Genomic DNA, 57,671 nt, shown 5'->3' with positions numbered 1-57,671 from the left:
CCGAGCGCCCCCATCGCGCAGGCCCAGTTGCGGATTTCCATTGCTCCTTCACCGCCAGACTTGAGGATGTAGTCGTCCGTAAGCCGGCACAGCGCGTCGAGATCCCCTTTTTCCGCATAGCCAATAATTTCGCGGTCGAACGCTTCGTTGACCCGTCCCATTTGTGCGGAACCCACCCAGTGGCTGATGCCGCCGCTGCCGATGACGACGACACGCTCGTCATCCTGACTTCCTTCGACCGATTGCCGGATTTGGCCGCCGAGCTCAGCTGCGCGACGCAAGGTGATGTAGGGGTCGACGCCGCACGCCAGGTACACCGGGATAGTCTTGACGTCGAGGCCATCCGTTCGCAGCGGATTGACGAGAAGTTGCTGCGGAATCGCCACCGAATGGTCGACAGTGAAAGCGCGCGCCACCGCCCAGTCGAATCCCGTCGCGCGTCCGTGTGTCGCGATACGCGTCGCGAGAGTCTCGTTGTTGTGAAGGGTGCTGCGCTTGAGTCCGGGCAGTTGGTCAATCGGCCCATCCACATCGCCGATTGCGATCAGGTAGCCCGGCAGGCATTGCGGACCGAACAGGATGTAGTGATCGCACCCGATGATGACAACTGTGGTCGGTTTAAGCGCCTTGAGGCGCTGCGCACATTCCCGATAAGCGCCCCAGACTGAATCGCGCTGCTCCTTGGGTGGCGCTTCCGGTGCGACGTACATGACAGGATCGTGTGGAACCAGAAATGCGCCTACGATTTTTCCCATGATGACTCTATCCCTTCAATGCGGCGGAAAAAACCGCCTCGCCATCCTGCGCGTCGCGCAGTCTGGCCATGTATGCCGTCATGTCGCGCTGCGGCGAGAGCTCCTGCCAATATCCCATCGTCAGCATGCTATTGACGCCATGCTCCTGCAGGGCCTTTACGTCGAAGGACAAGATCATCGAGCGTTCCGCGTCCGTCAGCGAGAAACGCTCCAGCAACTGTGCCGCATCGTCCTTGAACCGTTGCTTGGTGCCCCGGTCGACGCACAGCAGGTACAGCACGCGCTCCACCGTGTTGCGGCTCACGATGGCTGTCCTACGAAATCAATGACGAGCCGCAGGAAATCGGCACGTCGCTCGGTCTGCACCCAATGGCCACACTTCGCGAACAGGTGCAGATCAGCGTTCGGAATGTGCTGTGCGAGAAGCAGGCCGCACTCTGGCGGCACGACCTTGTCCTCCCGACCGTGCAGCACCAAGGTCGGTGCCTCGATGTTCGCCACTGAGGAAGCCGGGAAACCCTTGACGATCGTCGGACCGTCTTCGTTGGGTTTTGGAATCAGCTTGCGCAATGCGTCCTGCGCACCCGGGCGTGCGCTCGCCTCGTAACGGGCGCGCACCATTTCTTCAGTGATAATCGACTGGTCATATGGGAACAGACGCATTGCCCGTTCCATATTTTCGAGCGACGGTTCGTACGTCCACGCCGATCGCAGCCCCGGCGTCTGCTCGAATTCTCCGGCGGGGGTGCCGAGCAATACGAGACGCTTGACGCGCTCTTTGTCGAACAGGGCGAGACCAATCGAAAGCGCACCGCCAAACGAATTGCCGACAAAGGATGCCTTCTCGATGCCAAGCGCGTCCATGATGCCGGTGAGGTGTCGCACCCACAGCTTGATGTCGTACTTATTGCCTTCCTTGAATTCCGTAAAACCAAAGCCGGCAATGTCGGGCACGATGACCCGGAAGTGCGCACCCAGCTCGCTCATCACACCCTTCCAGTTGGTCCAGCCCGACACGCCCGGACCAGAACCGTGCAGCAGGAACAGCGGCTCGCCCTGCCCGACTTCGTGATAGTTCGTCTGATGCTCTGCCGCCACCAGCGTCTTGCCGACGCCCACCAATTCGTCCATCTTCGAATCTCCTCACACCCGTTCCATACACATACGTATGTGTATGGAACGAATCGTAGAATCTAGGTTGTACGCTGTCAAGTAGTCTATCCTTCGATACGCATAGCGTTAACTCTGATTCAAATCGCCATACAGTTATGTATTTCGCGATGAGATACAATGCTTTTTTCTGCAATGATCCAAGATCCCGATGCCACGCTCTTCCGCGCCACGTGCGACAGATGAAACAAGCAAACCTCAACTCACTCCCGACGACTGGATCCGTGCCGCGGCCGAAGTGCTGGTCGACAAAAGCGTCGATGCCGTTCGGGTCGAGGTGCTGTCGAAGAATTTGGGCGTAACGCGAGGCAGTTTTTATTGGCACTTCAAGGATCGCGACGATCTGTTGAGCCACTTGCTGGTCAAGTGGCGCGACACGGCAACAGAGCAGATCATTGATCGCTTCGAAAAACGCAACATCAAGCCGCGCGAGTTGCTTCGTGACCTGCTTGCACTACCTTTTCACGGCGAGGCGGCACAAGTCGCCGCGTCGACCGAGCTCGCGATACGCGGGTGGGCCAGGCGTGACGAGATAGCGCGCCAATTCGTCGATGAAGTGGACGGGAAACGCCTGTCATACATCGCTCAGTGCTTCAGCGCACTCGGTTTCGACATCGCGGAATCGCGCAAGCGCGCATTTGCGCTGTACAGCTACGAGTTGGCTGAGTCCATGCTGTCCAACCAGGGAACGGAGAAGCAGAGAGACGAGCGTCGTACATTCATGGAGCACATGCTGCTGCGCGACGCCAAGGGTGCTTGACGCCGGATCGACCTGCTTGGGAAGTCGGCTGTTTGCTACCTGCACAGTGCTATGAGTTTCAAGACGCGGGCAAGCCGCTGCGCGACTCGAGCGCTTCAACTCTGCAAGCCGAGGTTTGCCTGCCGCGGCGATCAGCGGCTTGAACACGTTCAGCATGGGTTCTACGTCGGTTGCCGAGCTGAGGATCCGCGCAGCCATCCCGCCACCGTGCTGTCGAGTTAGTGAAGACCACACAGCAACTAGACACGCTGTTCGCTTTGAACGATCTGTGTACGGCGCGTAGGCAAATTTTTCGGCAGCCCGAGGCATGAGTACGTCAAGATGCGGCTCATCCATTTCACTTGGTGGCAAAGCACATTATCAGCCTGGCTTCTTCAACCGTATGTTTGACACCACCCCCAGATCTTGCATCTCCGTAGCAGCCTTTGCCTCACGAATCGCGCGATCGAAGGTACTCTCGGTGGCGACATGGGTGCGGTCGACATGCACAAGCCAACTGTTGAACTGCCAGCGCCAGCGGATGCGCCGATCTTCCAATAGATACGCAAACCAACGCCAGACTGACGCGTCTTCCGCATTTGCAGCCGACGCTGCCTCACGGCGCGCCTGTTGCATCGCGTCCATAAGCCGGTCTTTCTGTAGAGGCAATCATGACACGGTGTCGACGAGTTCAGGCACGAGCGTGAACAGGTCGCCCACCAGACCGTAATCGGCGACGCTGAAGATCGGCGCTCCTTCGTCCTTGTTGATCGCGACGATCACTTTGCTGTCTTTCATCCCGGCCAGATGCTGGATCGCGCCCGAGATACCGACTGCGACGTACAGTTGCGGTGCGACGATCTTGCCGGTTTGCCCAACCTGATAGTCGTTCGGCACGAAGCCCGCATCGACTGCGGCACGCGATGCGCCGAGCGCGGCGTTCAGTTTGTCGGCCAGCGGTTCGAGAACCTTCCTGTAGTTCTCGCCATTGCCTAGACCACGGCCACCCGAGACGATAATCTTCGCCGAAGTCAGTTCGGGACGATCCAGCGTCGTTAATTCGCGGCTCACGAAAGACGAGATGCCGCTGTCCGCCGCCGCTTCGGTTTTTTCGACTGCAGCGCTGCCGCCTTCCGCTGCAGTTGCATCGAAACCAGTCGTTCGGACTGTGATGACCTTGATCGGGTCAGCTGATTGCACCGTTGCGATTGCATTGCCGGCATAGATCGGACGCTCGAACGTATCAGCACTGTTCACTGCTGTGATATCGCTGATCTGCCCGACGTCGAGCTTCGCTGCTATACGCGGTGTGATGTTCTTGCCGTAGGCGGTCGCCGGCGCGAGGATGTGCGAATAGTCCTTCGCGATGTTCAGCACTGTGGCTTCAACGTTTTCTGCGAGGCCCGCTTCAAGTTGCGGCGCATCGGCCAGCAGCACTTTGCTAACACCAGCTATCTTCGCCGCTGCGTCAGCCGCGGGTTGCGCGTTGTGCCCTGCCACCAGCACGTGGATTTCACCGCCGATTTTCTGCGCCGCTGCAATCGTATTCAGCGTCGCAGCTTTGATCGACGCGTTGTCGTGTTCTGCAATTACCAGATTCGTCATTTTGTCAGCCTCCTCACAGCACCTTGGCTTCGGTCTTCAGCTTCTCGACCAACGCCTTCACGTCCGGCACCTTCACACCGGCGGAGCGCTTGGTCGGCTCGACAACCTTCAGCGTCTTCAGCCGCGGCGTGACATCGACGCCGAGGTCCTCCGGCTTGACGACTTCCAGCGGCTTCTTCTTCGCCTTCATGATGTTAGGCAGCGTCACGTAGCGCGGCTCGTTCAGGCGCAGGTCGGTGGTGATGACTGCGGGAAGCTTTAAAGACAGCGTTTCAGAGCCCCCGTCCACTTCGCGCGAAACGGTGGCCTTACCATCGGCAACAACCACTTTCGAAGCAAACGCTGCTTGCGGCAGATTCGCCAAAGCCGCCAGCATCTGGCCGGTCTGGTTCGAATCGTCGTCGATGGCCTGCTTGCCGAGAATGACCAGCTGCGGCTGTTCCCTGTCGACCAACGCCTTGAGCAGCTTTGCCACTGCCAACGGCTGCAATTCTTCGCCCGACTCGATCAGAATCGCGCGATCCGCACCGATCGCCAGCGCGGTGCGCAACGTTTCCTGCGATTGCGTCATACCCGCCGACACAGCGATCACTTCGGTTGCTACGCCCGATTCCTTCAGGCGTGCCGCTTCTTCAACTGCGATTTCATCGAACGGGTTCATCGACATCTTCACATTCGCGATGTCGACCCCCGTGCAGTCCGACTTGACTCGAACTTTCACGTTGTAATCGACCACTCTTTTGACTGGCACCAGGATTTTCATCTGCCTGCTCTCTGGGATCATTAAATTGCCCGACTTATTCCGTACGCATGGTGATGCGTCCACATCAGCTCGATACCTGCGCCTCGCCGGCGCGCGGTGGCTCTAAATCGCAGCTTCGTCCAGGGTTGTAATACCACCATGCATGACCGTAGTGGCCAGTGCGGGAGCTTGTGGCAGCACATGTGCGGCATAGAAACGCGCGCTCGTCAGCTTGGCCTGCAAAAATCCTTCGTGTCCGGTTCCAGCCTCAAGCAGGCGGCGCGCGGCGAGCGCTGCGCGTGCCATTTGCCACCCCCCTGCCACAATTCCCATCATGCGAAGAAAAGGAACCGCACCAGCCAGCACCTCGAGCGGATGAAGTCGATACTCCGCGATGATCCAGTCCGCCACGCTCTGAACTGCGGCGATGCCCTCTCGAAGCCGTAGTCCGACATCGTCGAGTGTCCGCACGATCTCTAACTCGGCCAACGTTTGACTGACCTCCGCAAGCCAGTGACGTAATGCGGCACCGTCGTCACGCACAATCTTTCGGGTAATCAAGTCGTTCGCCTGGATTCCCGTGGTTCCTTCGTAAATCGGGCAAATCAGCACGTCGCGTAACGGCTGGGACGCGCCGCTTTCGTCGATGTAGCCCAGACCACCGTGTATCTGGATGGATGTTCTCGTCACTTCTACAGCTGTCTCGGTCACCCACCCCTTGAACACCGGAATCATGAGATCCAAGAACCTCTCGCGCTCGTCACGCACTGCTGGATCGGGATGGTGATGCGTCAGATCCTGGGCGCTCGCGATCAGATAGCCGAGCGCGCGCATCGCCTCGGTCTGGCTGCGCATCGACAACAGCATCCGCCGGACATCCGGATGCCGAATGATCGGCACCGGCTCTTCGCTGCCGTCGATGGCCTTACCCTGTACCCGCTCGCGAGCATACGCCAACGCCTGCAGATAGGATCGCTCGCTGAGCGCGACCGCTTCCATGCCAACGTGGAAACGGGCCTCGTTCATCATGACGAACATCGTCTGCAAGCCCTTGTTTTCCTCCCCGATCATCCAGCCTACGGCTCCCTGCCCTTCTCCGCCATAAACCATCGTGCAGGTCGGACTCCCGTGGTTTCCGAGCTTGTGTTCGATGCCAGCACACTGCACGTCGTTGCGGGAGCTCCGGTGAGAATGCTCAGGTAGGAATTTGGGCACCGCGAAGAGAGATACTCCCCTCGAGCCCTCGGGTGCCCCTGCGGTTCGCGCCAGCACGAGATGAACGATATTGTCCGTCAGATCGTGCTCCCCAAAACTGATGAAGATTTTCTGACCGAACAGGCGATAGGTTCCGTCTTCACATGCCACTGCACGAGCGCGGAGTGCGCCAACGTCGGAGCCAGCGTGCGGCTCAGTAAGATTCATCGTCGCCGACCATTCTCCGCTAACCAGCTTCGGCACGTAGAAGGATTTCAACGATTCGTTCGCCGCGAGCATGAGTGCCTGTACGGCGGAATCAGTCAAATCGGCACACATGCAGAATGCCTTGTTGGCCGCCGTGAAGATCTCGCGCACCGCCGTGGACAACAGGACTGGCATACCATGGCCACCATACTCGACGGGCATCGTCAGCTTGTTCCAGTCCGCCTCCACGAAGAGTCGGAATGCCTCCCGGAAGCCTTGCGCCGTGGTCACGCCCTGCGGCGTCCATCGGGCGCCTTCGCGATCTCCAACGGAGTCCAGCGGTAGCAGCACTAGCTGTGCGAAGTGCCTGGCCTGCGACAGGATGGCATCCGTCAGTTCAGTGTCGGCCAGGCTCTCCACGTTCGGAGTCTGCAGAACTCGCTCGACGTCCGCCAATTCACGCAGAACGAAGTGCATCTCTTCAAGCGAGACGAGAATGGAATCCAATGAATGCTCCGATGGGTCAGTTCATGATTGGCATACGCCAGGGGATGGCGCACAGGTGACAGCGCCTAAACGCCTAATTTGCGACGCACGAGCATGCCGTAGCTGTTAGGAAGCAATCGCGATATCCAGTGAAGGGAACGCGCTCCATTTCCCACCAGTAGTCGCTTGTCGCCGCGAATCAGTCCTGCCAGAATTTCGCGAGCGCATTGCTCAGGTGTGGTCGTCATCTGTCGGACGTTGGCCGATTTGAGCTTGCGCTCGAGTTCCCCCTCGTGTTTCGCGCTCGGCACCTTGCTGATGTCGGTGTTGATGCCGCCAGGATGCACGAGCACGGCCCGCACCCCGGTCCCGTCGAGTTCCTGCCACAGTGTTTCGGTAAGGCCTCGAACACCGAATTTGGAAATCGTGTAGGCACCTGAGCAAGGCGTAGCGACGAGCCCAAACACGCTGGATACATTGACGATGCAGCCTTCGTGCCGGGCAAGCATCTTGGGCAGGAAGGCCTTGGTCCCGTGGATGACGCCCCATAGATTGATTGCGAGCACCCTCTCGAATTCCTCGAGCGTTGAATGCTCGATGGTGGCGAGGACCGACGTGCCCGCGTTGTTGATGACGAAATGCACATCCCCAAAGTGCTTGACAACCTCGTCTGCATGACGAAATACCTCGCTTCGGCTCGACACGTCGAGCACGTACGAACAGACATGCGTTCCGGTCGGCAACTGCGCCACAGTTCCCGCGAGGCCATTCGAACTGATGTCGGACAGAGCAAGACGGGCACCTCGACGAGCCAGCTCGAGCGCCAAGGCCCGGCCTATACCCGATCCGGCCCCCGTGATCACGACAACCTTGTTCTCGAAGAAAAGCATCCCACGTCCAGTCATGACGGATCCGCCACCTTCAGTATCAGCTTTCCGGGATCCTTCCCGCTGAAGGGAAGCGGCAAAAGCCGTGGCGCGTGCTCGAAACCCTCCACGATCTGCTCTTCGACGTGGATCTTGCCTTCCGCAATCCAGCGAGCGAGCGTCTCGATACCGGCCTGCAAACGGTCGCGGTAGAAGAACAACAAGATGCCTTGCACCTGCAGCATCTTGGTGCAGATGTTCATGTACTTCTTCGGCCCTGGAACATCCGGAGTCGTGTAGCCGGAGGACATTGCGCCGCAAATGACGACACGCCCACGCGGCGCCATAAGGTCAAACAGCGTATCGAGCATGTCGCCACCGACGTTGTCGAAGTATGCGTCGACACCGTCCGGGCACAGTTCACGCAGGCGCGCGACGAAATCCGGACTCTTGTAGTCCACAGCCGCATCGTAGTGAGCCTTCTCGGTAATCCAGCGACACTTCTCCGGCCCTCCAGCGAGGCCGATCACACGCTTGACCCCCATCGCCTTGCAGATGTCGCCGGCGATCGACCCGGTGGCACCCGTCGCGGCGGAAATCACCACGGTATCGGTAGGTTGGACCTTCAGTACGTCAGTCACCGCAAAGTAGGCCGTCAGGCCGCCAACGCCCAGTACCCCGAGATTCCAGGTCAGCGGATAGTCTGCCTTAGGGAGGATTTGCAGCGGCATTGGCCCGTCGACACGCGCAACCACGTAGTCTTGCCAGCTCAAGAAACCCGTCACGAGATCGCCTTCCGCATAGGACGGATGCCGAGACGCGACGACCTGCCCGATACCCATCGTGCGCATCGGCTCGCCGATTCCCACTGGGGGCATATAACCACCGTGCTCCGTAATCCAGATCCGTTGACTAGCGTCGTATCCGAAGTACAGGGAACGCACCAGCACCTCGCCGTCCTGAGGGGTGGGGAGTGATGCTTCACGGTATTCGAAATCTTCGACGCCGACCACGCCTTCCGGACGGCGACGCAACAGCCATTGTCGATTCAGTTCAGCCATGTCTCGCTCCTTTTGTGAATTGTTTAGATTGCGCGTTGCGCGTTTCGCCAATAGCTGGCACGAAGGTCTTTTTTCAGCACCTTCCCGACGGAACTCCGCGGTAGCTGCGCGATGATTTCGACGCTTTTCGGTGTCTTGACCGGCCCAAGCCTTTCACGGCACATCGCGATCAGCTCATCCGGCTCGACCGCTCCCCCCGGGACCAACTCGACGATCGCTTTCACCGCCTCCCCCCAGGTATCGTCCGGCACCCCGATTACCGCGCAATCCTGGACAGCCGGGTGCGACCAGATCACCTGTTCGACCTCGCTCGGATAGACATTGAAGCCACCACTGATGATCATGTCCTTCTTGCGGTCGGTGATGTGCAGAAAACCCTCAAGGTCGACGTGTCCGATATCACCGGTGTGCAGCCAGCCGTCCGTGATGACCTCGGCTGTTCGGTCAGGCTGCTTGTAGTACCCCTTCATCACAAGATCACCGCGCACACAGATCTCGCCACTTTCGCCCGCCGGCAAGACGTGCCCTTCATCGTTCATGATTGCCAGACCGTTCGACGCGCATGGCAGGCCACATGCATTGAGCCTCTCGTCGGAAGCGAGGCCATCACCGACAAAATGGTCGCCTGGCCGCATGAACGCGATCGCTCCGGGAGCCTCAGTCTGGCCGTAGCCCTGGAACATCACCGGTCCAAATACGGAAAGCGCCTTCTTCAGTTTTTCCACCGACATAGGTGCGGCGCCGTACATGAAGTAGCGCAGTGAGGAGAAATCCCGCTGGTCAATGCCCGGCATTTCCAGCAATCGGTAGATCACGGTCGGAGGCAGGAAAAATTCGGTGACCCGGTGCTGCTCGATGGCATCGACGAGTGCGACCGGATCGGGTTTCGACAGGATCACTACCGTCCCCCCGCGCACAGTCGCCGACAGCGAAAGGAACCCGGCGCTGTGCGTCATCGGCGCAGCTGCCAGATTGACGATCGGCTCGCCGGGCGCATAGTGAAGATTCATCAGCGAGCTGGCGATCGAAACGCCGAGATTGCGGTGCGTCTGCATCACGCCTTTCGGTGCCCCGGTGGTGCCGCCCGTCGGCATGATTGCCACCACGTCGGACATGTCGAATTCGACCTTCGGCGACGTCGCTGGCTTACCCTCCAGCCAGGTCGCAAGTGACGTGCACCCGGGGATGTCTCCGTCGATACAGACGAAGTGTTTCAGACCTGGACACCCTGCGCGCACCGCGTCCAGCATCGGTGCAAATGCCGCCTGAACGAACAGTACTTCGGCATCGAAGTTTTTCAGCAGCCCCACGCTTTCGTCGACACCCGCGCGCGGGTTCAACGGAACCCACGCGAGACCAGCCCTCCACATACCGAGCACGCACATCCATGCGAGCGGATGGTTGCCGGCAAGCACCGCGCCCTTGGCCTGCTTGGTCAGGCCTGCATCGATTAAACCGTGGGCGATCTGGCACGTCAGACGATATGTCTCGTCGTAACTCCATCGCTCGCCGCCAATCACGTACGCCGTGCCATGCCGGTTCAACAGCCAGCCGCGGTCGAAAAAGTCAATCATTGCCATCTTGATTCATCCAAATATCGAGCAATTGCCAAAGCCGTCCTTTCAGGCGCGAGCCCAACTTTCCTGTTGATGCAACTGGCTTAGCAGGTATCCATAGTGCGTGAACAGGATGTTGTTCTCGCCGTCCTCGATCTGCATTGCACGAGCGTCACGCAGAAGCTTCTCGATGGGGAACTCGCGTGTCAGCCCGACCCCACCGAACAGTTGCAGCGATTCGTTGACCACCGTCATCATCTCGCTCGTGCAAAATGCCTTGCCAGCGGCTGTGAAGTACGGATGAGCACGCGGCGAGCATTTCGTGTATTCGGCGACGTGCCTCGCCATCGAGCGGATCGCTTCGACCTTCGTCCCGATCACACCGATCCGGTACTGCGTGAGCTGGTGCTGGGCCAGCATCGCCCCGCCTTGACGGCGCTCATGGACATAGGTCAACGCGAGTTCGAATGCCGCGCGAGCGAGCCCGGCCGATATATGGCTCATCGCCGTACCTGCATGAGCCCACGCGTGTGCGTGCTTGAACTCGTAGTCGTCCCGAGTCGCGACGGCAAAGCGACGAGGCACACGCACGCTGTCGAAATAAATCTCGCCTTGCGGCAATGCGCGTTTGCCCAGCTTTTCCAAAGGCCTGCCACGTGAGATTCCCTTCTGGTCGAGCGGCACGATCACGTTGCACCCATAGGTGGTGCCGTCAGAGCCGTAGACTCCTTCGCCGTAGTCGGCGACGATGTCGAGGAGGGCGACCTGTGCCACGGCGCCGTTAGATACCCAGGCCGACGTTTGACCATTGATCACAATCTCGTCGCCGACGAAGCTCGCCTGGAGATTGCCCTTGTTGCCTTGCGAACCGGGGTAGCGCTCCGCGGCATAAAGGATGAGACCATCTGAACCGCGGTCCGGTTGTGTCGCTGCCCAACAACCGAGCTTGCCGGCGCACAGGTCGATCAGTTCCTGACTGCCGCTGGCCTGCGCCATCAACATCGGCATCGCACCTGCGCCGGTCGAGACGGCGAGTCCCGCATCCCCCCACCCAAGCTCCTCCATCACGATGGCTTCCATTCGGGCGGCCATGGCCGGTTCCAGTCCCACCAGCGCGTCCGGACCCAGCCCCAGCTTGGCGACCTCCTGATGAAATTGCCAGAACGGCGAGCCGGACTGGTATGCCTGGTCAGCGGGCAGCCGATCGATTTCACGTCCGATCGGGCGCATGACTTCTGCCGCGAATCGGTGCAACGCCGCCTGCGCACCGGCTTCCTCTTCCGAGAGACGCGACTCGAACCCGGACAGACCGACGACGGGCAACGGCACATGAGTTGACATGTTCACGATTTAGTTCCTGGTAACTAGCAATCAAAGCGACGAATCGATATGGAAACGTCGCGCCTCGTGATGGAGGATTTATGCCGAGGGGAGCGACTCGAGAAAACCATCGATCGTCCGCGGCAGGTCAAGCTCGCTTTCACGCGTCTGACCAGCCTTCAGGAGGGCCTGGACGGCCCGGGGCATATCCGGCAATTGCATGCTCGCGCGCCACGCTTCGTTTTCATATGCGAAGCCGGCGAACAGCGCGTCGGCCAACGAAGCGAAGGTTCGCTTGATGACCTCCCGATTGATGGCGATGGTATGGAGCGAGCGCTGCGCAATTCTCCTGGCGAGTTCCTCGACATACGCATGCAACTCGTCGTCCGCCAGTGCCTGATTGACGACTCCGTACTTTTGCGCCTCCTCGCCGCTGAAATCGCGCGCACTCAGCATGATTTCCAGTGCCCGAGCAGGACCACACGCCATCGCGAGCCGGGTGGATCCACCGCCGCACGGCAGAAATCCGCTACTGGCCTCGGGAGCGCAGAAGCGAGCTGACTTGCTCGCAAATCGCATCGTCATCCCAAGGATCAGTTCCAGTCCGGCGCCACGACATATCCCGCCCACCTTGGCGATGGTTACCTGAGGAAGACTTTGCAGACTGACGCTCAGCGATTGCAGGATATTGATGTCTTCGAATTTGCCTTTTGCAGCTGGGTCATTCCCAGCGACCAGCAGGTCGTTCAGATCAAAATGCGCGATGAAGAAATCGGTAACGGCGCTTTCGAAAATCACGACCTTCACGGACGGATCGAAGTTCAGGCGTCCGACCAGGCCGAACAGTTCCTTGACCATCTGAATCGTCATCAGATTGATCGGGGGATTGTTGATCGACACGTGCATGATTGCACCGTCGGTACGGATGGACAGCACTCCTTCACTCATGTTCATCTCCTGTAATTTCTTGTAGTCAACACTCGACCGCTGTCGAGCGCACAGCCGACGACACCCTGCTTGCGGCGCGTCACCGACCCAGAATGGTGATGGCCGCAACCGCTTCCTCACCTCCATACATCCCGCCTCCGTTCTCGGCGATACCGAACCGGGCGTTCGCGACCTGCCGCGGCCCGGCCTCGCCACGGAGCTGCAAAGCCAGCTCGAAAAGTTGGGCGATTCCGGTGGCCCCAATAGGATGCCCCTTCGATTCGAGGCCGCCTGAAGGGTTAATCGGAATGCGGCCGCCCAACGTCGTTGCTCCCGACTCAACCAGCGTACCGCCTGCTCCGATTTCGCAAAAACCAAGCGACTCGCTCTGAAGCAGTTCACCGAATGCAGATGCGTCATGCACCTCGGCGACAGACATATCGCCAGGACCAACGCTGGCTTCTTCATAGGCGCGCAGCGCGGCGAGTCGAGTGAGTGAGCGATCCCACGCATTGACGGGGCGATCTGTGCCAGTGCCAAGAACCGTAGCCATCACTTTCAAGACACGACTCGCCCTGATTCGTCGCAGGCCGGCCGCGTTGCAAATGACGGCCGCCGCCGCTCCGTCGGTCATCGGCGCACACATCGGGACGGTAAGAGGAAAACCGATGGCCCGTGCTGCAAGCACTTCGTCGACGGTGTATTCCCGTCGGAAATGGGCCGTTGGATTGAGAGTGGAATGCCGATGATTTTTTGCCGAAATCAATGCCAGCTGCCGTTGCGTGGTGCCGAAATCCCGCATATGCGCTCGTGCAAGGCTCGCATAGACCTCCATGAACGCGCTTCGATGCCCTGTTCCTGCATCGAACTGATCGCCACCGAGCTCGACCAGGAGTCGCCGCAGCCCTTCCGGATCGTGTACGTCGTAGCCGCCATCGAACAACCCGAACACTTTGGTCATGTCAGGGAAATTCATCTTCTCGACGCCCACCGCCAGCGCAATGTCGGCCATACCAGATCGCACATAGCTGACGGCCATATGCACCGCGGTCGCGCCGCTCGCACAGGCGTTCTCGACGTTCATCATCGGGATACGCTCGAAGCCCATCGACCTGAGCGCGATCTGCCCGGCCACGACGACCTGCCCTTCCAGTACATCCTGAGCGGTATTCGAAAAGAACGCGGCCTCAATCTCGTGCAGCTCCGCGCCGGCATCTGACAAAGCACCTTCTACGGCTTCGCGCGTCAGTTCCTTGACCGAGCGCTCCGGAAATACACCGAAGCGGGTCATGCTGATGCCTGCGAGATAAACGGGTTCTCTCATCATCTTTCTCGAACTGCCGCTTAAACGATGCGTTGATGCGTAACGCTGGCAAGTCCATAGGACTGCAGCGCGCCCATCAGTTCACGGTGGCCGAACACTTCTGAAGGAGATTTGAAGCCAGCCACGGCCGGCGTTCCGCGAATCAGTCGAGTCGCGCAATAAGCTTGCAACGCACCAGTCATCAGATAGCCACCGGTACCGTAGATCGTGCAGGTCGAGGCCACGTTGTTACCCCGGCCATGGCACCAGTCGATCGAACGATGAACGCTGCGCGACTCACGCGGTGGCATCGACGGAGTCATGGTCGCCGCGAGCTTGTCCAGCAGCGGGATCAGATGCTCATCTGGGATCCATTGGAGTTGGACCTTGTAGGCGCGCTCCAATTCGAGGACTCGTTTGTAGATGTCCTGATTCGAAAGAGCGACAGTCATTTTGCAGTTGCGCACGCGCGGATCATCGTGAAACCAGACAGGATTAGCGGTCCCACCCCAATGCGTCGCTTTCAATACCGAGCCGCCAGGGAGCTGGACGTCTCTCACTTCCACGCCGTTGTATTCCACGAGTTCATGATCGACGAGATACCGCGCCTTGTTGCGCACGATGTCGAAAATCGACTGGGTGGACGCCTGCGTCGGAACCGCTACGCCGTAGCCGAACATGTCGAGCGAGTCGACGCCTTCGGTCTCGAGACAGAATCGCGCGGTGATCTCGCTGACGGCGTACATGTAGGCAAGCGACGGCACAAGCAAAAGGCCGGCCTTCCTGAATTCCTCCCCGAAGCGCTCTCTGACGTCGAGCATGTATGCCTGCTCGCCCGTCGTGTCGAGGTAATGGATACCTGCACGCAGCGCGGCGTCGATAACGACCGGCCCCTTCCGCGTGAACGGTCCGACCGTGTTGCAAACCACGCGACGCCCCTGGAATAGCTTCGTGAGCGCGTCAACGTCGTGGTCGACCTCGACAATCTCATATTGCGCGTCCTCGATCCCAGGTACCACGCGCATCGCCTCTTCAATCCGGGCACGACTGCGTCCTGCGGCAACGAAGGGAACGCGCAGGTCCCGCAGATATTCGGCAATCAACCGACCCGTGTAGCCACTCGCGCCGTAGATGACAATAGGATAGTTACTGCTCACGTGTTGTCTCCTTGATATTGTGTTCTTGCGCCAACATTCAGCGCGCCTCGCGTGATCGACCGCGATGCTCTGTCGGTAGCCGACTGAACCGCGATCTATGGTTCATTCTTGTCCATCCACCCCTATATTCGCCCCTCCCATCGGGTGGGGGCTCGCTTTGTCCCGGGAGGTGGCCCGAGCCGACAACTTGACCTGCCGCACGACTTTCGTCAGCCCGAGCGCACCGAAAATCACGCGGTCGAATTGCCGGTCAGATAAAAGCCTGCCGATCCACCAGAGGGGATCCAACGGGTAGCGTGTCTTTGGCCTCGCTGCCGTGAGCGCTCGGTGAACCGCCCGGACCACGGACTCAGCACCCTTGGCCTTGCCTTCGAACCGTGCCAACGCCTGCTGAAAGGTCTGCCAAAGCAGCTCGTATGCCGTGCCTGAGAAGCGTGACGTCGGACATTGCGTCCCTGTCTTCGCGAACATGGCGGTCTTGACAAAGCCAGGCTCGACCGAGATCACTTCGATGCCATAGATCGTGAGCTCGCGCCGAAAAGCCTGCGTCACTGCTTCGAGCGCGTGTTTCGTCCCGGCGTAGGCGCCGAAGAACGGCACCGCAACGGCACCGCTCACCGAACTGATATTCACGACACGACCGGGCAGTTGGCAAGCGCCCTCACACGCACCGAGCAACGGAAGAAACGCTTGGGTCACGCAAATCACGCCGAGCACGTTAACTTCGAACAAAGCCCGGATCTCGTCGACCGGCAAATGCATGAGCGGACCGCAGGCACTAACTCCGGCGTTGTTCACAAGTCCCATCAGTCCCTGGTCGCCCACGATGTCTGATACTTGGCGCGCTGCGGACCAGACCCCGTGAGGATCCGTGACGTCGAAACACAGGGGGAAAAATTCCGGTCCAAGTTCGTTCGTCAATCGCTTGCCATCATCGTCGCTGCGAACACTGCCAAACACCCGGTATCCGTTCTTGATAAAGTGCCGGGCGATTTCATAGCCTATTCCGCTCGAGACGCCAGTTACCACAATTGAATCGCTCAATTCGTTCTCCTATGAAGGCATTGATCCAGCGACCGGATCCCGCGATTCACATCTCCCTACCGCGCCTGGCGACCACTCAGGCGGCACGTGCATAGGCACCGATTGTCAAACGGGCGTTTTCAGGGGGGAACACCTGCCAGGTACCGTCGTCGTGACGGAAGAAAAACAGCGCAACCGAGCCTTCCGGTCGCAGTGCCTCGACGCGCACGTAGCGCCTGCGATTCGGGTGGGTTCGACTGAAGCGGGTTACTCGCATCGGTGTCGACAACGTTTGGGGCAGCCATTTCTCCACCAGCAAACGTAGGGATGTTTCTACGGTGTACATGTACATCTCCTTCAACTTCGCTCCCGTCGGTTCTCGAATCAATGGGAGCCCCGTCCCGACAAGGCTTTGCCTGCGAACTTCCAGCTCAGTTCGCTAAAATTTGTACGAGACGTTAAGAAACGTCATAAGGGGGCGAATTCTCAACTTGGTTTGACTGACGACAACCGTGCCATTCGCAGTACGCCCGGTAAGGGTCACATTGGTGTCGGTCGGGACGTATATAAGTGAAGCACCGGCCGACCAATGCTTGCTGATTCGATAGTCAAACCCGGCTTGAAAAACAGGATTCCACGAGCTTGACGCCGACGCCGTAGCCGAGCTGCCGGGTCCGAAGCTCTGCGTGATAAATGTGCTGTTCGTGACTCGCGCGTTGGTAAACCACGTGTAGTTCACGCCGACGCCAACGAACGGGCGAAAGTGGTCCGTCGACTCGCCAAAGTGATAACGCACCGTCAGTTCGGGTGCCCACGTGCGCGCATCGCCCAGCACGCCATAGTTATTGAGTGTTCCCCTGCCTTCTACTTCTGTTTTGGCTGGAAAGCCCCCCAAAACCGCCAATCCAATGTGATCGGTAAAGTAATGCTCGAACATGAAGCCGACTGTGTCGGCACTACGCGCGCCCAAACCAGAACCCGGTTGGACCTCATTCACTGGCATCCCACCGATGCTTGTCACACGTAAGGGATCGCTGCCAGTTTGGGGAGTACCGTGCGCCCATCCGAGGCTCAGGACGTTATCGCCCGCGCTCTGCGCGTACGCGCCATTGCTCACTGCTCCAACCAATAGCGCGCCGCCCAGGCCCATGACCCGGACACATCTCCATCTCTTCATCACTGTCTCCGTATATTAGTTTTAATCGCGACGCTGTCGTTTTTTGGTCGTACGCGATTGCCAATTCATGCTGGACGTTGAGGACATACGGCCCGTACCCGCACGAACTGTGAAGAAACTGTATGCCGCAGACACGGCATAACGCCCCTCCCACGAGGGAAGGGGACGGTAGGAGACAACCCTATTTGATGGAATCGGACATGGCGTTTGGGCGTGACCGACGCTGTCTTCGAAGACAGCGCAATACCCGATGAAGAGCCTGCAATCTTGAAAAGTTGGTGGGCGCCGCTTGTCAGCGCCCCTACTTGCCGGTCGTGTCGACGATACCGAGCAAGTGAGCGCGCTTGACAGCATGAGCGCGATTGCCGGCGTCAAGCTTCGCAAAAATGTTCTTGACGTGCCACTTGACAGTTCCCGCACCGATATCGAGGGCGAAGGCGATTTCCTTGTTGGACATGTTTGTCGCCAGCAGGCCCAAAATCTCACGTTCCTTTGACGTCAGCAAGGCGTCCGCAAAGGCTCCGCTGCGTTTCGCCGTTCTGTCGGCGGCGTCCCCTTTTATGGAGTGCCCTGGCACGGAGGGGCCTGACAACGGGTGCTCGGGCGCGGAAAGCGCCTGGAGCAAATCGCTCACACGAAAGTCGGTCTCTTGGGAAATTTCCCGTAGGCCATTCAATGCGTCAGGATGAGTCTCCAACAGCGTGCGGACCATGCCGCTGGCTCTCGCCAAACTCAGTGACTCCCGGAAAAGGTCCGACACATCGACGTTCGTACTGTGTCGCAGGGCGACCGCACGCAACAATCTGATCTCGACGCTGTCGCGCCCGAGCCCCATCAGGTCGGCACATCGGGCTGCCGTTGTCAGATGCTCGACTGCCTGCGTCCATTCGCGCAACATCAGCGTTTGATAGGCGAGAGCCCGATGCTTGTGGAGCGTGACCCATGATTCGATTGCCGGACGGTTCGCGACGTATGGGCCCTGACAGATGGCCTCAAGCTTCCGGCATAACCTTGCGACCGTTTCCGGACGACATGCCTGGGCATGCAACCGGACCTGCTCGCAGAGGCCGGCGATTTGCAGCCGCGGCATGCTACGAGCTTCGCCCAAAACGATCATCGAATCGAGGTATTCAAGTCCACGAGACTCCTGTCCAGCATGCACAGCAAGCCGCGCCAAAGCGAGATAGGCAAGCATGACCGCTTCAGGCACCGCCGCCCGCTCTATAACGTCAAGTCGATAGGAAAGAATGGCTTGCGGTTCCTGAACACCACCCATCTCCCACAGCGTCGCGGCAAGGACCGTTGCCATCATGCAGGGAATCGGATTACGACGGCCCATATCCTGCTCGCAACGCGTCAGAGCCGCACGCAGGTATTGCTCAGCCATGCGAACCTGACCTTCCCATAGGTAGGACAATCCGACCCCGAACTCAGCGAATCCGCTCGAATAATCTTCAGCGTCGCTGGATATCGATTGTGCTACCTGCGTCCATATGTGCCGCGCCTTGCCGATCTCATATTGCTGGAAGCTCAGCGAGCCGAGTACGTTCTTGAAAATGCGCTCGGTCTTCTCGTCAAGCTCCGGCGGTGTCTGGACAATCCATGGATCGATGGACTGCATAGAGCGTTCCGGCTGATCGTCGAAGTTGGCAGCTACGGCAGAGATAAGCGCCGCTTCGAATCGCTGCCGAACATCGCCCCCGCGCTCAGAGACAATGTATTCGATGATCCGCTCAGCTTCCTGTCGCCTGTTGGTCAACGCAAGGGACCAGGCAGCAGCCGTCCACAAAGATTGCCGCCGCCTAAGTTCGGCCGCCGGAAGCCTGTCGATCCATTTCAGGACCTCCGATATGTTCCCGCGGTATCCGACCTGATAGAGAGTTCGTTCGGCCAGTGCATATGCCACGTCGTCCTGTCCCGCGAGCAGTGCGTGCCTTGCCGCCTCCTCATATAACTCCTGCTCGCCCAACCAATTACAAGCTTGTTGGGAAATGTAGCGTCGTTCTTCGGCCGGCAGGGAATGAAACCGTGTCAGCAGAAAGTCGCGTGCGAGACCATGCATACGCATCCACTGCGAACCTTCCGCATGAAGGAACACTGGGGTGTCTCGCTCCAGACGTGCCAGCAGGTCCCCCACGTCGTAGGTGGAAAACACGGCCGCACAGAGCGCAGGGTGAATTACATCGAAAATCGAGATTCGCGTCAGGAAATTGCTCAATTCGGGCGCGAGCCTATCGATCAGATTCTCGACGAAGTAGCGCTGGATGTCGCCAGCACGCGCGGATACCCCACGGATCGCCGCCTGTACGTCGTGACTCTTTCTCAGCGTGGCGATAACGAGTTGGAGACCGAGCGGCCATCCCTCAGTCTGCTCATGTAGCTTCCCCGCCGCCTCGATACTGATCTTGTCGTCAAAGTGTTTGGCGATGATCGCGATGGTCTCGTCGTAGGTGAACGACAAGTCGCTGGTGGAAATGCGAGCCACAATGTTCTGGTCGGCTATGTCTGGAATGTCCAAAACCGTGCCGGACCGTGAACTGACGACGAGCTGAAAATTGGCTGGCGCATTGCGAATCAGGTAACCCAACGCCTCATATAACCGATCGCCGCGAGACCGCTCCACGTTGTCGATGATGGCGACGACGTCGAAAGGAAGGTCGGCAATCTGCGCGAGCAATTCCGTCAGAGCCTCGATGCCAGACTCCTGGTCGCGAAACCCGCCCAGGAAGGCAGAGTCCCCTCCCCGCTGGGCTTTCACACTGGCCAGCACGCCACCTACGGCTCGCGCGACACGCAACGCATCATCGTATTCGTCGGCTGTCAGCCAGACGACAACAGCCCCTCGTGCCTGTGCACTTCGACGCCATTGGATCAGCAATGAAGTCTTTCCAAAGCCCGCCGGCGCCTGAACGCAAATTGCGGGCTTGTGCGATATCCCCATTCGATCCAGCGACAGCCGCGCACGCGGAACCAGAGCATCACTCATGCGGGGTGGCGTCGTCTTCAAGACGAGTTGCGGATCGAGTTTCTCAGAGCCCATTCTCGTTGTGTCTTGGCAAAATCGGATGCGAGCATGCAATCTTGCCAAGACACAGCGGTGCTATCCATTGGAACATCCCCGTATATCAGGTCGATGCCGTTCGCTCACGACGTCGATCCCGTGCGTCGAACCGAACGAACTATCTCAAATGACTTCAAAGATTGCTGCGGCGCCCATTCCCCCGCCGATGCACATGGTGACGCCAACCCGCTTTGCACCGCGCCGCTTACCCTCGAGCAACGCATGGCCAACGAGCCGTTGACCACTCATTCCGTAAGGGTGACCGAGTGCAATTGCGCCACCGTTCACGTTGAGGGATTCGTCAGGAATTCCAAGTTTGTCGCGACAATAGAGCACCTGGACAGCAAATGCCTCGTTCAACTCCCAAAGGTCGATATCATTCACGGAAAGACCCAACCTTGCGAGCACTTTCGGCACAGCATAGGCCGGTCCCACGCCCATTTCCCCCGGCTCACACCCGGCAACCGCGAAACCGAGGAAGCGGCCAAGCGGGGTCAGTCCTTTACGTTCGGCCACTCTTTCAGCCATCACAACGCATGCACCCGCTCCATCGGAGAACTGACTGGCGTTGCCACCCGTGACCACCCCGCGTTGCAAGGCTGGGCGAATTCCTGCGAGCGTTTCTTTCGTCGTACCACTGCGCGTACCCTCGTCTCGCGCCACCGTGACTTGACGGGTAACGAAGCCCCGTTCGGAGTCGATAACGCCAGCCGTCACATCGATAGCGGCGATTTCCTGGTCGAAAAGGCCGTCCGCCTGGGCTGCGCAGGCCCGCTGCTGACTACGTGCGCCGTACTCATCCATCCGCTCACGAGAAATACCGTACTGCGTTGCCACCTGCTCCGCTGTTTGCAGCATCGTCCAATAGAGTTCGGGTTTGGCTTCCGCCAGTGCGGGGTCGAGCGCCATATGGCGGTTCATCTCGCGCTGGACACAGGAGATGCTTTCCACCCCCCCTGCCACGTAAATCTCGCCTTCGCCGGCAATGATCCGTTGCGCGGCGAGGGCAATCGCCTGAAGGCCTGAAGCACAAAAACGGTTGACCGTCACACCCGCCACGCTTGCTGGACATCCGGCCGCCAACGCGATCTGGCGAGCGATGTTCGAACCGGTAGCGCCCTCCGGATTCGCGCATCCCATGATGATGTCTTCGACTTCGGACGCTTCGATGCCCGCACGGCGCAATGCATGTTGCACCACGTGTCCTCCTAGCGTCGCACCGTGCGTCATGTTGAACGCACCCTTCCAGCTTTTCGCCAGGGGCGTTCGCACGGTCGAGGCAATCACGATATCTTTCATGAAAAACAGTCCTTGTTAGTGCCCTTGGTCGATGTCAAAAATCTGGCCTGTCTCTGCGAGTTTCTCGATCAACGTCGCAGGTTGCCAATACGAGCAGTCGTCCAGCGGGTTCCTCGAGAAACGCTTCATTGCCTCGCGGACATTCCATATCCCCGCCTGGCTCGCGTAATGCATCGGCCCACCCCGCCATGCTGGGAACCCATACCCCGTCACATACACCACATCGATGTCGCTCGCCTTGCTCGCTATGCCTTCCTCGAGAATCTTGGCTCCCTCATTGACCAGGGCGTACACCAATCGATGGACGATTTCGTCCTCGGAGATCAAGCGTGGTTCAAGTCCCAACGAATTCCGATGCGCCCGAAGGAGCTCGTCAACGACAGCACTGGGGACGGCATCGCGCCTGCCTTGCACATAGTCGTACCAGCCGGCACCAGTTTTCTGGCCGAATCGGCCCATTTCGCAAAGTGAATCAGCAATCCGGCTGTACTTGACGTCAGGTCGCTCTACATACCGACGCTTACGTATCGACCATCCGATGTCGTTTCCCGCCAGATCGCTCATTCTGAATGGCCCCATTGCAAACCCGAATTTTTCGATGGCTGCATCCACCTGTTGCGGACTGCACCCCTCTTCGAGCAGGAATCCGGCTTGCCGTAGATATGGATCGATCATCCGATTGCCGATGAACCCGTCACATACTCCCGACACCACACAGACTTTATTGATCTTTCTACCGATGTGTATCACCGTGGCTAACACATCACCGGCCGTCTGTTCGCCGCGCACAACTTCCAGCAGGCGCATGACGTGCGCAGGACTAAAGAAGTGCATACCCACCACGTCCTGGGGACGCTGTGTCAGCTGTGCCAACCAATTGAGATCCAGCGTCGACGTGTTGGATGCGATGATCGCGCCCGGCTTCAGCGTTGTGTCCAGACGTTTGAACACGGCCTCCTTAACCGCTTTGTCCTCGGATACCGCCTCGATCACCAGATCCACATCCGCGATGTCTTCGTAGCTGGCAGTCACGCGCAACAATGCCAATCGATTTTCCAGATCGGCGACCGGAAGTGTGCCCTTCTTGACCTGCGCTTCGTAGGTCTTCCGAATGGCATCGGACGCGGCATTCAAAGCGTCCTCTTTTGCATCCACAAGCGTGACACGGACCGCAACATTCAAGAAACCCATGGTAATCCCGCGCCCCATCGTGCCAGCGCCTATCACTGCCACTGACTTCACCTCTCTGACGGGAACGCCCGCATCCACATCCGGGATTTTGGCGGCAGCCCGCTCAGCGAGGAACAAATGCCGCAAAGCCTTGCTTTCGGACGAACCAAGCAGGTCTTCGAATGAACGTCGCTCCTTGGCGAGACCGTCATCAAACGGCATCAAGACCGATGCCTCCACCGCGTCGATACACTTGCCCTCCGCAGGAGCGTTCTTTGCCTCTCCCTCGATCATGTTTCGGACAAACTGGAAGTACCCCTCGCTATTCGCGTAGCAACACGGAATATCCCGTATGCGTGGCACCGGATCACCGCACTCAACGCGTAAGGCCGCATCGCGCGCGAACCCGATCGCCTCGTCCAGCAGCCCCTCCTGCGAAAGGATCAGCTTCGCAATCAGCTTTTGGCCAGGCACATTTGAAAGTGCTTTTGCACTAGTCGCCTTTCCGCTCAGGATCATATTGAGCGACGCCTCGACGCCAAGCACGCGTGGCAGCCGTTGCGTGCCACCCGCACCGGGAATGAGGCCAAGTTTCACCTCGGGCAGCGAGATCATGCAATCCACAACAGCGACGCGGTAGTGACAAGCCAGTGCCAGCTCCAGGCCGCCACCCATGACCAAACCGTACAATGCAGCCACAATCGGCTTACCAAGGCCCTCCGCATATGCGACAACCGCACGAAGATCGGGAGCCAGGAATGTCCTCAGCGATGCGAATTCACCGATGTCGGCCCCACTGGAAAAATTACGTCCGCTACCCGTCAATACGATCGCCACGACGGTAGGGTCTCCGTTCGCGCGGGCCAGCGCATTCACGAGAGCCGCTCGCGTGACCAGATCCAGGGCGTTTGTCGGGGGGTGTTCGAGGCTGATTACAGCCACGTCTTGATGGATTCGATATTGCACTGTCATCTAGGTCTCCAATGGCGGGTCCACGAGTCGTGCTTGTCAGCCCACGAATCCGGTCAACGTTAGGCCAACCCGCTTTGCTTCGCCCCTCCCAGTCGGGAGGGGATCAGCAACTGGGCGCGAATTCCGGAGCTGGTCGGCCGCAACAAAAGGGGATCAGCGGGTTATCGCGGAAAGCTAAACCCCGAGTTCAGGTCTGCCCGACATGGGGAGCAGCGACCATTACACTTGTGCATCGCCGCCATAAGGGTTTGCGATACAGATACATTTGTGCGCTCCGGACGCGTCACAGGCTTGAACTGAGGATTGCTACGCGGAAACTGCGAAGCTTGAGATGAGGGCGTATCTGGGGGTCCCCTTACGCCCAGGTCGCTCGATCGGCCCACCTCAGCAGATCATCGAGGTGTCAGCGGCTCGAGAAGGCGCGCACCCCGCGTCGACAAAGTGGAAGTTAAGCCGAACAAAACTGATGGCCTGTTGTCAAAAAAGTCAGGGAGCGTGGAAAGGAGACGCCAGACGTCGTCGCCGTCACGGATATCCTGCGACCGCCTCCGCATCGAACGCATCGGCACCCGGCAGATGCAACCATTCGTTTGGGCCCGGATCGATTTCGGGAACGGTCAGCAGACACGCATCGATCCTGCCGCAGCCGGTCGTGGTCGACCGCCTGTCCAATGAACACGATTTCCTGCCGGCAATCGCCGACCGGCTCCTCCCATTTGTCGAGTACGCCTTGACGACGATAGTCGTCGCGCGGCCAGTCCGGCTGCGGAACGAAGCACCACCAGCGTCCGACGTAGCCCCATTGAAAGCGTCCGCCAGTCTGCACGAGCATACCGATATCGACATGGCGATGCGCAGCCCAGAAATAACCCTTGCAGCGAAGCAGGCGACGCTTGCTCCACGGTTGCTGTAACCACGCCAGGAGACGCGCCGGATGAAACGGCGCGCGCTCCCGATAGACCCATGACGCGATCCCATACGACTCCGATTGCGAGGGCCGAACGTCGGCCTGCATCTGTTACATCCAGCCCGGCGATTTGACGAGCGCCGGCAGATCGAACCGGCCGGTGTGCAGCACTTCTGACGGATCGAATTTGCCGTTCGCCATCGGAAGGAACCGCGCGGACGGATTCAGCGAGGCGAGCGCCGCGCGCAGCCGGACGAACTCCGCTTCGCCAATCCGGTCAATCCGGCTTACCGGGATCACCTTCGCGTATTCGACCTGCTCGACCAGCAATCTGTTCACACGGCATCTGCCAGCATCGACCGACGGCAATCTGCCGCAGCACACTGGCACGCATACTGTGCCTTGACGTCTTCGTTCAGCGGATCGTCAATGGCCAGCAAATAGTCAATAAGCAGTTCTTCGCCGGCGTCGATCGGCCTGAGCGCGTGGACGAAGATGCGGCCGGCATCTTCAATAGTCTCGCAGTTGGGTGTACACGCATGGTTGAGCCATCGTTCGCTATTGCCGCCTTGGTTACCGTCGATCACGCGCCCGTCCGACAGGCCAAACAGGAATGTGTGACCTTCGACACCTTCGCGTTGACGACGACGAACCGCGTCGCGCCATGCGATGATTTCGCCCTTGTACTCAAGCACACGTTCCCCCGCTGCGAACGGCCGCACTGCAAATACACCGTTGCCATGAACTGACGATCTCCGGACGGTCACGCACAGCATACTGTTTCCTTGACTGATATTCGCATCAGTATAAAAGCGGCAAATTTCCGTATCCACTGCGACGTGATGCGCAGTTCGTCAACTCCTCGGGCAATCAGGTTGAAGTGGAGAGTTTGTTCCGACGCCTGCTACTTGGGCGGAAAGTCGACAGACCGCCCTGCGACGGCGTCGAAATAGTCGTAGACACGGCGAAAAAGACCGCCATTATCGTTGTTCTCGTTCGGATCCCCTGCGCCATTGCCCGAACTGAAAACGCTTCTGTACTCGACAACTATTAACCTATCCGTATTTTTCGGTGCCCTCGCCTCTAAACATCATCGACGATGTAGCCTGCGGTTCCGAGCCGCCGGCCCCGAAAATCGCCTGCCTACTATCCATTGACCATGTGTTCGATCGCACACGGTCATGCGCCGCTGCGTTCCGATATTTTTGCGTATACACCTGCGTATACAGGTGAACATTATGTCATTTTTTATTTTAGTTCAATCGCTTACAATTAATATTCGAGTCCTCGCCTGAAACCAGAAAATTTTCCGCCAAACAAATAGGATTCCTATGTATATGGAAATACTCTCCACATACACCGAAATTTTGTTTATTCGCCCGGCGCCAAACATGGCGATCCGAATGCAAACGGGTACATTCTTGAGCACTTACAGGCCTTAACAAAATGACGTTTTCAGTCGTCTCCAGCAGATGATGCAGCATGCGATTTTCATGAAGGCTTCGTGGATGAATGCAAGACGTCCGAAGCGGATGCGCAGCCGTCGGAAGTCGTGAAGCCAGGAGATGGTGCGCTCGACGACCCAGCGGGTTGTGCCCAGTCCGCTGCCGTGAGGTTCGCCTCGTCGGGCGATTTCAGTGTCGATGCCGGCAGCGTGTAGTGGACGGCGGTATTTGTCGTGATCGTAACCTCGGTCGCCTTGAACGATCCGGGGTTTCGAAAGCGGGCGGCCAGGTTTGCCGGCGATGCGCGGGATGGCGTCAACCAGCGCGTGAAGCTGGGTGACATCGTGGCGGTTGGCGCCAGTGAGGATTACCGCGAGCGGGATGCCTTGTGCTTCTGTGATGAGGTGGTGCTTTGAACCTGGTCGCGCACGGTCGGTGGGATTGGGTCCCGTTTTTGACCCGCACCAACCGCGCGGGTCGATGAGGAGTCGACGACCACGCGCGACCAGTCTATGCGGTCCGCTTCGCGTAGCTTTGCAAGAAGCAGTCGTGCAGTCGGTACCAGACGCCGGCGGCCTGCCAGTCGCGCAGACGGCGCCAGCAGCTCATGCCGCTGCCGCAACCCATCTCGCGCGACAGCAGGTCCCGACGCAGGCCTGTCTGTAAGACTAAATAGAATGCCGGTGAGCACTGCACGATTGTCGAGCGGCTTGCGACCCGGATAACGGGTTCGCGGTGGTTTGGGAGGGGGCAGCAGGGGTTCAATGAGTGCCCACAACTCATCATCGAGTATCGGCTTGGCCACGTCCTTTCCGTTACCGAAACAATAATGAAGTTAACATCAATCGCTGCGAGTTAACAGCCCCTGCATCATTTTGTTAAAGGTTCTTAGTCGGAGATATGAATCAAACCGCAGGCTCGGCTTCCGGGGGCGTGACGCGAGCCGTCATCGGCGAACGCGTCATCGTCAGCACGACCGTCGCACCTGCCAGCAGGAGCAAGCCGGCAATACCGAATGCCCAGTCGTAACTTCCTGTTTGTGCAACGACATGCCCTGTTGCGATCGGGGCGATCAGTCCAAAAGTATTTCCGCCGACGACCACAAACGCCATCGCCTTTGCGACATCGCGAGAATTCGGCAGCAGGTCATTAAGAAGCGCGAAATTCAGCGACGTGGTCGAAGCGATGCCGGTCAACGTGATCGAAAAGACCGCCAGTAAAACGGTCAGATTTGAAATAAAAGGGACCGCGAGAATAGCTGTGCCGGCAAGCATTGCCAGCGCCACGGCATTACGTCGACGGCCGCTGCCAACACCGCTTTTTTTCAGATAACGGTCGCTCAGACGACCCACGAAGATGCACAGAATCACAGCGGCAGCATAGGGAACTGCGGAAAAAAGTCCTGTATGCGTAATGCTCAGTCCGCGGCTAGCCTGCAAATAGCTAGGCAGCCATGTGAGAAAAAGGTACTGCGTGTAGACGTTGCATCCTTGCGTGATAGCGAGGCCCCACAAGGTCGGTGTGCGCATGAGCGAAAGTAGGCCGCTCGACTCAGCGCCGGCAGATGCGCTGACAACCGGTCCCGTGTCCCGCTCGCGAACAATCTTTTCCCGTTCTTCTGCTTTCAGCCACTTCGCCTTTTCTGGCGCGTTAAAGAAGACAAGCCACGCTGCGAGCCAGACAAAACCGATACCGCCAGCGATGACAAACGAAATGCGCCAACCATACAGCGCGATAAGCGAGCCCAGAATCACTGAGCAGATCGCTGGTCCTGCGTAAGATCCGCTATTGAACATCGATGTCACCATGCCACGCTCGTTCGCCGGTATCCATTGCCGGATAACCTTCGCGCCAACCGGGTTACTGACCGATTCACCGCCGCCCATAACCAGCCGCGCCATAAGCAGTGCGCCAAATGAACTCGCAGCACCTGTCAACGCTGTCGCCGCTGACCAGATGAAGATACCGACGCCCGCCATCCGCTTGGTGCCGTACCGATCGATAAGGAACCCCATGGGAAGAAGAAAGAGCGCATAGCTCCAGATAAACGACGAAAACAGGTAACCCATGCCCACCGCGGTCAGCTTGAATTCACGCGCAATCGGTGTTGCAGCGATCGATAGCGCGATCCGGTCCATATAGTTGATCATTGATAGCGAGAACAGAAAAGCGGCTATCCAGCCTCGGCGGTATGACATGGTTGTCTCCAAATATATGAGCGACTCAAAGCTCGCGTCATCAGGTGTTCATGCGGCGTTGACGCTGCGGGTGTCTCCGCTACGATTTGCGCAAAATATTAAATAAACGCAATGATGAAAGTTAAGTGTGTTTTATAAACAACGGTTTGACTTAAATGTGTAATCTTAGATATGCGTTTTATAGAATAAAAATGCACTTTGGATCGCAAAAAAGCGGCGAAGAACGACTTTCCGCCGCATCTAGGTCAAGCTTCAAACACCTCTTGGGCATGGACTTTCGCCCTCCGCGCCCCTTCAATATGGTCGCGCAGTAGCGCGGCAGCCTTCAGCAGATCTTGGCCGGCGATTGCCTCAAGAATAGCGAGATGCTCCAGTGCCTGACCTTGCCGAGGTTTGCGTGCCTTGGCCTGCCGGTACTCGACCAGTCGACGCAGTCGGTCCATGCGTCGAACCGACTGCGCGATAAACCGGTTGCCTGACCATTTCGCGATCGTTTCGTGAAACTCGCTGTTCGCTTCGAATAGCTCGATCGAGTTCATCGTCAGATATCCGCCGTCGACGATGAACTGTTGGCGACGCTTCAGCGCTTCCAACTCCACGCGGTTCGCACTGAATGTCGGTGAAAGAATACCCGTAGGCTCGATCGCCGCCCGGAACAGATAACTCTCTTCATAAGCCTCCACCGAATCGATCATTGGCATGAACTGCCATCCATGACCGACCTGCCGTTCGAGCCAGCCTTCTTCCTGCATAAGCGATAGAACTCGCCGCAGCGCGCTTCGCGAGACCTCGTACTGGCGCATCAGGTCCGCCTCGGATACGACGTCAGGCAAGCGACGAGCGAGCCGATCAGCGGCGATCTTCAGATACAGCGGCTCTTCCGGTTCATCAAAAAACTGAGATGCAACGTCCGTCACTTCGCGGGCCGACTTTGCCATAAAAAAGCCACGGTTCGTGTCGTAATAAACCACCCCGAGCGTAACCAGATGGTGCAAGGCGACGTTCACAGGCGTACGCGACGTGCCAATCCGCTCCGCGAGCACCGACTCGGCGAGCCTGTCGCCCAACGCCAGGTCATCACGGCGCACCAAGGTAAGGATCTCCCGCGTGACACGGGTCTGCAACGGAGTAAGAGCAACTGGGGCTTGTTCGGAAGAGGCCATGGCGCGTAAAGGCAGTTCGCGACCGTCCACGACCGCCAGATAAGGCGGTGCACCTGAATAGTCGATCTGGGATTTTGCCATTGCTCGCTCACATCCGGATTGCCATATGGCTCGCCACTCGACGCGCCACGGGAAATTGCACTGCGCCGGCCATGAATCCAACCGTTCTGCATTGCGTTTATTGATCATAAAACGCAGTGACCTTGAACGCAAGGAACATTTTCCAGGCTAGTTGAAAACCCCTATACGGCGGATTCAGCGACGCAAAAGCTGAGATTGACAAGGGTTAACACGAGTGAAAATCACGTTTGCTTATTGCGTTTTATAGCCATAGAATGCAGTCAACCGAGCCGACGCCCGCCCGTATCCCTTGTAAGAGAGAACACCATGCCCCGCAATCTCCCCGGTCACACACTCACTTTCGTCAACGTTCGCGACGCGATCGATGCCGCCCTGTTCGAGAAAATGCCATTCAGCGTGCGCGTATTTGCCGAAAACATCGTGCGCAAGCAGCCAACTGCTGAAGCGGGGACATACCTGCAGGCACTGGCCGAGCGTCGTCATGACGTGGACCTCCCGTATTACCCGGCACGGGTTGTTCTTCAGGATCTGCTGGGCACGCCAGCGCTCGTTGATCTGGCCGGGATGCGTGATGCAGTCGCGGAAGCCGGTGGCGATCCGACTGCCATCAACCCCGTGGTGCCAACCCATCTGGTGGTGGACCACTCGCTCAACGTAGAAGTGGCGGGCACTGATCCCGACGCCATGACGAAGAATATGGCGATCGAAAAAAGCAAAAACGCAGAGCGCTTCGAGTTTCTCGCATGGTGCAAACAGGCCTTCACCAATCTCGACGTGCTGATGCCTGGGAACGGCATCCTCCACCAGGTCAATATCGAACACCTGTCTCCCGTCATTCAGGTGAAGGACGGGATCGCGTTCCCCGACACCCTCGTCGGGACGGATAGTCACACCACAATGATCAACGCGCTCGGCGTACTGGGTTGGGGTGTGGGCGGTATCGAGGCTGAATCCGTCATGCTTGGACGTGCGGTCTGGCTTCGCCTGCCCACCATCGTCGGGGTCGAACTGAAGGGTTTCCGCCAGCCCGGCATCACGGCAACGGATCTGGTACTGGCTATTACCGAGTTCCTGCGCAAACAGAAAGTGGTGGGTACGATCATTGAGTTCTATGGTGAAGGGGCTCGCGCGATGACGTTGAGCGACCGGGCGACGATCTCCAATATGGCGCCCGAATTCGGCGCCACCGCAGCACTGTTTGCCATCGATCAAAAGACGCTCGATTTCCTTCGCCTGACGGGACGTACTGAAGCGCAGATCGCACTGACCGAGGCCTACGCCAAGGCTCAGGGCTTGTGGGCGGATGATTTCGCCCACGCAGAATACGACCGCGTGCTTTCGTTCGACCTGTCGGGTGTTGGCCGTGCGCTTGCGGGGCCCGCAAACCCCCACGATCGTGTGCCGCTTTCAAGCCTGGTTTCGAAGGGCATCGCCCGCCCTCAGGCAGCCACTGCGGCCGAACTTCAGAACAGTGTCTCGGGCAACCTGAAAGACGGTGCAGTCGTGATCGCCGCGATTACAAGTTGTACGAATACGTCGAACCCTCGCAACATGATTGCGGCCGGTCTCGTGGCCCGCAAAGCGGTCGAACTCGGACTCGAGCGCAAGCCCTGGGTAAAGACCTCGCTAGCGCCCGGCTCGAAACCGGTGGAGAGCTACCTTCGTGCGGCGAACCTGATGGACCCGCTCGAAGCGCTCGGCTTCGGCATCATCGGTTTTGGGTGCACCTCGTGCAATGGGATGTCAGGTCCACTTCCGAAAGAGATTGAAACGGAGATTGTCGACCGTGACATACATGCGGTGGCGGTACTTTCGGGCAACCGGAACTTCAATGGCCGCATTCACCCGCGTGTGAAGGAGGCTTTCCTTGCATCGCCGCCGCTCGTTGTTGCCTACGCGATCGCAGGAACCATTCATATCGACATCGAAGAAGGCGTGCTCGGTACAGACAAGTCCGGTACGCCGGTCTACCTGAACGATCTGTGGCCGTCCGACGAAGAGATCGATGCGCTGCTGAAGGAAAGCGTCCGCGGTGACCAGTACCTGAAAATTTACACGGAGATGTTCCGCAAAAGCGAACTGGGCGAGGGGCAGGAAGCAGTCCCGGCGAGGTTCCCGTGGCGCGAGGACAGCAACTACATTCGTCGCCCGCCATATTGGCAAAGCAGCCTGACGAATGCAGCGCGATTCACGGATATGCGGGCGATTGGCGTGTTCGGCGATAACGTGACAACCGATGATCTCTCACCGTCGGGAGCCATCCTCCCAGAAAGCGCGGCGGGCGAGTACCTGATCCAGCACGGCGTCGAGCCGGCGGAGTTCAACTCGTACGGCACGCGTCGCGGCGATCACCTGGTCGCAATCCGCGCGACGTTCGCGAACAACCGGCTGCACAACGAAATGGCCGGTGGCAAGGAAGGATCGCTCACTCGCATGGAGCCGGAAGGCACGATCATGCGTCTGTTCGACGCGGCCGAACTGTACGTCTCGCGTGGGCAGGAATTGATCGTGATCGCCGGCAAGAACTACGGGTCGGGCTCCTCACGCGACTGGGCTGCGAAGGGTGTACGTCTGATCGGCGTGCGGGCAGTCGTATGTGAAAACTTCGAACGGATTCATCGCTCGAACCTGGTGGGCATGGGCGTGCTGCCGCTCGAATTCGTCGAGGGATACGATCGCGCGACGCTGGCGCTCGACGGGTCGGAAGTCTATGCCGTTGAAGGAGTCGAAGAAAAGGTCGCACCCGGCACCACCCTGACGTTGCGTATCACCCGCAAGAATGGAGAATCAGTCAGCGTACCCGTGAAGTGCCGGATCGATACCGAAGAGGAAGCGGAGATCTTCAATGCTGGTGGGCTGTTGCCGCGTATCTCAAGCGAAATGTATGAGGCGGCGTAATCATGGCTTCCGTCTTTGCCTACGTCGGATGCCGCACGACACGCGAGCGCAACGCGCGCGGCAAGGGAATCGGTGTCTATGCGGTGGACACATCGTCGGGCGCGTGGGAGAGCGTCGAGGTGTTCGAGCCCCTCGAGAACCCCAGCTTTCTTGCCCTCAACGAAGCGCAAGACGTGCTGTATGCCGTGCACGGTGACGGAGCAGAGGTCAGCAGTTTTGCGGTTGATCCGGCAAACGGGCGGTTGAGTCTGCTGAACAGGCAGGCGTGCGGGGGGCGCAATCCTGTACACCTCGCCTTGTCGCGTAGCGGCGACGCACTCGTCGTCGCCAACTATGCGACGGGGTGCGCAGCCCGGTTGCCGGTTGGTGAGAACGGTACGCTTGGCACCGTCGCGGCAGTCGTCGAACTGCCCGGTGCGCCAGGTCCTCACCGGATCGAGCAAGGCTCATCGCATCCACACCATATCGCCCGGTATGCAACCAGGCGCTACAACACCGATTGGCACATCGTGCCCGACAAGGGACTCGATACCGTTTTCGCGGTGAAGTGGGACGGAGTGTGCGGCAAGGCGGTCGTGACCTCGGGTCGCAGCCGCGAGGGCTCTGGTCCGCGTCACGCCGCGTTCCATCCGACGCTCCCGATCATCTACGTAGCAAACGAACTGGACTCCACGTTGACTGCCTGGGGATTCGAGCCGTTGAGCGGCGCACTCGAACCACTGCATACGATATCCATGCTTCCCTGCTCGCGCCACGAAACTTCCCGTGCTGCGGGCATTGCAATCCGTCCGGACGCCAGTGCCCTGTATGTCTCGAACCGAGGTCACGACAGTATTGCCACGGTCGGGCTCGACGGCACGACTGGTATCCCGGTGGGAGCGCAGTGGACCGAAGCCCACGGACAATGTCCGCGATTTCTGTGTCTGAGCCACGACGCCCGCATGCTTTATGTCGCTAACGAGCTTTCCGATTCGATCGTCCAGTATTTGATCGAAGCTGAACACGGCACTCCAACACCAACAGGTCGCATCGTGCAAACGGGTAGCCCCGTATGCATCGTCTTCAAATCTCATTAGGAAGATCCATCATGGCTCAATACAAGATCGCGGCGACCTACATGCGCGGCGGTACAAGCAAAGGCGTCTTCTTTCGCGCGGATGACCTCCCGGCTGACACGATACTGCGCGACAAGATCCTTCTACGCGTCATTGGCAGTCCCGACCCGTATGAGAAGCAGATTGATGGCATGGGCGCCGCGACCTCCAGTACGAGCAAGCTGGTTCTGGTTGGCCCGTCCTCACGGCCTGACTGCGACGTCGACTATCTGTTCGGCGCCGCGTCGATCGAAAAGCCGGTTATCGACTGGTCCGGCAATTGCGGCAATCTGACGTCGGCGGTCGGCCCGTTCGCCGTCACGCAGGGCTTTGTCGATGCGCCGAAAGACGGCGTGGCGGTCGTGCGCATCTGGCAGGCGAACATCAACGCGAAAATCATCGCGCACGTACCCATGAAAGACGGACAGGTGGTCGAGGAAGGTGACTTCGAACTCGACGGCGTGACATTCCCGGCCGCTGAAATCCGCATCGAATTCCTGGACCCGGGCGGCTCGGAAGATGGTGAAGAAGCTGCAGGAGGCATGTTTCCGACCGGGAACCAGATCGATACGCTCGACGTTCCGGGTTACGGGGCCTTCGAGGTCACGATGATCAACGCAGGCAACCCGGCGATTTTCATCGACGCGGAAGATCTGGGCCTGCGAGGCAACGAGATGCAATCTGATGTCAACGGACACGCGGCGTTGCTTGAGAAATGCGAAGCGATCCGCGCACACGCTGCCGTACGCATGGGATTGGCGCAAACCGCTGAAGAAGTGACCGCGTTGCGACCGCATACACCTAAGCTCGCATTTGTTTCGATTCCCGCGGCGTATATCGCCGCAAGCGGCAAGACCGTGGAGCCTTCAAGCGTCGACATCAATGCGCGCATCCTGTCGATGGGCAAACTCCACCATGCAATGACAGGTACCGGCGCAGTAGCGATCGCGGTAGCCGGCGCGATTCCCGGCACGGTGGTGAACCGGCTGGTGGATGGCAAAGTTTCGGACCAGCTTCGCTTTGGACATCCGTCGGGTGTGATGGCCGTTGGGGCCGAGGCCGAGCAGCGCGATGGTGCCTGGGTTGTGACGAAAGCGATCATGAGTCGCAGCGCCCGTCGTTTGATGGGTGGTCACGTGTTTGTGCCGTCCTCGCTCGATCCAGCCCAAAACTGAAAACCAATTACGCCGACGCTGCATGCAGGCACTTAGACGCGTGCAGCAAAGCCACACGATAAAACCGGCGTAAGACCGGTCGCGTGAACTGACGGAGAGAGACGATGGAACGTGCTGGTGAATTGTCGATGGACGCTCAAAAAGTGGCACGCGTCCCGTTTTGGCCCAACGGATGGTGGGCTATCGTGGAGTTGCGTGTCGGCATCATTCCTTTACCGATTTATGTGCTGCTGGTCGGATTGATTGTTGCGTTCGTTGTGACCGGAAAGGTACCCGGCGAGATTTCAATGGCGATTGCGGTACTCGTCGTCTGCGGTTTTACCTGTGCGGAAATCGGAAAGCGACTGCCGTTTTTCCGGAAAATCGGCGCGGGGGCAATTGTCGCCACGTTCCTGCCTTCAGCGCTGGCGTTCCACCATCTACTGCCCGAGAAACTGCTGACCATGGTGACAACCTTCACCAACGTAAGCAATTTCATGTACCTCTTCATTGCGTCGATCATCGTCGGCAGCATTTTCAGTATGGACCGGTATGTGCTGATCCGTGGCTTCGTGAAGATTTTTATCCCGCTTGCCGTCGGCTCGTTGATGGCGGGAGTGGTAGGCACGATGGTCGGCACGGCGCTGGGCCTCGGCATGCAACACACCTTGCTTTACATCGTTATTCCCATCATGGCAGGAGGAGTCGGCGAAGGCGCAATCCCGCTTTCAATCGGTTACTCCGAAATTCTGAACGTCGCGCAAGGGCCAATATTTGCCCAGGTGCTGCCCTCGGTAATGATTGGGAGTCTTTCGGCCATACTTTTCTCGGGCCTTCTGAACTGGCTTGGAGAAAAAATGCCGCATCTCACGGGTAACGGCATACTGCAACCCGTGCATGAAGACAACGATGCGCCCAAGGAAGAAATACCCAGTGCTCCTGATGTGAACACCGTGGCGGCTGCGGCGATCACCGCAATCTCACTTTATCTTGTGGGACTTCTGTGTCACCGGTTACTTGGCCTGCCGGCTCCCGTCGCCATGTTATTCGTTGCCGTGTTCATCAAGGTCGGCAGATTCGTGTCGCCGAATCTGCAAGGCGGTGCCCGCATCGTCTATCAGTTCTTTTCGACCGCCGTCACGTATCCGCTGCTGTTCGCGATCGGCACTGCGATGACACCATGGGACAAACTAATGGCGGCAATCAACGTACCGAACGTAGTCACGATCGTTTGTACGGTTGCCACGCTAATGGGCACAGGGTTTTTTGTCGGGAAATGGCTCAAGATGTATCCCATCGATGCAGCCATCGTCAACGCTTGCCATAGCGGACAAGGTGGCACCGGCGACGTGGCGATTCTCACCGCTTCCAATCGTATGAGCCTGATGCCGTTCGCTCAGATCGCCACTCGCATTGGCGGGGCGCTAACCGTCACTGTGACGTTACTCGTGCTTTCGCGCATGCATTGAAGCCACCGGCTGGTTGCATCGTGGCGCAAGCGGAAACGCCGCTTCAAGTGAGGCATGGTGGTGGTGGCGATCTGGAGAGTAACGGGTGAGTCGGGGGAGATCCTGTCCATGATCGGCGATCGTGGACGCGATCTATCTGGATTTACCCGGCAATCAGGAAGCGGATGCGGGTGGGCTGGCCTTCGTGGGCAGCCTGGGGGCCACGTTCCAGGGCAGCAGTTCTTCGATGCGATTGATCTTGTGATCAGCGATATGGGTCAAGACGTATTCGAGGTAGGCACGCGGATTGATCCCGTTGAGCTTGCACGACCCGATCAGACCGTACATCGCGCGTAGACCGTAATGATTCTGTCACTACCCCGGCCCCGCAACCACGGGCTAAAGCGGTATTCCGGTGACGCTTTTATTTACCATCGAATCGGAATAAAAACGTCAACTCGCGTAAGTGCGGATTAAATTCGTCACCTCGCCTCCTACACTTCGAATCCCGTCCGTAAGCTACTGATCTTATGGAACATTCTCCGCACACGCGCGAGCCGCTCCCGCTCGTCCGCTCGCGCGGCGCTCACCGGTTCGAAGCGTTCAGCCCAAAGCTTGCGCGCCGCGTCATGTTTTATCGACGCCCATCGCTGGATCAATGGCTGCTGCTCGAGACCAATCCCCAGGTGATCGCATTCTGCGAACGCCCCGGCTATGTCCTGATCAACGGATCCCGCAGGCTCGTTGACTTCTGGTCCCACCATATCGACCACCAAGAATTAGTGTTCCTTATTGACCCTGATACCGATATCCCGGCGACCGTATCAGCTTGCGACGGTCACGATAGCGAGTTGCCGATCCGGTTTGTCGCGGCAGCTGAGCTCGCGGCCGCTCGTGTCTGGCTCGACAACTGGCAACGTATGCTCCCTTACCTTGTGACCAATAGCCGACTCGTTCCGCCGACACTGCCTGGAGCAATCGTCCGGCTTCTCAAACAATCTCAAAGATTGCTTGAGATCGAGCGGGAATTTGCGTCAACCGATCCCGTGCTGGTTCGCGCGGCCTTGTTTGGTCTGCTACATGATGGCAGGGCCAGCGCTCAGGAGCTTCGAACGCGACCGCTGTCCCTGCTCACCTCGTTCATCGCTACGGACACGACCCTATGAATCGCCGTAAACCCGATCTGCAAACGATCGACGTAAGCGCCTGGCCGACTGTTGCCTACACCGAATTCGACCCTGCGTTGCGGGCAAGGTTCGAGAAGCGTCAACAGGCGATCTTGCGTTACATCGACGGGGAATCGATCCGTGCAATCGAGAAGTCTATCGGCATCAACCGTCGTCAACTGTACCGTTGGCTCGAGCGCGCGCAGGCGCAACATCCCGACGGGCGACCTTTCGGCTTTCGGGGACTTCTTCCCTTTATACGAATTGCAGAGTATGAGCGCCTGAGCGCGATACAAGTGCAAGGAGAACGCGGCAGTCGAGGCACCGCTGGTGCTTTGGCTCAACTCTTTGAGCGCCATCCGGCGCTTGCGGGATGGCTGCTTCTTCAGGTCAAACGTCGCAAGGGGCTGCTTGAGCAGCTACATACCGATGGTCACTTGCGAACTCGCCTCCGTGGCTTGAAAGCGTTACACGATGATTTCCTGCAGCAATGCCGTTCTGTCGGGGTAACGGCCGGCGACTATCCGCTCAACACGGCCAACCGTGCGCTCCGATCGCTTTCCCGAGTCATAAAAGCAGAGATGTTGCGTACGTTCGGCACCGCCGCCCGTTCAGCGGGCGCATCGCATCTGAAGGGCCTACCGCGCCGGGAAGCTGCAGGCGCTCCAGTAGCGACGCGTCCATATCAGGTCGTCGAATTCGATGGCCACCGGCTCGACATCCGGCTCAAGGTCGTCGTGCGGGATCCGCTCGGCTTTGCGCATGAATTCGAGATAGAAAGGGTTTGGCTTCTTGCCATCATAGACGTGTGTACGCGCGCCGTGCTCGGTTACCACATTGCTATAGCTCGAGAATATTGCCGCTACGACGTGATCAAGACAATCGAGAATGCCCTTGAGCCTCATCATGCGCGGACATTCACGATCGCGGGCCTATCCCGCGGAACGCTGGATGGCTTCCCGTCCGAACGCCTGCCGGAATTGGCGTATGCAACCTGGGAATGGATCAAGCTCGACAACGCGAAAGCAAATCTGGCGCATGAAACGTTGACAGCCTTATGCGAATTCGTCGGCTGCGTTGCGGACGCTGGACCGAAATATAGTCCCGATGAGCGGCCCTACATTGAGCGGTTCTTTGGCACGATTGCCAGCCGATTGTCGTCGCGATTGCCTGGCTACACCGGCTCGAATCCACGGGACTTGCGTCGGGCACTGGCTGACCCTAAAGGCGACCTGCGCCTTTACGTCTCCCTCGACGAGCTAGGCGAACTGGTCGAGTACGCGATCGCCAACTATAACGGGACGCCGCACGCCGGGCTCAACAACGCGACGCCACTCGAAGCAATGGAGTACTTCGTGCGCAGCAGACAAACTCTGCTCGCCTGGCTCGCGGAACAGCGCCGCCGCACGCTCTGCCTCATGCAGTCGGCACGGCGCTGCCGCGTTCGTGCCTATATCGGGCAGGGCGTGCGACCTCACATCAATCTTTATCGTGTCCGCTACACAAACCGCGTGCTTGCCGCGAGCACGGATCTGATTGGCCAGCATCTACTGATTTATATGAACGCCGATGATCTTCGTTCGGTACGGGCTTTCCTTGCCGATGGCACAGAATTAGGTGTACTGGATGCACAGGGCGCGTGGCAGTTAGTGCCGCATAACCTCAAGCTGCGTCAGGAAATCTGCCGGCAATCAGGCAAGCGAGGACGGTTATCGGACTCGCACATCAATCCGATAGAAGCCTACGTTCAGCAGAAGCTCACACAGGCGAGGAAAACCCGGAAGGCCGCGACGGATCTCGCCCGTACGAAGCAGCTGCTGGCGTCAGCACCGAACGTACGTACACCTGTCGGTCCGGATCGCAAGGTCGAAACTGCAGTTCCATGCGCGCAGTCAACGATGCAGACGCAAGCGAACGCCCTCGCCGCTCCCGCGCCACCTGCACCGGTGCGTCCACGAAAACTCTCAATCGGCACGGGCCAGGTCTTTTAACTTCATCACTCTGGGGAGTGCGTCATGTCGTTAGACATCCCGCGTCCGATCGATCCTTCGCTGCATCCGCTCGTCACCGGCAATTACCGTCTCGCCACACCTGCGATCGAAGGCTTCTACGAACTTGTCATGCGCTGTCTTCGTTACCGGATCATGGGCGCCCTCATCTATGGCCCGTCGCGAGTCGGAAAGACGCGTGCCATAGAGTACGTCCGCCTTCTGCTGGCAAGGGAGCACCCCAAGATCACCACGTACCATGCCCAGTGCGAGCACAAGCCGCGCCATGCCGAGGGCCCGTTTTTTGCGACCCTGCTGGAGGCCGTTGGCGATACGGCGCCGAACGCTGGCACGACATCGAGCAAACGAACACGACTCTCGTTACGCATCCGTGAGGCTGCCGCCCGGGCCGGGAGCGGCACCGTCATCCTGTTCTGCGACGAAGCCCAACGACTCAACGATCACGAGTATGAATGGCTACGCGATGTACACGACGCGCTCGATCGTCAGCAGATCAAACTTTTCACGTTTCTCGTTGGACAGGAAGAACTGCTCGCACAGAAAACAGCCCTTCAGGTTGCGCAGAAAACGCAGATCGTCGCACGTCTCATGGTCGAAGAACTGGCGTTCGCCGGCATCCGCAACGCCGAGGATATCGCAACGTGCCTCAATGGATATGATCAGACCGCCTATCCTGAATGCACCCCCTGGAGCTTCACCCGCTTCTATCTACCTCATGCCTTCGACGCGGGCTATCGACTGACAGGAGACGCAGCAACGCTATGGCAGGCCTTCGAAGATGCACACCACAAGGCGAGTTTGCCTGGACCGTTAGATTTGCCCATGGAGTCTTTCGCGCGCGCGGTTGAGATCGTGCTCAAGGACAGCGAACTCAGGGACGCTCCGGGCTACTGCCCTGACTCAGCTTTGTGGACTCACGCTGTTCGCCACTGCGGCTACGTTCAATCACGACATGCGACCGGTCGTGTCCTTGCCACAGCGTGAGACGACTGCGCTCAAGGCGCCGCGCTTCCCAATACTTGCGTTTGGGGAGCACGAACTATCACTCGGGAGTGTCTTCAACCGCGACTGGCTGATACCGGGAGAGTCACTCCTCTCGATACTCTGGAAGTTCCGCTGCGCCAATGCGCTTCCAGCCGATCTTCTCGTCCAGAAGATACTGCCGGATATCAATCCGTCCGTGGGAGCTGCGCCCGTGCGCAAGCTTTTCAAACCTAGACGTTTGCGTCAGCTGCTGCGCCTGCCAGAGAGTGTCCTGGATATGTCGCTGCTCGACGCGTCTGCATCCGATCACTATCATCCGGCATTCCGCTTCTGTCGGCAGTGTGCAGCGCACGGCTACCACAGTGTGCTCTACCAGCTAACCGATGAACGACGCTGCCCTGTACATCGGGAGGCTCTCGAAACGCTCTGTCGTGGTTGCGGAGGCAAGACGCCCTTTGTCATCAACACCCGCACGATCGAGGCGCCATTCCGATGCGTCGCTTGCCACTCGCACTTCTGCTACGGTCGCCTTCCGCTGGTCTCCACAATCCCTGTGATGAGCAGGCGGGAGCGGGCTGAAATCCGTCGCTGGTTCTACTACGGGTAAGCGACAGCATGAGCGAAGCTTTCGCTCACAAGTCCGCCATCGTCGTTCTTGATGACGACACCGCGACACCGGCCGGTGACGAATTCATTTCGCTTCAGTTAACCTATTGATAAAGCTACGATTTCTCTTGCCTTCGGCCGCGGATTTAGGCGAGTTGACAGAATTAATGCCGAGTTTGTGTCAAATTTATTCCGGTCTACGACACCACAGCGTTATCGGCAAATAGGATAGTTTCTTGACTCCGGGTCCTGCAGACGGCATTTATCGGTCAGGACATCGGACTGGTGAAAAAACAGGATTGATGTGAAGTGCTGGCTCGCGGGAGCCGTTGGAGAGACATGAGCCGACCAGGCGCGCCGGACCGAAAGGTGCGGGCCTCCCGCAGGGCCGCCCGCCGGTGGTCCCCGCGATTCAATGCGGTAAGGTAGGGGCGGCAACGCGATCCGTCCTGCGGACCCGACAACGCCTTTTCCGTTGCTGATGCCTGCCGCTAGTCGGTCATCACGCGGGCGCGCAGGTGCTCGAGGGTCGCCTTCAGTTGTCGGCGCAGCTGTGGACCATTCGTGACCAGGTGCCCCTCACGCTCGAGCCGGTCAAGCAGATCGATCTCACGCAACAGGCGTTCGATTGCGCTGTTCGTATCGTCAGCTTTCTGTTCGGCCATAGCACCCGCCTTTTACTCTGCTTGTAGTCGGAAAATAGTATAGGGGACGGGTGCGGCGTCGGGATATCGCTGAAATTATTTCCGGGCGCACATGGCACCGGCCTGCGGTGATGACCCGCGTGTCACCCGGCTCGCCCGCCACGGTCGAAACTCCGTTGCGCCCTTCTCGGCCGTGCTTCGACGACCGATCACATGGCTTGCTACTTACTACCGCGTCGAAAGCGGTCTGCCCAGCGCCACACGAAGTCGGTACCGCTCCCCTTAAGCGCAAGCGGCACCCTTGCCGCACGATTAGCGCAGTTCCCATTCGCACTCGAGCTTTGATCTTCCTCTCGCGTCGATCTCACGTGCATCGCAATCAGCCGCCAAGTTACGAATAACGTATTGAACGCTACATTTCGGCGCGAAACTTGAATGAGTGCGCTGCACCGGCGGCCACCGACTGCTAACGGACCTTGGCTTGTCCTTTCCCGTGAAACATTCGACAAATGACTCGAATAAAGATCACTAAATCAATGATTTATAACTTTTTATCCGCCGCCCCGGATGTTTCACGGACAACCAACGGGCAGCGCTGGTGATTTAACATTACGGCCCAATAATGTCGAAACAGGCTGGGTGCGGGGCCGTTTGACATTACCGCCCAATAATGCTCTCTTAACCAATGAGTTCGAGGTGGCGCGCACCGTCGGGCACCGCATCGGCGACCAGCCGGCGGTCGAAGGTGGCCAGCGCCCCTCCATGGCGGCGCGCGAGGGCGAGCAGGTACGTGTCGGTCACCTGGTCGGTCGCGAGGACGCGGTTCAAGTCAACATACTCCGGATCGAGCATGCTCAGGTCGTCAGACCAGAAGGCGTGGCCAGGATGTGCTCGAAGTTGCGCGACGAGCGGCGCGACCGCGGCCGGCGTCTCCAGTGTGTTCGGGTAGCGCGGATTGCCGATGATGCGCAGCACGCCGTTTTCGGTCAGCGGGCAGGTCGCCCAAGCGGCGTGCCCTGCCCGGCCGAACCATTCGTGCGCGGCCTCGTGCTGTACGTGGCCCGCGTCGAGCAGCGCAATCAGTACGTTGACGTCAAGCAGATAAGTCATCAGGGCGCCTCGTCGCGCAGCTGGTTGACGACTTCAGGCGTGACCGTGCGCGCGGTGCGCGCGTTCGGCAGCACCGGCAAGCCGTTGCGCGTGGCCGGAGCGACTGCGGGACGCTGCAGCGCCGCGCGCGCGAGTTGCGAGATGATGCGACCGATCGACACGTGCTCGCGGTCGGCGCGCGCGCGTGCGAGGGCGAGCACGTCGTCGTCGATATCTAGGGTGGTTCGCATGGGGGCTTCCATAGGCATCCGATTGTCTTGGTCAGGATAACCTAGATAGCATCACGCATCAAGCATCAGTCATCACCCAAGGATCCTTCCGACCGTCCGCCCCACACCGTGCTGCCGGCGGGAAAAATCGCCTTGATGGTCTACGTCTTCGGTGCGCGCGGAATGCGCGCGTCCGTCCCCACTCCGATCTCGAGCAATTGCAGCTCGCCTGTCGCGTCCGCCGCCGGGCGCTCCATCAGATCGCCGAGATCCGGATGTTGTAAATGAAGCCGCCGGGCGTGCGCGGCGCCCCGAAGAACACGATCCGCTTCTGGTAGCCGCGGTCGCGCGCCGTCTTTGCATCAGGCAGCGCGACCACGATCGTCTTCATCGCGGCCGTGGATGCCGAGCACGGCGTTCAACACGGAGGTTGGAATGGTTTTCTTCAGGCTTCCCCGTGGAAATGTCCGGCGCATTCACAAGGACGATTCTGCTCTGCGCCGGGCCGCGCCCGCCGTGATTCGGAGCAGAGGTGATACCCGACGTCCATACGCCGCTGCGCGACCTAGATCACGCCCAGCGTGGTGTCCGTCTTCTCACGCTAAAACAGAAAAATCCTCCCACGCACTAGGCAGGTACGGCCGGCCTTCTCGATATGAGGCCCGTCGTGTTCTAGTTGCGATCAAATCGCTGTGATAGCGGTCGGTCTGGCCGGGAGACCAATGCGTAGCCGTGTAGCGCCGGAAGTCCTCGAGATCGGACTCGGCCAGCTGTCGCACCCTAACGGCCATCGGCGCCGCCCGTGCGCGGACACGCATGCGCCCGATGAACGCCTCGTCATGAAACGCCACTGGATCTCCCGACGCCTCGTCGACCTTCAACGCTTCTGCACCGCCCAGACGCGCGTCTCGTGCTATTCGAGCGGGCGCAGCCCGGCTCGCATGACATCACTTGCGGAGCCTATAGGCTGATCGGACCTACATATCGGCCAAATCTGCAAAATGCTCGCCAAGGGAAACGGACATGTTACGCCCGGCGTATCTCGACCGGCCGGACCGCAGGTTGCGCGCAACCGCCCCGCTCAAATCAGATTGCTATCGACGGACAGTTCCCCTGGGACGACGGGTGGTAAACGGCGTCCATCGCGCTTCTCCGGCTAGGTTTTCACGACAGCAAGCAACCGCCGGCGCGTTGCATGGGCGAGTCAGCGCCTGATGCCGCGGCGGCCCGCGTGCCGCCGCGGAGACGCGTATCGGCAAGGGCAGCGAGGTTCCCACCAGGACAGCCAGTGACGGATGGCGCCGCACCAGGATGGCGGGATTGCTGGAGGCCATTGACACTGGCGTTCGAGCTGCTTGGCGGGTTTTTCCGTCGCATCGTCCATGAGACTGAATGTCTATCCCAAACAGTGGGGTCCCTTGTTTCAGCCTGTTCTCTTTCAGGCGACGCCTGAACTGCAGACCTCATGAGCATAGGTCGCCAGAGTGTCGGTACTACTGACACTCTGGCGACCCGTTCAGCGGATATCAGGAGGCGTGTCAGTAGTACTGACACCTCGATGTCCCCGCGAGGCGTGTGTTGCGGGTCAGACCGCAAGCAGGTACGGAGTGTCGGTACTACTGACACCCGCGACAACGGCGATGCGTTCTCTGCTGCGCCCATGTCGAGTTCTCCGGCATACTCGCCGCTCCTTTCGTTTCAGGCCTTCAGGCATAACCACCGCCTACTATGCCTTCTGCTGACTCCTGCCGACGATCAACAACCCTTGCGAACTGTTCAGTCCTGATTCCAGGACACCGTGCAGGCCTCCCGAAGGTAAGCACAGCGCCTTCACCACACACCCCCAGATCTACCACCCAGACCCTTGAGGGTCATGGACTTCGCAATCACGTGCTTGCTCGTCCGGCCTAGTAGGTCTCATATCAGGTTTCTGTTCGTGAAGTCGTGGCTTTGCTACACGCGTCCTTCAGACCTCGCCTCACGACGATGCTCGTGCGTTTCGCTAATCCTTTACCACCGCCAGGCTTGATAGGCGACTTTCACCTCCGAGCTGTTGTGCATGCTCGGCATACACGTAAAAAAGCCCGCAAGTTGCGGGCTTTTCACCGGGGAGTTCGATTACTGCTGCGCGCTTGGTTCTTCCCTGTACAGCTCACTGATAAGTTGCCGGATTCGAGTCTCTTGAGCTTCGCTAAGTGATCCGGTCTTGATTTTGACGGTGAACGAGTTCACGTCCTTGGTAATGCTACCGGCCTGTTCCTTGCCCGAAAAGAACTTCGCGATGCTCCGCTCGCGGGCCTCCGCTCGTGAACCCTGACGGGTGGCCTGCGCTACGATTGCGGCAGCATATCGGCCCTGAAGAATTTCTCCTTTGACAACATCCGACCACAAGTCCTTTGCCGCAGCCAAACCGGCAGCACCATGCTTTTTGATAGCCGACACAACTTCTTCTGCAGCGTTACACCCAAGCAACGCGGGCTGCAAGTCCAATTGCTCCTTGATGAAATCGGGCAGCTTGTCGAACGCCAAAAATTGATACAGCCCAGTGCGCGACATACCGAGCGACTCAGCAAGTCGCTTTCGATTCGGAAACTCTGCTTCCGCACGACGAAGCGAAATCGCGATTTCATAGTCGGTTAGGTTGGCTCGCCCGATGTTCTCTACCAACGCGAGAACAACCATATCCTCGTCGGAGCACTCAACTATGACGGCCTTGATTTGCTCCATGCCCAAGATTTTGTGCGCGCGCAACCGCCGCTCACCAGCGACCAGCTGGTAGCCGGACTCAACGCGCCGCACCGCCACCGGCTGAACCAACCCCTTTTCGCGAATAGACTCGGCAAGATCCGAAAGCTCGGCCTCGACAAAAACCCGCCGCGGTTGCCACGGATTCGGCACAACCTCCGCAACCGGAATCGTTGCCTGGCCGCCACTCGCTTCCAACTCTTGAATTTTGAGTTGTGCGGCTGCCAAGGCGCCTGCCATCCCAGGCCCTGTCTTCGGCTTCTCGACCACGTGCTTGGTCGCGTCCATCTCCTCGTCAGAGATTGAGGACGTCTTCCGGAGGTTGGCGGTTTGTAGAGCCATACGGTCGCGAATGCTGCTCATTGTGCGAGACTCCATTCGTCGACATACATGTTGTCAATCCACCTGCAGTATTCAACCAGTGGTTGGCGTACACGCTGCACCGTCTTTGAGACCCCGTCGGATTTGCTGAGGTCAAACACTGTCGAGAGCGCGAGCGCGCCGTTGCTCATCACCGAACTCGCCGGAATCTCGGTCGTGGTCAGCCAGTCTTCGTAGGCGCGTTGCGTCCACGAGCGAACGATCGGTGCTGACGACGTCGGGCTTGTATCCACCTTCGACAGAATCACGGAGATGAAATCGTAGACCTTGTCTGACTCCTTCTCCATGAAGTTCGCGGCAATATCGGAAAACAGCCCCCAGAACGATACCGAGCTAATGAAGTCCAGGCTCTCCGGCACCAAGGGCATCACCATCGAATCAGCCGCCATCAACGCATTCAATGTGAGGTAGGAGAGGGAGGGAGCTGTGTCCAGAATGATATAGTCGTACTTCTTGCGCAGCGGCTCTAGGCCTTTCCGCAGGATTGCCCAAAACTGATAGCTCGGGCGAGTCTTCAGCATCGAGGGGATGAAGAACTCAGCACTGAACAGCGATGGATGCGCGGGAATAACATCCAGGCCGTCCCAATAAGTTTCCTTGATGGCAGACTCCAGTCCACCTTCCATCTCTTCGTTATAAATAAAAGGCAGAACGGTCGAGTCCTCGTCGACCTCGTTCTCGGCATAGAGACCGCAGAGTTCGGATAGGGAGGCCTGCGGGTCCAGGTCAACCACGAGCACTTTCCGTCCGCGCAACGACAACCCTTGAGAGATGCACATTGTCGTCGTAGTCTTCGTCGACCCACCCTTGAAGTTGGCAACTAGAACAATCTTGCCGTCGGCCTCGCGACCAGTCACGAGCGGCGACTGATAGATTTCCGACAATTGTTGTACATAGGTGCGCGCCTCGGCCAAGGTGAACAGGCGGCTACGGCCCGTGCCGTGCGCAACGCCCGGTGGCAACGTGCTTCCTTCCCGCGTCGCTTGGTAGTGAAGCTTGGTTCGGTCGAGCCCGCACAGATCTGCTACTTCGGCAGTCGTAAAGTTTGGCGGTGCCTTTCGCGGCCTCGGCGTGAGAATCTGCTCGCGCAACTCGACTGTCAGCCCGTCCAGTTTTTTCGCAAATTTAGCGATTTTCGCAAGAGGAACTTTGCGTGTGATAGCGGGAAATTCGGCTTTAGACATGGTTTTTACACTTTCACCAGAAATCGGGACGAAGCGTAGAATACTCGAAAACTTTAAAAAAATCGCTCTCGCATTAGCTAGTTTCTTAAATTCTCGGCCTAACTCGCTGGAAAACAACGAAAAAAGATCGAACGGCACGGCGAAAGGGCTAGAACCGTCGACTCGTGCGAAAGCATCACGAAAACTTCATGGTGAGAGAAATTGTTGAAAATACGTCGAAGCGGGGCGGTGAAGGTGGGTGAGAAGAATTGTTGAAATCTGCCAGTTGACGTGCCCAGTCGGGTTCTTTCAACAATTCCTCTCACCATCACATCGCGGGTACATCGCCTCGGCGCGCAACGGGCACTTTTTGCCCCAGAGAGTTCTCCGCAGCCTGGCCGGAAGTCTTCCGGCAGCTCATAACGTAAGCGTTACACATCATCAACCCGCTATCGCCTTATCCACAGATGCCCTCGCCGCAAACGGCCGTCCGGCGGGACTTGGTGCTGATCATGCCGATAAATCGAGCACCCTCAGCTACGCCGTGCCACAAAAGCACTCACCATCCGCCAACAAAACAACTCACCCATTACGAGCTGTTCTCGGCGGCGAACCCCCGCCAGGTGGGGGTCTCCGCGATGGGAAGCAACATTCAACAAAAATGCTCACCGTCACTCCGCGCCCACAGTATCACTCACCCGGCGCTGGTAAACTTCTCACGCTAGCCAAGGATTTCTACTCACCTTCGGCCTACAAAAGTCCTCACTTCAGGCACAAAACTGCTCACCTACAAGGGACTAACCCATTGTTTTTACATGGGTTACAGTTTCTCTGTTGTTGGTTCGTTGGTTTTCGTTTTTAAAAGACTTTGAAAAACATACAACCGCCCACCAGAACGATCGCCCGCAGCGGGAAGGTGAGTAGATTTGTTGAATCCACCCGTACTGATGGTGGGTGATGAATATTGTTGGAACGCCCCATTTCATGGTGAGTCTTTTTGTTTTGACATCTCACCTACGCGTGTTAGAGTCTGCGCGACCGGCAACTAGGGACAGGATCCTCGATGGCAAACAACATCACGACACGCGCAACCTCGCGCCAGCTGTCGTTTGAACTGTTCGAGGAGATGCTCGCCACTGACACGCCGATCAACGAATCGACGAAGGAGATTGGCTATCAGCGTAACAACGTTTTTATCGACATCACCGATGTAGGCATTACAGCCAGGCGACTCTTGGACGCAGCGCACTTCATTGTGGCGCAGGAGCCGACCACCCCGAAGGTCTATGACGTCGAGCTGAGCTACTTCCGATGGCTAATGCGTTATGACAGCTACAACTACAAGCACCTGCGAACGGTCGTGTCCGAGGCTCAAAAAGCCTTGATTCAGGTTTCGGCCTCGCCCCCTGGCAGCACGTCCGCGGACGACGAAAAGTGGGTGTCCGTACAGCTAATCGGTATCGTCGGTATCGACAAAGGGCGCATCACTTTTGCAGTTCCTGAGCCGCTCATTCCGCACATCAAGGACCCGGTGAAGTCGCACTGGTTGAGCCTGCGAATCACCTCTGCCTTCACGCTTACCTATGCTCGAGCCATTTACGACCACGTCATCGGTTACGTGGCAGAAGGCATAACCGAGTGGTTCGAAGTCGATGTGGTACGGGGTTGGCCTGGGAAAGCCGCGTCGACTGCAACCGAATTCAAGTATTTCAAACGCGATAACCTCGACAAGGCGGTTAAGCAGATTAACGCAGTTTCCGACATCGACCTAAGCTACGAGACTCGCACCGTGAGCCCGAAGTCGAAAAAGATTGACCGGATTCGTTTCAGGCTGACGCGCAAGGAATCCGCTGGAGCCATTCGAGCGAGCCTGCTTGGCGCGCAAGAGATATACACGACGCTGAAGAACGAATTCGGCTTCACCGAAAAGCAGTTCAACACCATCTCGCAAAACCGCGCTGTGTGGTCGGATGAGCGTATTCTCCAGGCAATCGAATACACCCGAACCAAGGTCGACTCCGGCCAAGTCAAGAAGAGTCCAGGAGCCTACCTGCTAAAAGCTATCACCGATGGCTACAAGCTATCGGACGCTGACCGCAAAATGCTAACGGTACAGCAACAGCAGCAGGAGCAGGAGAGGGCGGAGTCCAGCGCGAAGCAACTGGCGACAGCGGCCGTCGCCGCAAGCACCGCAGCGGCAGAGGAGCGCAGCAAAACACAGACCGTCGAGAATGCCGACCTCGGTCGTGAGGCGTATCACAAGGCGGACGGTAAGGTGCAAAAGGACTTCATGCGTGCCTTTATCGCCTCTGCGGCCGGTAAGCTGGCCATCAAGCGGGTGAAGCTCAACCCAGCGACGATTCATGAGTCGGAAGTGCTGGCGCATAAGGACCTATCCTTTGCGCTCTACTCGTTCGTGTTTCTGCGCACCAAAGCGAAAGCCGCTGCCAAGGCCTAAACGGTACGCGAGCACTCGGCTCACCGAACGTCGCGATGCCATACTGTGAGTGCTATCCGTCGTCGAGAACTTCAAGTCTCGACGACTGCGCAGGACTTGTCCCTGACGAGATGTGACATGCGCTTAATGGACTTGGGGCGCATCTTACCGGGCGTATTGCCGACCCGGCACGGTACCGGGTCAAACGCCGATATGCCAGTCGCCTGGCATCACGGAAAGCAACGACCGGGTAGGATCGAGCGTCCGGTGTGCGTCTCCTTCCGACGCGTCGGCGGACGACTTTAGTGAGGCTAGCGGAATAGGGGCATCACGTGTTCTTCAATCATTTCGTAGATGTCTTTACGGACGAGGCGGGCAAGTTCATGACGTTCGAAAAAGTCCATCGTCAAGAACAGACTGGCAAGCGCAATGGCACCTAGCTTGACGAGTCCTATGGCTTCCTGAGCAAAGCCGTGTGCCAACGCCGGACATATCTGTTGAAGTGAAGAGAGTCCTAACACCACCCCTAAGCCAGATGTCACGGCCATGAACGGCGGTGCGAAGAAGATGAGAACGGCCACGCTATTCCAGAAAATCCTGACGCGGCGGGGAAGCGGCGCATGTTCGGGGTGGACGAAATTGAACAGAGACTCGTCATGTTTATCGTTGTGCATGAAACATTCCTCAAGATAGTGGATAAGGGTTCTGCTGCCGTCGCGCTACGGCATGCAACGGAGAGCAGACCCAGGATCACATGATTCTGCTGAAACGCAAGCCGACACGCACCATCGACGTCGGACGAGCCGAATGCAACGCATATGCAGGTTCGTGCGTTGGCGCCAGCGAGCGCGTGCGTTTGCGATTGCGAACAGGAAGAAACCTGCGTTTCTACGGCTGTCTCACGCTGCGCCGCAGCCGGGAGATCGAGTACTTCAGTTCCACGGAGAGGCGCCTACGCCACGCTTTTAGTGCCTCGAGCAGGATAGCGGTATCGACCTAGCAGTGACGCCAGACTTTGTGTCGATCCTGATCGCCTTTTGGACGATGGTGGCAAATCGGGTGACGTTCATTCCGGAAAGTCGGTAACCGTAGAATCGGCGTCCTCACTTGCGAAGGCAACGCCATATTTTCTTCGCGACGATGATGAGAGGCATGACGCATTCGAAGACAAACTCCTTGCATTCGTTTGCAAAAACGCACCAGAGATTCTTAGGTCGATTGTTCATTTTCGTATCCTTATATTTAAAAGGCCCAAGCGTGGATGATGAAAGAAGACGGAACACTTCGTGTAAAGGCGTGTGGCAAGGGACGCGATGCTTGTCGGGGAATGGTCCAAGGTTTGGACAGAGGCACGGTAGAAGATCAGACGCGGTTAAGCCGTCAATTGTCCGTGTCGCTCTTTGCTGGTGCCGCAGGCGCGGCGACTAAGAGTACGCATGGGCGCCTTTCCCTCACGTTGGCTGTGCGAGAGTAAGTTTGGCGCCCACACCATCTCTGGTATGGGCGTAATGCATGTGTGGCTCAGATCTTGTCTTTACAATGCAACGAGCGGATAAAGACTGTCATTGGGCTCACGCATTCAGGGAGCAGTTCGAAACACTAGAACATGATAGCCTCAGCAAGCTACAAGATCGATTCTGGTAACTTGATCGTCTCCCAGTTCTCTTATCTGGAAATTGCGAAGGTGCTAGCCACCGATTGGGCTACATGTCCGTTGGCAAAGACTCTGACAGGTTGCATGTGCTGTCCCTGCTGTTGTCGGCGGGGCTGGCGTGTGTACGATCCACAGCCAGAGGATAAAGCAGCCACAGCTCAACGCTGAAACCGTTAATGCCACACCGAGTATCGGGATTTCGTCAGCGCCCGATGGGAAGAAATAGGACCATATTTTCCTGATAAGTTTCATTCGCATTCCATGTCATGTGGTTTAGGAATGTGCGACGAGATTAAAGCTACCTCGTCGACACCTCACAAGTGTCGATGACGAAACGCTGAACGCAACTTCATCCACCTGAAGGGACATCGTTTGCGTCGCATTTGGATATAGTGATGTTTCGAAAGATCACAATTCCTCCGAACAAGATCCTTGAACCTAAGCGGGAACACGCAATGCCTCAAGTAGAAGTTATCCAGTTTGACGATGTTCCTGAGGATGGACTGATCGATGAAGGTGCGCTGGTCCCGGTAAACGGCATGTCGGCGATGAGCCCACCAGACGGCGGGTGCGGCCTGGCCGGATGCGGATGCTTCCGCGGACACTTCATAACTCGCCTCTTTCGTAGAGACGACGAAGGATGTGTCCGAGGTTACGTGGTGGAATTCGAGAGCAGGCAGGAGCTTGAAACGACCAGCCCGGAGGAGTTGTCTGTTCTTGTCAGCCGCGCGATGAACTGAGCGCTCCCGTTATTCTTCTTCAGGACGACGCGCCTTCGACCGGCGTTACTGGAGGCATAGGGGATGCGGGGTCGGGCTCACAGGATGGGCACAATGAATGGTCTGGGGATGAGATCAATAAGTTTGAGCCCGAGACGAACAGGGCGGCGTCAACTGAAGTACGTCGGCCAGGATTTCATGCTGTTCGCGACCGGTACACGATCGGGAAAGGGCGTCATACGGTGATCCCGGATCTTCTCACCTATCCGGATTCAATCATCGTCGGGGGCATCAAGGAAGAGATACTTGCCCGCGTTATCCGCATGTGAGGATAACGACAATGCGTGTGGTGCGGGTGCTCTGCCTTGCCGGACTGATCCACGGCGGCGATGGCGCGCGTGAGTGCGGCCAGTATGAGGCGAACCATTTTTCAATCGTGCGCTATCACTCTGGCCACTTCGATCCGAGTGGGACGTCAAACGCGCGTGGCGACTTCCTGGATCGGTTTGGCTCGATTGGCAGCAACAGAAAAGCGTGGGCAATTCCAAATACGGCAATTTCGAGAATGGGCCGTGAGACTATCGGACTTTTTCGAGAGCAGCACGTTCGCGCGGGCTGGAATGTCGACTAGCCAGGCACCGGCCCGGCACCGGGCCGTTTCCTTGATGCTGTGAGTTTATTGAGAGGGTGTCACGATGGGCATGAGAAGGTCGGGAGAGGCAGGTCGCAACAGCGTGTGCCTGCGGTGAGATCTCCATGGTCGCCAGCGATGCAAGGCCTGACCAGATTTCCGGGACACTGTCTCGGAAATTGAACCCAGATCAGTTCGCTTGGACCTCCTCCGTTTCCTGATTGTACGGGGTCTCGACAGGGGTTCGTCGAGTTACCAAAAATTGGTATAATAGGCGCAGAATCAACGGGAGCCACCATGGGCAAAAACACCTCCGTTTCGCTCGGCGACCACTTCGCCGAGTTTGTCGAAGATCGCGTGCGTGCCGGTCGCTACAACACGGCAAGCGATGTGGTTCGGGCTGGCCTGCGTTTGCTGGAGGAACAGGAAGCAAAACTCGATGCTCTACGCGTCGAGCTGGAGAAAGGCGAGCGCTCGGGTCCGTCCAGGCCGTTTGACTTCGACGCGTTTCTCGCACGCAAGAAGAAGTCCGCGACGTGAAGGAGTTTGTTCTTTCGCCGGCGGCCGAGCTGGATCTCGATGATATTTGGGACTATTCGGTAGAAAACTGGGGGATCAGGCAGGCAGAGCGCTATATCCGCATGATTCAGGACACGATCGTTGGATTGACTGATGGCACTCAGCCGAGCCAGACCGCGTCCCACGTTCGGCCGGGTTATCGCAGTGTGCTGGTCGGAACGCACGTTTTATTTTTCAAAGAGACCGACAGTCTGATCGACGTTATACGAATTCTTCACCAGCGGATGGATCCCTCTCAACGCCTGAGCGAGCACGAGTTTTTTGGGGGCCCTGATCGCTGAGCGGCCGACGATCGGCTCCCCCCGTGCTTACCGGCGCCCGCGCCACTTGTCGATGCAATCGACTACATGCGGCGAGCCATTCGGCAAGCCGTCGCCTTCGTTAGCGCCTGTGCGTTCCGCCCATCCACACGAAGCACATTGCCTTCGGGTGTCATCTTGCGCGGAATGTCCTGATAGCGCGGCTCATGAGCGCGGCGCTCAACGGTCGCGATCGAAGCGTTCTGAACAGGCGCCACGGCGGCGACCCGATGATGCAAGCGGCGCTGCACAGGGCGGACGCTCACAGGTTGTCGCTCTTTGATTTTGTGGGCCGGTTGTGCCGCCCCGAAATTGCCGTGTGCCTCGGGTGGATTCCATACTTCCACGTAATGCGCGCCGGCAAGCGCCGGGGAGCCCGTCATCAGAAAAAGCAGACAGCACCTGATCGTCGTCATCTGTTTTTCTTTCGCCAAGTGGAGCATTGCGGTGAGCGAATTTCTACTCTGATGCGCCAACAGGATCCCTAGTCGACCCATTCATCTCGTTGTCGATGAGACTCGCGCCTCGTATTGGGTAACCTTGTCGGGCAGTACATTCTCGCACGGAAAAAGAGCGAGCCGGCAACAGGCTGGGCAGTGGCCTTAATTCGGTAGAATGTTGCTGTTACACCGTACATCGACAAACGAAATGAGTTCAAAGCGGCGCGGGGCGCACGCTCCCGGACCCAAGAAGCACCTGACCAAAGCCATGTTACTGCCTATGGCTGAAGCAGCTGCGCGCGAGCAGTCACTGTCCTCCCACCTGGCGCTTGTCGCATGCCGCGACGGTCATGGCAACAAGCATCTGTTTAATGAACTGATGCGCACCGTTTACCTCGCGTGGTTTCTCCAGCAGGACGGTTGCGGAATAGAACCTGCCAACAGCTTCAAGACAGCGGAATATGCGGTTGAGGCCTCGCTGCAACTAGCGCATATGTCGGGTGAATGGGTACTCGCTGAGGATACTGTTCCTGTTTTCGAGCGCCTGCTGGCACTGCATGACTCGCAACTCGCGACCGCTCCACTGCATAAGTTCATCCGCGCGGAACAACGATTAAGACAGTTTCTTGCAGGGAGCGCGAGTTCGCCGATTCCTGAAACTGATCAAGCTTGAACCTGGCTAGTACAGTTCCGCTGCGACGGCGATAAATCTTCAGGTGAACCCTGCGATCGTAGGGCGATCACACAAGGTCGAAAAGATCGAGCTGGCGGGGATCGACTGCCTGGGTAGCAGCAGGCGGTTCTACAGCCAGCGTTTCAACGCTCGGCGATGCTTCGATGCGGAAGAAATCGGGATTGACGCCGGCGTTTTTCGCAGCAAGGAGCCAGTCTGGCATGGCACCGAGCCCGTTCCATTCGTGGCCTCGTGCATCGCGATATAGCGGCGACTGCGCCTTGTCGTGTTCGATCGAGGCGGACAGCGCTTCAATTGAAATACCAAATTCCTCCATTCGACGGCGCATCCAGATGATCAGCCGATCGCGGGCTTCACCATCGGTGATTTTTCCTTTCATGACCCAGCAGCGATATGTGACGACAACAAGTATAACTGTATCCTTTAACGTCACACTTGCGGAGAGTTCGCTCGAGGCGGCTGGGTGAGTTGAAATGGCTGTGACGTCCGCGAGGCACATGTCGATTTCCGGATGCTACGTCAACAAATAGTCCGACAACGATCGTGTAGACTCCGCGCAGCGGCGGTAATTGATCAATGTCGCGAGTTGCGGCTCGATCAGCAGCGACATTTCGTCTCGGGCCTGTGCCGGTAACGTACGCGCTGGCTGCGTTCCGAACTCCGTCTGCCCTTCCGAGTCGTCAGACCCGACAGGCGGTGCTTTGGATAACCATCACTGCACTTCGGATCGAACACTGAAGTCGGCAGTGGCAACCAGCTGTCGAAGGAATGTGCCCATTCATTCCATAGGTAGTCGCTCAGGTCGAACTCTTCGTCGACACTGCTGGAGCCGGTTTCGCATTGGAAAGCGAAGACGACGTTGTTGCCCTTCCAGTACGCGATACGCACACGCCGGAATTCACCGAGTGGGCCCGTCGACTCGGTCACGCATCGTTAGAAGAATTGGTTTTGCTACCCACCATATCGCGTCTCGCTGCAAATGCGATGGCGTTGGATGCGTTCGCCCAGGCGGAACCATCAAGGCAACCGGATGCGGAATCGTGATCGTCTCAGGGATATCTCGGTCGGAAGCCGTTGTTCCGCTTGCGCCAAGGGGGGTGCGGCTAAAAACTTGGACTGGTTCATGCTGCCATTCCCAAGCTCTCCCGGTATTCGAGCGGGCTGATAGCGCCTAGCGAGACCTTGATCCGCTTTGCGTTATACCAGTGCATGTAGGAGTCAAGTACCTCAATGAATTGCTCAACGGTCGTAGCCCGCCAGTCTCGAGGATGAAACCACTCCGTTTTAAGTCGACCGAAGAAGCCCTCGCAGGCCGCGTTATCGGGTGAGCATCCTTTGCGTGACATCGAACGAACCATCTTGGCATCGCGCATCCGTGAGAGCCACCCGGGCCAGCGATAGTGCGCCCCGCGATCAGAGTGGACCACAGGCCGCTTATTGCTGTTGGCTACCGTCTTGATGCCCTCGTCGAGCATGGTATTCACAAGTTCGGCATCTGGCCGCGTGCCGATTGTCCAGCTCACCACAAGACCATCGAAGCAGTCGATCAACGGAGACAGATACACCTTGCCGGCGGGGATCTGGAATTCGGTAATGTCGGTGAGCCACTTCTCGTTCGGGGCTCCGGCGCGGAAGTCACGATTGATGACCTTCTCCGGCGCAGGGCTTATTTCTCCGTCGTAGGAGCGGTAGCGACGTCGTCTGGCGGTGGCAGCGGTCAGCCCTTCCTGTCTCATCAAACGTCGCACCACTTTCTCCGAGATAACGACTTTCTGCCTGCCCAGTGCCGCCCGTATCCGACGATAGCCATAACAGCGGTGATTGACCTCAAAGATGTCTGCGATGACTCGACGAGCGCCAGCATACTTGTCGGCCACGAGCAGACGCGCACGATGATAGAAGTAGGAACTGCGAGCTAGTCCCAATACGGCTAACAGCTCTGACAACGTGTAGGTGTTTTTCAGGGCATCAACCAGCATCGTTTTCTCCCGGTTGCTCAGGAGTTGCGGGACGATGCCCATTCCTTTTTTTATCAGTTCGTTCGCTTTCTTCAGGATGTCGTGCTCGAGCTGCAGTTGCTGGACGTCGCGTCGAAGCGATTCGACCTGCTGTTCCAGTTTCGTACGCTCACTGTCCGGTGCTGGCTTCTTCTGGCGTTTCATGGATGCTGGGGCTTCACGACCGAGTAGCTGGTTCTTCCAATTGTAAAGCGTCGGCCTGCTCACGCCTGCTTTCTGGGCAAGCAGGCGCGCGCTTTCCTTTCTGGTGCACAGTTCAATGACTGCAGCCTGCTTCACCGCTGGCGATTTCGGAATGCTGCCAGTTGCTCTGCCGACAATGCGTTTTCCGATTTCAGGATGCAGCTCTTCGATCCAGGCGGCGAGGGTCCCCCGACTCGGATATCCCAACGCCCTCAAGGTCGCAGCAGCACAACGGCCATGGCCCAGATACTGATCGACGGCCGCCTCCTTGTGTACGGTCGAATACCTCGGCCGCGAACGAACATAGCCAGTATGTAAATCATGACTCTGTTCGTATTCGCGATGCCAGGATTTGAGAGAGTTCTTTGTCGGGTACCCCAGTTGTCGAATGGTCGCTCTGATGCGCTTGCCCAACTTTAAGTACAACCGAACCGCTCGAAGACGGTCTTCGTACGAGTACATGGACTACCTCCAGGTAGTCCAAGTTTTCGTCCGCACCCCCGGTGGGTCAATTCTGCGTGGACATCAACACTCCGCAGACTCAACTCCGCATGAGAGCATTGCGCAACTAACCGTCTGGCGCTCGAACATGCAAGCCAGCTCCGCCAAAAGACCTGCCGACAGGAAAGGGGCCCTTCGGCGCGAAGCGGTGCCCCGTCAGCCATCTCGAGGGTTGCCGGACCAACGCACGTGCGGTAGGGTGGCATCCGTCCCGCTGCATCGGGGATGTTATTGCCCAAAGGGAGACTGAAAGATGAACAAACACGAACTGATTGATGCTGTTGCATCGACCACGGGCGAAAGCAAGGCCAGCACGGGCGA

51 protein-coding genes and 3 pseudogenes (1 of these 54 only partly in view) are annotated in these 57,671 nt (G+C 58.2%); 16 read left to right on the top strand and 38 right to left on the bottom strand.

Going from position 1 to position 57,671, the window contains the following annotated elements; all coding sequences use genetic code 11:
• The 3 genes in view from BLT65_RS39495 to BLT65_RS39485 are tightly spaced (at most 7 nt apart) and all read right to left on the bottom strand, a layout consistent with a single transcriptional unit that may run on beyond the window.
• A protein-coding gene (locus BLT65_RS39495; protein ID WP_091788852.1) for a DODA-type extradiol aromatic ring-opening family dioxygenase crosses the window boundary here: on the bottom strand, positions 1-755 show its 5' portion. 85 nt of this gene lie to the left of the window's left edge; 755 of the gene's 840 nt are visible here — the first part of the coding sequence; the start codon lies at positions 753-755; its stop codon lies off the left edge, out of view.
• A gap of 7 nt (positions 756-762) precedes the next feature.
• Positions 763-1,059: an extradiol ring-cleavage dioxygenase gene (locus BLT65_RS39490; protein WP_091788849.1), complete on the bottom strand. Its 297-nt coding sequence runs from the start codon at positions 1,057-1,059 to the stop codon at positions 763-765.
• Positions 1,056-1,886 carry an alpha/beta fold hydrolase gene (locus BLT65_RS39485; protein ID WP_208545874.1) on the bottom strand — a complete coding sequence of 277 codons (831 nt, stop codon included), beginning with the start codon at positions 1,884-1,886 and terminating at the stop codon, positions 1,056-1,058. Before BLT65_RS39485 ends, BLT65_RS39490 begins: the two co-directional genes overlap by 4 nt.
• A 190-nt stretch (positions 1,887-2,076) precedes the next feature.
• On the opposite strand from BLT65_RS39485, the gene BLT65_RS39480 reads away from it, so the two are divergent.
• On the top strand, positions 2,077-2,685 hold the full coding sequence (locus BLT65_RS39480; protein ID WP_091788846.1) for a TetR/AcrR family transcriptional regulator: 609 nt from the start codon (positions 2,077-2,079) through the stop codon (positions 2,683-2,685).
• A gap of 360 nt (positions 2,686-3,045) precedes the next feature.
• On the opposite strand, the gene BLT65_RS39475 is transcribed toward BLT65_RS39480, so the two are convergent.
• The 23 genes and pseudogenes from BLT65_RS39475 to BLT65_RS39370 form a co-directional block, all read right to left on the bottom strand.
• The gene (locus tag BLT65_RS39475) at positions 3,046-3,309 is read right to left on the bottom strand and encodes a hypothetical protein (protein ID WP_091788843.1); all 264 of its coding nucleotides are present in this window, start codon (positions 3,307-3,309) and stop codon (positions 3,046-3,048) included.
• A 24-nt stretch (positions 3,310-3,333) separates the two neighbouring features.
• Positions 3,334-4,269 (bottom strand): electron transfer flavoprotein subunit alpha/FixB family protein, encoded by a 936-nt coding sequence (locus tag BLT65_RS39470; RefSeq protein WP_091788839.1) that lies wholly within the window; start codon positions 4,267-4,269, stop codon positions 3,334-3,336.
• Positions 4,270-4,282: 13 nt separating this feature from the next.
• Entirely contained in the window at positions 4,283-5,032 is a 750-nt protein-coding gene (locus BLT65_RS39465; protein WP_091788836.1) for an electron transfer flavoprotein subunit beta/FixA family protein, read from the bottom strand.
• A 102-nt stretch (positions 5,033-5,134) separates the two neighbouring features.
• Positions 5,135-6,919 (bottom strand): acyl-CoA dehydrogenase family protein, encoded by a 1,785-nt coding sequence (locus tag BLT65_RS39460; RefSeq protein ID WP_244186963.1) that lies wholly within the window; start codon positions 6,917-6,919, stop codon positions 5,135-5,137.
• Between the two features lie 65 nt (positions 6,920-6,984).
• Positions 6,985-7,788 carry an SDR family NAD(P)-dependent oxidoreductase gene (locus BLT65_RS39455; protein WP_091788899.1) on the bottom strand — a complete coding sequence of 268 codons (804 nt, stop codon included), beginning with the start codon at positions 7,786-7,788 and terminating at the stop codon, positions 6,985-6,987.
• 11 nt (positions 7,789-7,799) lie between these two features.
• Positions 7,800-8,825, bottom strand: coding sequence for an NADP-dependent oxidoreductase (locus BLT65_RS39450; RefSeq protein ID WP_091788833.1), 1,026 nt, complete (start codon positions 8,823-8,825; stop codon positions 7,800-7,802).
• 23 nt (positions 8,826-8,848) lie between these two features.
• Positions 8,849-10,405, bottom strand: a complete 1,557-nt coding sequence (locus tag BLT65_RS39445; RefSeq protein ID WP_091788829.1) for a class I adenylate-forming enzyme family protein — start codon at positions 10,403-10,405, stop codon at positions 8,849-8,851.
• A 42-nt stretch (positions 10,406-10,447) separates the two neighbouring features.
• The gene (locus BLT65_RS39440; protein WP_425273203.1) at positions 10,448-11,710 is read right to left on the bottom strand and encodes an acyl-CoA dehydrogenase family protein; all 1,263 of its coding nucleotides are present in this window, start codon (positions 11,708-11,710) and stop codon (positions 10,448-10,450) included.
• A gap of 90 nt (positions 11,711-11,800) precedes the next feature.
• Positions 11,801-12,649 carry an enoyl-CoA hydratase/isomerase family protein gene (locus BLT65_RS39435; RefSeq protein WP_091788823.1) on the bottom strand — a complete coding sequence of 283 codons (849 nt, stop codon included), beginning with the start codon at positions 12,647-12,649 and terminating at the stop codon, positions 11,801-11,803.
• A gap of 79 nt (positions 12,650-12,728) precedes the next feature.
• On the bottom strand, positions 12,729-13,952 hold the full coding sequence (locus tag BLT65_RS39430) for a thiolase family protein (RefSeq protein ID WP_091788820.1): 1,224 nt from the start codon (positions 13,950-13,952) through the stop codon (positions 12,729-12,731).
• 20 nt (positions 13,953-13,972) lie between these two features.
• Positions 13,973-15,088: a saccharopine dehydrogenase family protein gene (locus BLT65_RS39425; RefSeq protein ID WP_091788817.1), complete on the bottom strand. Its 1,116-nt coding sequence runs from the start codon at positions 15,086-15,088 to the stop codon at positions 13,973-13,975.
• Between the two features lie 102 nt (positions 15,089-15,190).
• Entirely contained in the window at positions 15,191-16,132 is a 942-nt protein-coding gene (locus tag BLT65_RS39420) for an SDR family NAD(P)-dependent oxidoreductase (protein WP_091788815.1), read from the bottom strand.
• 76 nt (positions 16,133-16,208) lie between these two features.
• Positions 16,209-16,457 (bottom strand): hypothetical protein, encoded by a 249-nt coding sequence (locus BLT65_RS39415; RefSeq protein ID WP_091788896.1) that lies wholly within the window; start codon positions 16,455-16,457, stop codon positions 16,209-16,211.
• Positions 16,458-16,550: 93 nt separating this feature from the next.
• Positions 16,551-17,288 carry an OmpW/AlkL family protein gene (locus BLT65_RS39410; protein ID WP_091788812.1) on the bottom strand — a complete coding sequence of 246 codons (738 nt, stop codon included), beginning with the start codon at positions 17,286-17,288 and terminating at the stop codon, positions 16,551-16,553.
• Between the two features lie 301 nt (positions 17,289-17,589).
• Positions 17,590-20,274, bottom strand: coding sequence for a winged helix-turn-helix domain-containing protein (locus tag BLT65_RS39405; RefSeq protein ID WP_167306623.1), 2,685 nt, complete (start codon positions 20,272-20,274; stop codon positions 17,590-17,592).
• Between the two features lie 198 nt (positions 20,275-20,472).
• The gene (locus tag BLT65_RS39400) at positions 20,473-21,648 is read right to left on the bottom strand and encodes an acetyl-CoA C-acyltransferase (protein ID WP_091788806.1); all 1,176 of its coding nucleotides are present in this window, start codon (positions 21,646-21,648) and stop codon (positions 20,473-20,475) included.
• A 15-nt stretch (positions 21,649-21,663) separates the two neighbouring features.
• A complete protein-coding gene (locus BLT65_RS39395) occupies positions 21,664-23,790 on the bottom strand; it encodes a 3-hydroxyacyl-CoA dehydrogenase NAD-binding domain-containing protein (protein ID WP_091788803.1) in 2,127 nt (708 codons plus the stop codon).
• A gap of 448 nt (positions 23,791-24,238) precedes the next feature.
• Complete coding sequence (locus tag BLT65_RS48185; protein WP_244186957.1) at positions 24,239-24,805, bottom strand: CobW C-terminal domain-containing protein; 567 nt, start codon at positions 24,803-24,805, stop codon at positions 24,239-24,241.
• Between the two features lie 3 nt (positions 24,806-24,808).
• Positions 24,809-25,027, bottom strand: a complete 219-nt coding sequence (locus tag BLT65_RS48180; protein ID WP_244186956.1) for a CobW family GTP-binding protein — start codon at positions 25,025-25,027, stop codon at positions 24,809-24,811.
• Between the two features lie 5 nt (positions 25,028-25,032).
• Positions 25,033-25,473 (bottom strand): SET domain-containing protein, encoded by a 441-nt coding sequence (locus BLT65_RS39385; RefSeq protein WP_091788799.1) that lies wholly within the window; start codon positions 25,471-25,473, stop codon positions 25,033-25,035.
• Between the two features lie 662 nt (positions 25,474-26,135).
• A pseudogene (locus tag BLT65_RS39380) lies at positions 26,136-26,947 on the bottom strand (IS5 family transposase).
• 100 nt (positions 26,948-27,047) lie between these two features.
• Positions 27,048-28,340, bottom strand: a complete 1,293-nt coding sequence (locus BLT65_RS39375) for an MFS transporter (RefSeq protein WP_091788796.1) — start codon at positions 28,338-28,340, stop codon at positions 27,048-27,050.
• A gap of 245 nt (positions 28,341-28,585) precedes the next feature.
• Positions 28,586-29,584, bottom strand: a complete 999-nt coding sequence (locus BLT65_RS39370) for a GntR family transcriptional regulator (RefSeq protein ID WP_244186954.1) — start codon at positions 29,582-29,584, stop codon at positions 28,586-28,588.
• Between the two features lie 306 nt (positions 29,585-29,890).
• Between BLT65_RS39370 and acnA the strand changes: the two genes are divergently transcribed.
• From acnA to BLT65_RS39350, 4 genes are all read left to right on the top strand, one after another.
• A complete protein-coding gene (gene acnA, locus BLT65_RS39365; protein ID WP_091788793.1) occupies positions 29,891-32,482 on the top strand; it encodes an aconitate hydratase AcnA in 2,592 nt (863 codons plus the stop codon).
• A gap of 2 nt (positions 32,483-32,484) precedes the next feature.
• Positions 32,485-33,558: a lactonase family protein gene (locus BLT65_RS39360; RefSeq protein WP_091788789.1), complete on the top strand. Its 1,074-nt coding sequence runs from the start codon at positions 32,485-32,487 to the stop codon at positions 33,556-33,558.
• Between the two features lie 11 nt (positions 33,559-33,569).
• Positions 33,570-34,751, top strand: coding sequence for a 2-methylaconitate cis-trans isomerase PrpF (gene prpF, locus BLT65_RS39355; protein ID WP_091788786.1), 1,182 nt, complete (start codon positions 33,570-33,572; stop codon positions 34,749-34,751).
• A 104-nt stretch (positions 34,752-34,855) separates the two neighbouring features.
• Positions 34,856-36,199, top strand: coding sequence for a 2-hydroxycarboxylate transporter family protein (locus tag BLT65_RS39350; protein WP_091788782.1), 1,344 nt, complete (start codon positions 34,856-34,858; stop codon positions 36,197-36,199).
• Positions 36,200-36,352: 153 nt separating this feature from the next.
• On the opposite strand, the pseudogene BLT65_RS39345 reads toward BLT65_RS39350, so the two are convergent.
• Positions 36,353-36,547 (bottom strand): annotated as a pseudogene (locus BLT65_RS39345) (transposase domain-containing protein); the annotation flags it as partial.
• Positions 36,548-36,708: 161 nt separating this feature from the next.
• Here BLT65_RS39345 and BLT65_RS39340 point away from each other — a divergent pair.
• Genes BLT65_RS39340 through BLT65_RS39330 form a run of 3 tightly spaced genes read left to right on the top strand, consistent with a single transcriptional unit; the run spans position 36,709 to position 40,337 of the window.
• Positions 36,709-37,344 (top strand): hypothetical protein, encoded by a 636-nt coding sequence (locus BLT65_RS39340; protein WP_091788779.1) that lies wholly within the window; start codon positions 36,709-36,711, stop codon positions 37,342-37,344.
• Complete coding sequence (locus BLT65_RS39335) at positions 37,341-39,335, top strand: helix-turn-helix domain-containing protein (RefSeq protein ID WP_091788776.1); 1,995 nt, start codon at positions 37,341-37,343, stop codon at positions 39,333-39,335. Before BLT65_RS39340 ends, BLT65_RS39335 begins: the two co-directional genes overlap by 4 nt.
• Positions 39,336-39,359: 24 nt before the next feature.
• Positions 39,360-40,337, top strand: coding sequence for an AAA family ATPase (locus BLT65_RS39330; RefSeq protein WP_091788772.1), 978 nt, complete (start codon positions 39,360-39,362; stop codon positions 40,335-40,337).
• 103 nt (positions 40,338-40,440) lie between these two features.
• Here BLT65_RS39330 and BLT65_RS47710 read toward each other — a convergent pair whose 3' ends face one another.
• The 7 genes from BLT65_RS47710 to BLT65_RS39300 all read right to left on the bottom strand — a co-directional run bounded on the left by BLT65_RS47710 (position 40,441) and on the right by BLT65_RS39300 (position 47,216).
• Positions 40,441-40,653 (bottom strand): hypothetical protein, encoded by a 213-nt coding sequence (locus BLT65_RS47710; RefSeq protein ID WP_091788769.1) that lies wholly within the window; start codon positions 40,651-40,653, stop codon positions 40,441-40,443.
• Positions 40,654-41,434: 781 nt separating this feature from the next.
• Entirely contained in the window at positions 41,435-41,608 is a 174-nt protein-coding gene (locus BLT65_RS47465) for a hypothetical protein (protein ID WP_167306622.1), read from the bottom strand.
• 657 nt (positions 41,609-42,265) lie between these two features.
• Positions 42,266-42,697, bottom strand: a complete 432-nt coding sequence (locus tag BLT65_RS39320) for a TA system VapC family ribonuclease toxin (protein WP_091788766.1) — start codon at positions 42,695-42,697, stop codon at positions 42,266-42,268.
• Complete coding sequence (locus BLT65_RS39315; RefSeq protein ID WP_091788763.1) at positions 42,697-42,927, bottom strand: CopG family transcriptional regulator; 231 nt, start codon at positions 42,925-42,927, stop codon at positions 42,697-42,699. The genes BLT65_RS39320 and BLT65_RS39315 overlap by 1 nt, the downstream gene beginning before the upstream one ends.
• Before the next feature lie 235 nt (positions 42,928-43,162).
• Positions 43,163-43,297 carry a hypothetical protein gene (locus tag BLT65_RS48515; protein ID WP_279634511.1) on the bottom strand — a complete coding sequence of 45 codons (135 nt, stop codon included), beginning with the start codon at positions 43,295-43,297 and terminating at the stop codon, positions 43,163-43,165.
• Positions 43,298-45,024: 1,727 nt separating this feature from the next.
• The gene (locus BLT65_RS39305; protein ID WP_091788757.1) at positions 45,025-46,014 is read right to left on the bottom strand and encodes a ParB/RepB/Spo0J family partition protein; all 990 of its coding nucleotides are present in this window, start codon (positions 46,012-46,014) and stop codon (positions 45,025-45,027) included.
• Complete coding sequence (locus tag BLT65_RS39300) at positions 46,011-47,216, bottom strand: ParA family protein (RefSeq protein ID WP_091788754.1); 1,206 nt, start codon at positions 47,214-47,216, stop codon at positions 46,011-46,013. Before BLT65_RS39300 ends, BLT65_RS39305 begins: the two co-directional genes overlap by 4 nt.
• 1,042 nt (positions 47,217-48,258) lie before the next feature.
• Between BLT65_RS39300 and BLT65_RS39295 the strand changes: the two genes are divergently transcribed.
• Complete coding sequence (locus BLT65_RS39295; protein WP_091788751.1) at positions 48,259-49,653, top strand: replication initiation protein; 1,395 nt, start codon at positions 48,259-48,261, stop codon at positions 49,651-49,653.
• Between the two features lie 290 nt (positions 49,654-49,943).
• On the opposite strand, the gene BLT65_RS39290 is transcribed toward BLT65_RS39295, so the two are convergent.
• A complete protein-coding gene (locus BLT65_RS39290) occupies positions 49,944-50,306 on the bottom strand; it encodes a hypothetical protein (protein ID WP_091788747.1) in 363 nt (120 codons plus the stop codon).
• Positions 50,307-51,741: 1,435 nt separating this feature from the next.
• Here BLT65_RS39290 and BLT65_RS39285 point away from each other — a divergent pair.
• From BLT65_RS39285 to BLT65_RS39270, 4 genes are all read left to right on the top strand, one after another.
• Entirely contained in the window at positions 51,742-52,026 is a 285-nt protein-coding gene (locus BLT65_RS39285) for a hypothetical protein (protein ID WP_167306620.1), read from the top strand.
• Between the two features lie 319 nt (positions 52,027-52,345).
• Complete coding sequence (locus BLT65_RS39280; protein WP_244186952.1) at positions 52,346-52,636, top strand: hypothetical protein; 291 nt, start codon at positions 52,346-52,348, stop codon at positions 52,634-52,636.
• A 297-nt stretch (positions 52,637-52,933) separates the two neighbouring features.
• Positions 52,934-53,176: a type II toxin-antitoxin system ParD family antitoxin gene (locus BLT65_RS39275; protein ID WP_009770832.1), complete on the top strand. Its 243-nt coding sequence runs from the start codon at positions 52,934-52,936 to the stop codon at positions 53,174-53,176.
• Positions 53,173-53,496, top strand: coding sequence for a type II toxin-antitoxin system RelE/ParE family toxin (locus tag BLT65_RS39270; protein WP_091788741.1), 324 nt, complete (start codon positions 53,173-53,175; stop codon positions 53,494-53,496). Before BLT65_RS39275 ends, BLT65_RS39270 begins: the two co-directional genes overlap by 4 nt.
• A 62-nt stretch (positions 53,497-53,558) precedes the next feature.
• On the opposite strand, the gene BLT65_RS39265 is transcribed toward BLT65_RS39270, so the two are convergent.
• Complete coding sequence (locus BLT65_RS39265) at positions 53,559-53,948, bottom strand: hypothetical protein (protein ID WP_208545873.1); 390 nt, start codon at positions 53,946-53,948, stop codon at positions 53,559-53,561.
• A 286-nt stretch (positions 53,949-54,234) separates the two neighbouring features.
• Here BLT65_RS39265 and BLT65_RS39260 point away from each other — a divergent pair, with 286 nt between their 5' ends.
• Positions 54,235-54,627: a hypothetical protein gene (locus BLT65_RS39260; RefSeq protein ID WP_091788891.1), complete on the top strand. Its 393-nt coding sequence runs from the start codon at positions 54,235-54,237 to the stop codon at positions 54,625-54,627.
• A 67-nt stretch (positions 54,628-54,694) separates the two neighbouring features.
• On the opposite strand, the gene BLT65_RS39255 is transcribed toward BLT65_RS39260, so the two are convergent.
• Positions 54,695-55,027 (bottom strand): H-NS family nucleoid-associated regulatory protein, encoded by a 333-nt coding sequence (locus BLT65_RS39255; protein WP_091788738.1) that lies wholly within the window; start codon positions 55,025-55,027, stop codon positions 54,695-54,697.
• A gap of 461 nt (positions 55,028-55,488) precedes the next feature.
• Between BLT65_RS39255 and BLT65_RS47705 the strand changes: the two genes are divergently transcribed.
• The gene (locus BLT65_RS47705; RefSeq protein ID WP_208545872.1) at positions 55,489-55,692 is read left to right on the top strand and encodes a hypothetical protein; all 204 of its coding nucleotides are present in this window, start codon (positions 55,489-55,491) and stop codon (positions 55,690-55,692) included.
• A gap of 77 nt (positions 55,693-55,769) precedes the next feature.
• Here BLT65_RS47705 and BLT65_RS39250 read toward each other — a convergent pair whose 3' ends face one another.
• Positions 55,770-57,311, bottom strand: coding sequence for an IS3 family transposase (locus BLT65_RS39250; RefSeq protein WP_091788735.1), 1,542 nt, complete (start codon positions 57,309-57,311; stop codon positions 55,770-55,772).
• Between the two features lie 292 nt (positions 57,312-57,603).
• Here BLT65_RS39250 and BLT65_RS48175 point away from each other — a divergent pair.
• Positions 57,604-57,671 (top strand): annotated as a pseudogene (locus BLT65_RS48175) (HU family DNA-binding protein); the annotation flags it as partial.

This window comes from Paraburkholderia steynii (genome assembly GCF_900100565.1).
Classification (GTDB): Bacteria; Pseudomonadota; Gammaproteobacteria; order Burkholderiales; family Burkholderiaceae; genus Paraburkholderia; species Paraburkholderia terrae.
Note: the sequence above shows the minus strand (reverse complement) of the source record. Positions and strands in the feature narration are given on the sequence as shown.

Excerpts from the sequence above, each read along its gene's own strand:
- BLT65_RS39485 (WP_208545874.1), bottom strand. The coding sequence starts at position 1,886 with ATGGACGAATTGGTGGGCGTCGGCAAGACGCTGGTGGCGGCAGAGCAT.
- BLT65_RS39480 (WP_091788846.1), top strand. The coding sequence starts at position 2,077 with ATGCCACGCTCTTCCGCGCCACGTGCGACAGATGAAACAAGCAAACCT.
- BLT65_RS39475 (WP_091788843.1), bottom strand. The coding sequence starts at position 3,309 with ATGGACGCGATGCAACAGGCGCGCCGTGAGGCAGCGTCGGCTGCAAAT.
- BLT65_RS39470 (WP_091788839.1), bottom strand. The coding sequence starts at position 4,269 with ATGACGAATCTGGTAATTGCAGAACACGACAACGCGTCGATCAAAGCT.
- BLT65_RS39465 (WP_091788836.1), bottom strand. The coding sequence starts at position 5,032 with ATGAAAATCCTGGTGCCAGTCAAAAGAGTGGTCGATTACAACGTGAAA.
- BLT65_RS39455 (WP_091788899.1), bottom strand. The coding sequence starts at position 7,788 with ATGCTTTTCTTCGAGAACAAGGTTGTCGTGATCACGGGGGCCGGATCG.
- BLT65_RS39450 (WP_091788833.1), bottom strand. The coding sequence starts at position 8,825 with ATGGCTGAACTGAATCGACAATGGCTGTTGCGTCGCCGTCCGGAAGGC.
- BLT65_RS39445 (WP_091788829.1), bottom strand. The coding sequence starts at position 10,405 with ATGGCAATGATTGACTTTTTCGACCGCGGCTGGCTGTTGAACCGGCAT.
- BLT65_RS39435 (WP_091788823.1), bottom strand. The coding sequence starts at position 12,649 with ATGAGTGAAGGAGTGCTGTCCATCCGTACCGACGGTGCAATCATGCAC.
- BLT65_RS39430 (WP_091788820.1), bottom strand. The coding sequence starts at position 13,952 with ATGAGAGAACCCGTTTATCTCGCAGGCATCAGCATGACCCGCTTCGGT.
- BLT65_RS39415 (WP_091788896.1), bottom strand. The coding sequence starts at position 16,457 with ATGTACACCGTAGAAACATCCCTACGTTTGCTGGTGGAGAAATGGCTG.
- BLT65_RS39410 (WP_091788812.1), bottom strand. The coding sequence starts at position 17,288 with ATGAAGAGATGGAGATGTGTCCGGGTCATGGGCCTGGGCGGCGCGCTA.
- BLT65_RS39405 (WP_167306623.1), bottom strand. The coding sequence starts at position 20,274 with ATGAGTGATGCTCTGGTTCCGCGTGCGCGGCTGTCGCTGGATCGAATG.
- BLT65_RS39400 (WP_091788806.1), bottom strand. The coding sequence starts at position 21,648 with ATGAAAGATATCGTGATTGCCTCGACCGTGCGAACGCCCCTGGCGAAA.
- BLT65_RS39395 (WP_091788803.1), bottom strand. The coding sequence starts at position 23,790 with ATGACAGTGCAATATCGAATCCATCAAGACGTGGCTGTAATCAGCCTC.
- BLT65_RS48185 (WP_244186957.1), bottom strand. The coding sequence starts at position 24,805 with ATGCAGGCCGACGTTCGGCCCTCGCAATCGGAGTCGTATGGGATCGCG.
- BLT65_RS39385 (WP_091788799.1), bottom strand. The coding sequence starts at position 25,473 with ATGCTGTGCGTGACCGTCCGGAGATCGTCAGTTCATGGCAACGGTGTA.
- BLT65_RS39375 (WP_091788796.1), bottom strand. The coding sequence starts at position 28,340 with ATGTCATACCGCCGAGGCTGGATAGCCGCTTTTCTGTTCTCGCTATCA.
- BLT65_RS39370 (WP_244186954.1), bottom strand. The coding sequence starts at position 29,584 with ATGGCAAAATCCCAGATCGACTATTCAGGTGCACCGCCTTATCTGGCG.
- acnA (WP_091788793.1), top strand. The coding sequence starts at position 29,891 with ATGCCCCGCAATCTCCCCGGTCACACACTCACTTTCGTCAACGTTCGC.
- BLT65_RS39360 (WP_091788789.1), top strand. The coding sequence starts at position 32,485 with ATGGCTTCCGTCTTTGCCTACGTCGGATGCCGCACGACACGCGAGCGC.
- prpF (WP_091788786.1), top strand. The coding sequence starts at position 33,570 with ATGGCTCAATACAAGATCGCGGCGACCTACATGCGCGGCGGTACAAGC.
- BLT65_RS39350 (WP_091788782.1), top strand. The coding sequence starts at position 34,856 with ATGGAACGTGCTGGTGAATTGTCGATGGACGCTCAAAAAGTGGCACGC.
- BLT65_RS39340 (WP_091788779.1), top strand. The coding sequence starts at position 36,709 with ATGGAACATTCTCCGCACACGCGCGAGCCGCTCCCGCTCGTCCGCTCG.
- BLT65_RS39335 (WP_091788776.1), top strand. The coding sequence starts at position 37,341 with ATGAATCGCCGTAAACCCGATCTGCAAACGATCGACGTAAGCGCCTGG.
- BLT65_RS39330 (WP_091788772.1), top strand. The coding sequence starts at position 39,360 with ATGTCGTTAGACATCCCGCGTCCGATCGATCCTTCGCTGCATCCGCTC.
- BLT65_RS47710 (WP_091788769.1), bottom strand. The coding sequence starts at position 40,653 with ATGATAGTGATCGGATGCAGACGCGTCGAGCAGCGACATATCCAGGAC.
- BLT65_RS47465 (WP_167306622.1), bottom strand. The coding sequence starts at position 41,608 with ATGGCCGAACAGAAAGCTGACGATACGAACAGCGCAATCGAACGCCTG.
- BLT65_RS39320 (WP_091788766.1), bottom strand. The coding sequence starts at position 42,697 with ATGACTTATCTGCTTGACGTCAACGTACTGATTGCGCTGCTCGACGCG.
- BLT65_RS39315 (WP_091788763.1), bottom strand. The coding sequence starts at position 42,927 with ATGCGAACCACCCTAGATATCGACGACGACGTGCTCGCCCTCGCACGC.
- BLT65_RS48515 (WP_279634511.1), bottom strand. The coding sequence starts at position 43,297 with ATGAAGACGATCGTGGTCGCGCTGCCTGATGCAAAGACGGCGCGCGAC.
- BLT65_RS39305 (WP_091788757.1), bottom strand. The coding sequence starts at position 46,014 with ATGAGCAGCATTCGCGACCGTATGGCTCTACAAACCGCCAACCTCCGG.
- BLT65_RS39300 (WP_091788754.1), bottom strand. The coding sequence starts at position 47,216 with ATGTCTAAAGCCGAATTTCCCGCTATCACACGCAAAGTTCCTCTTGCG.
- BLT65_RS39295 (WP_091788751.1), top strand. The coding sequence starts at position 48,259 with ATGGCAAACAACATCACGACACGCGCAACCTCGCGCCAGCTGTCGTTT.
- BLT65_RS39290 (WP_091788747.1), bottom strand. The coding sequence starts at position 50,306 with ATGCACAACGATAAACATGACGAGTCTCTGTTCAATTTCGTCCACCCC.
- BLT65_RS39285 (WP_167306620.1), top strand. The coding sequence starts at position 51,742 with ATGCCTCAAGTAGAAGTTATCCAGTTTGACGATGTTCCTGAGGATGGA.
- BLT65_RS39280 (WP_244186952.1), top strand. The coding sequence starts at position 52,346 with ATGCGTGTGGTGCGGGTGCTCTGCCTTGCCGGACTGATCCACGGCGGC.
- BLT65_RS39275 (WP_009770832.1), top strand. The coding sequence starts at position 52,934 with ATGGGCAAAAACACCTCCGTTTCGCTCGGCGACCACTTCGCCGAGTTT.
- BLT65_RS39260 (WP_091788891.1), top strand. The coding sequence starts at position 54,235 with ATGGCTGAAGCAGCTGCGCGCGAGCAGTCACTGTCCTCCCACCTGGCG.
- BLT65_RS39255 (WP_091788738.1), bottom strand. The coding sequence starts at position 55,027 with ATGAAAGGAAAAATCACCGATGGTGAAGCCCGCGATCGGCTGATCATC.
- BLT65_RS39250 (WP_091788735.1), bottom strand. The coding sequence starts at position 57,311 with ATGTACTCGTACGAAGACCGTCTTCGAGCGGTTCGGTTGTACTTAAAG.